The organism is Parafrankia irregularis (assembly GCF_001536285.1).
Lineage (GTDB): Bacteria > Actinomycetota > Actinomycetes > Frankiales > Frankiaceae > Parafrankia > Parafrankia irregularis.
Genome location: NZ_FAOZ01000019.1, coordinates 1 through 57,671, shown reverse-complemented (window position 1 = coordinate 57,671; position 57,671 = coordinate 1). Strand labels below are relative to the sequence as shown.

Here is a 57,671-nt window from a genome sequence, read left to right as displayed (position 1 = left end):
GCCGGAACTTCGGGCGCGCCGCGCTCGGAATCCACAGTGAGGATCACAAAACGACCGCCCGTCGAAGCCGAAGCGGCGGCGGAAGGCTCGACCACCGCTGCGGAGGGCTCGATTGCCGGAGCGTCGCTCATCCGGTTCAGCGATCGGTTTCTCGCGGAAGTCGGCCTCACCGGCGGAGCGCACCTGTGAGAGCCGGCCGGTCCCGCGCCTCGTCGGCCTCAGCCGATGCCGTCACCGCGGCGCCGTCCGCCGCACCGCTGCCCGGGCCCCTGCTTTCCGAGGCGACCCCGCCCGGGGCGGTGCCGCCGCCGGCTTCGTTCGAGACGAGCCCCTTCGAGTCAGGTCCGTCCGGCACAGGCCCGTCCGAGGTAGGCCTGGCCGAGGCGGCCAGGCTCGCTTCGAACGGGGCGCGCTCGACGCCATCCCAGGGGCATGCCCAGCGGCTGGGGCCGCTCGCGGTCCTGCTGCGCGACCCGGAGATCACCGACATCCTGGTCAACGGCCCGGACAAGGTCTGGATCGAACGAGCCGGCCGGCTTCGTCTCACCGGCGTGCGCTTCGCCGACGACGGAGCTGTCCGGGCGCTCGCCGTCCGGCTCGCCGCCAGCGGCGGCCGCCGGCTCGACACCGCCATGCCGTTCGCCGACATCCGGCTGCCTGACGGAATCCGCCTGCACGCCATGCTCTCCCCACCCGCCCTGGGTGGAACCTGCCTGTCACTGCGCAGGCCGCGCCCCGTGCCGTTCACCCTGGACGACCTCGCGGCCGCCGGCACCCTGGGGCCCGACACCGCGGCCGCCCTGCGTGCCGTCCTCGCCGCCCGACTCACCGCGCTCATCAGCGGCGGAACCGGGACGGGGAAGAGCACCCTGCTCGCCGCCCTGCTGGACGCCGCACCCGCGACAGAACGGATCGTGCTGGTCGAGGACACCGCGGAGCTCGTCCTCTCCCGAATCAACGTGGTCCGGCTGGAGGCTCGCGCGGCGAACGTCGAGGGCGCCGGCGAGATCACCCAGCGAGAGCTGGTCCGCCAGGCACTGCGCATGCGGCCGGACCGCCTCGTCGTAGGCGAGGTCCGCGGAGCGGAAGTCCTCGATCTCCTGATGGCGATGAACACGGGCCACGAGGGCGGCCTGGGAACTGTGCACGCCAACGCCGCCGAGAGCCTGCCCGCGCGGATGGAGGCCCTGGGCGCTCTCGCGGGACTGCCGCGCGCCGCGCTGCACAGCCACCTGGCGGCGGCCGTGCAGGTGGCCATCCATCTCCGGCGGAATGCGGCGGGTGCCCGTCGGGTCGCCGGCATCGGGGTGCTGCGCCGGGGCGATGACGGCCTGGTCCAGGTCGTCCCGGCGCTTGTCGGCGACGATGCCCGGGAGCTGCCCCGGCACGTGGGCGAACGACCCGCTCGAGGCGTCGTCCAGCCGGATCCGGAGGGACTCGCCCTACTGGCCACGCTCCTGCGGGAACGTGGGGTGCGCCTCTGGCCGGCCGCGGCGCGCAGAACCGCGATGCCCAGAACCGCAGTGCCCAGAACCACAGCGCCCGGGGCGGGGCCGGCAGCACCCCACGGAGAACCAGCACCACCGCAACGATCGGCACCACCAGCGCAACCAGCGCTTCGGATGCGACCGCCGCATCCCCGCCAAGCAGGGCCATCGGCGCCCCGGCCAGGCGCGCGATGACGGCCCGGCTGGCGCGGGGTGCTGCCTGGGCAGGCGGGAGCGTCGCCGCGACGGTGCTGGGTGGCCCGGCCGCCGGGATCGCTGTCGTCGTGCTCTGCTGCGGGCACGGGGCTCTGCGTCGCTGGGTCGTCCACCGCTACGAGGCCGAGCTGCGTGGGGCGGCTGAGGACGTGCTGGCCGCGGTGGCGACCGAGCTGGACGCCGGCGCGTCTCCCGACGGCGCGCTGCGAACCGCGCTGGCCTCGGTCACCAGCCTGCCGGCCCACCCACACAGCAGCGAAGCCCACAGTGGCGACGGCCGTCGGGGTGGCGGCCGTCAGAGCCGTCCGAGTGACAGCCGTCGGGGTGGCGGCCGCTCGGGACGGGCGGCGGGCTCTCTCGACCTGCCACGTCTGCGCGAGTTGCTCGCCGACGCCGACGCCGACGACGCACCGAGGCTGCTGTCCCGATGCGATGCCGGCGCGCTGCGGCAGCTCGCCACCGCGTTCCGGGTGTGCCGGTTGACCGGGGTCCGACTGGCACCGGTCGCGGTCATGCTCGCCGATGCGGCCCGATCGGATGCGGCACGTGCCGACGAGTTGGCCGCCGCCCTCGCCGGGCCGCGGTCGTCAGGTCGCCTCGTGGCCGGCCTGCCGCTGCTCGGCGTCGCAATGGGAATCCTGCTCGGCGCGTCCCCGGTGGACGTCCTGACGAATTCCCCGGTCGGCACGCTCTGTCTGGCCGCGGGGGTGTTGCTCGACCTGGCCGGGCTGCGCTGGCTGCGGCGGATCTCGGACGGGGTCCAGGCCCGGGTGCCGCCCGTCTGCGCGGGGCCGCTCCCACCCGGACGGCCAGGCGACGCTGCGGCCTCCGGGGAGTACCGCCGCCGGATGCTTGCCGATCTTCCCCTCGCTCTCGACCTCGTCTCCGCCTGCCTGAGAGCGGGGGCCACCACGCAGAACTCGCTGGAGGTCGTCGGGTCCGCGACCGGAGGCCCAGCCGGTGTCGAGCTGCGGGCCACCGGGCGCTCGATGCGCCACGGAGCACCGGCCGACGAGGCGTGCCGCCGGCTTCTGGGCGCGGTCGGTGTGCTCAGCGCGGAGCCCGCACCCCGCCGTGGGCGGCGCGCCGGCAGCCGGCGGTCCCGACGGCACGGTGGTACGGCACGGCTCTCGCGCGCGCTGGGGATCGGCACGCTGCCCGGGCGAGCCGGGTCAGCCCGGCAGCGTGAGGCACAGACGGTGCTCGCCGCAGTGGCCGCCATCGGCAGGACCGAATCCTCCGGGGCGAGACTCGCCACGACGCTCACCCGAATCAGCACCCGTGCACGGCAGGAGACCCACGCCGCGGCCATCGGCGCCGCCCGGCGAGCCGGCGTCCTGGCCGTCGCCCCACTCGGACTGTGCTTCCTGCCGGCCTTCCTGCTGCTCGGCGTGGTGCCCATCATCATCGGCACCGCCCCGGATCTCGGCTCGGGCCTCCTGCCACAGCCCTGAACAGCGGTCCGCGACCGCGCCCGAGGCGGGCAGATCGGGTGCCGGGTTGTGGATGAGATCTCGTCATCCACAGGGAGTGCGGGCCCGTCCCTCACCGGCCGACACCGCCCGATCATCGAGACAGCCGGCGCCACGAGGTACCAGACAAGATCCGGCCTGCCGAGCCTCGTCCTGACCAGCTCTGACCAGGCCATGCCCCACCTGACCCGGAGGCAATGATGTGGCTTCTCGTCCTGTTCATCCATCTGGCGTCGACGCTGGTGAGATCGCTGCCCCGGCGCCGCCGCGCGGCGGCAGCCACCGCGGTGGACGCAGGAATGTCCACCGCCGAGTACGCCGTCGGCACCCTCGCAGCCGTCGCGTTCGCCAGCGTGCTCTACGCAGTGGTGTCCAGCTCAGCCACCCGCTCGCTGATCTCCTCGGTGGTCGAGCGCGCGCTGAAGATCGACTTCTGAGCGCGCCTTGAGAACTGCGACCAGGCCGAGACGCCCGCGCGGCGGCAGGGATCGTGGCCAGGTCACCGCCGAGCTCGCGATGGGTCTGCCCAGTCTTCTGGCGGTGATGTTCATGATTCTCTGGATGCTCAGCGCGGTCTCCGCGCAGACACGATGCGCCGAAGCCGCCCGGCTCGGGGCTCGCGCCGCTGCTCGTGGTGAGTCGGCGACGGCTGCCCGGGCCTGGGCACTGCGGGCGGCGCCGCCGGGCGCCGAAATCGAGATCGGCGGTAGCGCGGGGACGGTACGTGTCCGTGTCGCCGCGGTTGTCGGCACGGGAGGTGCTGGTCGCCTCGTGCCCACGGTCACCGTCTCGGCCGTCGCGGTCGCCGCCGTCGAAAACACGGCGGCGGGTGCCGGGCCAGCGGGTACCGGGCCATGAGGACAACCCGGCCGCCTGGTTCGTCGAATACGAGCGAACGCGGCTCCGCCACGGTCTGGCTGCTCGGCGCCATGATGGTCGTCGTTGCCACCGGATCGATGGTGCTGAGCCTCGCGCAGGTCGACGCGAGTCGGCAGCGGGCTGCCACGGCGGCCGACCTCGCGGCGCTCGCCGCCGCCGCGGAGCACTCCGCCCAGCCTGCTCTCGCCTGCCAGCGCGCCGCGGAGTCGGCCAGGGCCAACTCCGCGCGGCTGGCGATCTGTCAGGTGGAAGGCGATGGCGTGAGCGTCACGGTCGAGGCCGACCTACCGACTTCGCTACGGCTGTTCGGCCCGGCTCGGGCTCGCGCACGCGCCGGGCCCTGGGAAGGCGCGCCCGGCGCGTATCAGGCTGTCGCCGCGGCGATGGCCGGTACCGATGGGCCTGTGGGAGTTCAGCTCGGGCGGGCACCCGTGGGCGCGTCGGGGTCCCCGGGGTGCTGGGATTTCCCGACAGGGGCGTCCTGGGCGTGGGGAGTGCCGTTCCCGGTCGGGCCCTGGGCTCCATCGCTGTTCCGGCGCCGTAGGTCAGCGACCCTCGCAACCACCCGATCAGTTCGGGGCACAACCGAGGGCCTGCCATGGCGTACCGAGGGCGTCGACGGCCGTTCGACGGAAGCAGCCGCGCGGCCCGCCGGCACAGGCGCGTCGGCCGGCGGGGCGGACCGCGAACCCGCGCCTGTGGTCCTCGCGTCACCGGCCCGCGCCGTCGAGCCACGCCCACCCGCGCCATGGCCACGCACGACCAGCGGTGTTGTGGGAGCGGTCGCGGTCCCAGCCGGCCGGCCGATCGGCGCCTGGCCTGACTGGCCCTGGCCTGACTGGTGCTGGCTCGACGGGCGCTGGCTCGACGGTGCCAGGGCCTGGCTCGACGGTGCCGCGGCAGGTGCTGGCGCGGCGGGTGCTGGCGCCGGCGCCGAACCACCGGCCGTCGTCACCGCGCCACCACGAACCGACCCGCCAGGAACCGACCCACGAGGCGCGAAACCGGTGGCTGCGGCCGTCGCGGCGGCACGGGGCTGCGAAGGCGACGGGTGCGCCCCAGGAACGGGGCGGGTCATGGCGGCGAGATCCCTGGCCTGCTGGCGCTGCGCCCTCAGCCGCTGCCTGTCGCGGGCGAAACCCTGCAGCCCGAGCTGGATACCGGCCACCGCCAGCACCCCGGTAGCGACCCCCAGGACGAACAGCCCCCAGACGTCAAAGGACAGCGCCTGCCCCATGATCATCAGTTCCGTCTGGCCAGAGCTCTCCAGGACGATGTCCGCGGTGAGAACGCCCGCCAGAAGTACCAGGACTACGCCGACGGTGACCACCGGAACCTCCACATTCCTGCCGTTTACGGGAAGTAGGACCGCTCTGAGAATCCGACAGAGCGCGGTCTACCCCCGATACGGTCGGCTACCCCCCCGACCCACGAAGGTGTCTATTTCTGTGGTGGGTCCAGTACCTGACCGCGGTCTCCGTCCATCGCGGCCAACACGGAGTCCAGCAGCCGCACGGCCGCCGCCTTGGCGAGAGGTTCGTTGCCGTTTCCGCACTTCGGCGACTGCACGCAGGAAGGGCAGCCAGCTGGGCATTCACAGGCGGCGACCGCATCCCGGGTGGCACTCAGCCATTCGGCCACCCGCAGGAACCCGCGCTCGGCGAACCCGGCTCCCCCGGCATGGCCGTCGTAGACGAAAACGCTGGTGCGGCCCGTGTCCGGGTGCAGGTCGGTGGACACACCACCGATATCCCACCGGTCACACGTCGCGAACAGCGGAAGCAGGCCGATCGCCGCGTGCTCGGCGGCATGCACCGCGCCCGGCACCTCCGCGGGTTCCACGTTGGCAGCGGCCAGCAGTTCGTCGGTGACGGTGTACCAGACGGCCCTGGTGCGGAGCTGGCGCGGCGGCAGGTCGAGCGGTTCCTGCCCGAGGATCTCACCGGTGGCCAGGCGTCGGCGCTGGAATCCGACCACCTGATTCGTGACCTCGACCGTGCCGAGGTGGATCTCGACGTCGGCGAACCGCGCCGACCGCGTCGACTCGACCACCCGGATGTCGGTGTGCTCACGCGCCACCGTCGTCCAGTCCGGTTGAGCTGCCTCGACGAAAGCGACCGCGTCGTCGAGGTCGAGCTCGGTGACGAGGAAGGTGGCACCCTGATGCAGGTACACAGCCCCCTGGTGCACCGTCGAATGTGACGTCCCCGCGTCGACGGTGCCGAGCAGGCGGCCTGTCCCGACCTCGACGATGCGCACGGGAGGGCCACCGGTTCCTCTGATGTCGACATCCGGCCGGTGCCGCTGCGTCCAGAACCAGCCCGTGGGCCTGCGGCGCAGCCGTCCCCGGCGAACGAGGTCGTCGACGGCCCCGCGGGCTCCGGGCCCGAACAGCTCCAGGTCCTCCTCGGCCAGCGGCAGCTCGCTCGCCGCGCACTCCAGATGAGGCATCAGGACGTACGGGTTGTCGGGGTCGAACACACTGGCCTCGACCGGCCGGCCGAAGACCGCCTCGGGATGGTGAACCAGGTAGGTGTCGAGTGGGTCATCTCGGGCGACGAGCACCGCGAGCGCGCCCTGCCCGGCCCGGCCCGCACGACCGGCCTGCTGCCACAGGGAGGCGAGCGTGCCGGGAAATCCGGCGATCACGGTCGCGTCGAGCCCGCTGATGTCGACGCCGAGCTCCAGCGCCGACGTCGCGGCCACGCCGAGAAGCTCACCTGTCCTCAGCCGGCTCTCCAGGTCCCGACGCTCCTCGGCGAGGTAGCCGGCGCGGTACGCCGCGACCCGCCCGGACAGCTCCGGAGCGGCCTCCTCCAGCCCACGCCGCGCCGCGGCCGCGACGACCTCGGCAGCCCGGCGGGAACGGACGAACACCAGTGTCCGGACGCCCTCCGTGACCAGATCCGCGAGCAGATCAGCCGACTCGGCGGTCGCGGCCCGCCGGACCGGGGCGCCGTTCTCGCCACCGACCAGCTCAGCACCACCAGCCAGCCCACCACCACCGGCGAGGCCAGCGCCACCGGCAAGGCCAACCGATCCCGCCCCGCCAGCCTGCACGGCCCCCCTGATCAGTGGCGGCTCGTAGAGGGCGAAGTCCACGGGCCCGCGCGGGGAGGAGTCCGTGTCAACCACATCGACGTCCACTCCGGTCAGCCGCGACGCGGACATTCCCGGATCGGCCACCGTCGCGGAGGCGAGGACGAAGACCGGTCTCGCGCCGTACCGGGCGCAGACCCGCCGCAGCCGGCGCAGCACCAGCGCGACATGAGCGCCGAACACGCCACGGTAGCCGTGGCACTCGTCGATGATCACGAAACGCAGCCCGCGCAGGAAGGAGGACCAGCGACGGTGCGCCGGCAGGATCCCGCGATGCAGCATGTCCGGATTGGTCAGGACGAAGTTCGCGTGTGCGCGCACCCACTCGCGTTCCGAGCCTGGAGTGTCGCCGTCGTAGGTCGAGGCGCGGACACCGGTCAGCCGCAGCGAGCGCACCGAGCGCAGCTGGTCGTGGGCGAGTGCCTTGGTCGGCGCGAGATACACCGCCCGCGCGCCCGGTTCGGCCAGCAGCCGTGAAAGCACCGGCAGCAGGTAGCCCACCGATTTTCCGGACGCGGTGCCCGTGGCGAGCACGACGTCTCGCCCCTCGTGCGCCGCCTGGGCGGTCTGGGCCTGGTGCGTCCACGGCTCGTCGATCCCGGCCGCGCGCAGTCGGCCAACCAGGACCTCGTCGGCCCAGTCCGGCCAGGGCCCCGTACGGCCCGGACGTGACGGCACATGCTCGACATGCGTGATGTTGCCGGCCCGCCGGCTGTCACGGGCGAGCCTGGCCAGGATGCTGTCCGCCCGCGCGAGGTCACGCTCGATGGCCGCCGACGAACCCACGCCCGTCACGATAGGCGGTCAGCGGGAGCCGACGCCCACCGCGGACATGCCGACCAGGCCCGAAGCTGCTGGTGGTGAACATCCGGTGCCGGGCCAACCCAGGCTCACTCGACGCTAGATCAGCGATAGCATCCCTTGGGTGCGCCACCCTGGACGAGAGGGACGCGGTTGAGAGCGATTCGTCCGTAGGCCACGCAGGCGTCGGCTCGTCAAAGTGTTGCGAGCCACCGGATTGATCCTCCTCATGGGAGGGTAGTGCCGCCGTGATGTCGGTTGCCCGAGGCGCGGGCGCCGGGAAGAACCACTAGGAGGATCCGTGGATCTGTCCCTCACGACTCGTCAGGAAGGGACCCACACGGTCGTCGTGGTGGGCGGCGAGATCGATGTCTACACCGCCCCCAAGCTCCGCGAGCAGCTCATCGATCTTGTCTCGGCCGGGTCGTACCACCTGGTGGTCGACATGGAGGGTGTGGAGTTCCTCGACTCCACGGGCCTCGGTGTCCTGGTCGGCGGGCTCAAGCGGGTTCGTGCGCACGAGGGTTCGCTGCGCCTGGTCTGCACCCAGGAGCGCATCCTGAAGATCTTCCGGATCACCGGGCTGACCAAGGTCTTCCCCATCCATTCCTCCGTCGAGGATGCCCTCGCCGCCAGCGACTGAGTCAGGTCCCATCGCGAAAGGCAGGTCCTCGGACGCATGCCCACCGTCGAGTTGCGCTTCGCCGCCCTGCCCGGACATGTCCGCACCGCAAGAATGATCGCCACCGCGGTCAGCAGGCGTGCGGGCGTGCCGGTCGGGGCCATCGACGAGATCAAGTTGGCGGTCGGGGAGGCGTGTGCCCGTGCCGTCCGAGTCAACCGCCGTAGCAATCCCCAGGCGTTCGTGCACGTCGAGCTGACCGATACCCCCGAGTCGTTCAGGGTCGTCGTCTCCGACAGCGGCGCGGCCGGAGACGAGATCGCCCCCGGCCCCGACGGCGGCCTGCTCAGTGTCGACGCCCTGCTCGACCTCGGTGAGGGGGCGGAGCCCGACCTCGCGGCCATCGGAGTGCCCGACACCGAGGTCGACCAGCCGCTGCCATCGGGTCTGGGGCTGGCCCTGATCGAAGGGCTGGTGGACGAGGTGGCCGTCCGGCGTGGTCAGGACGGCACCGGCACCGTCGTCGAGATGACCTGGCACACGGCGGAGCCCGAGGAGGACGCCGACCTCGATTCCGCCGGGTACGCGGCGCTGGCCGCTCAGATCGCCGGATCGGCCCGCCGGGAAGGCTGAGCCAGGTTCCCGACCCCCAGCTACAGGCCCACGCCTGTGGCGCCCCGGCAGGCGGCGCCACAGGCCGTCGGTGGGCGTCCACAGTCACGGCGGCCCCCGGCGAAGCGCGCCAGCCTGTCGGGCTTGGCGCCGATCAAGATTGCTGGTCGGCCGTGCGGAGCGGTTCGCACTCCACGGACGCGGCCCGGACGCCTGCGCGCCCTGAGCCCGGCAGCCCGGTGACCCGGTGGCCGGTTTGGCGAGCCGCAAGAGTGGAGGGTTTTCGTCGTTCCTACGACCAGAATCCTTCCTTCTTGCGGGTTGCCGGTACTTTCCCGGTGCTCGAATGCCCCTTTTGCCCCCACTTGAGGGAATTGCTGGTGGCGCGCGGCGGTGTGGGATCCCCGAGGGTGGCCGTGCGGGTGCGGTTCGCACCCCATCAGGGCGGATCCGCCAGATCGACGCTGGCCGTCCAGCCCGGATCTGCGGCTTCTCCGGATTCTGCTACCGGCTGCCTGGCCTCGCGAGGGCCGGCGAGGGCTGGCGGCAACGGCGAGTGACGATTCGCCCAGGTCAGCCGACCAGCCACGGCTAGACGCAGGCCACCACCGCCAGGGGATCCTCTACAACAAAAACAACATCCCCCGCCAGTCACAACCGAAAAACCTGCGCACGTCACACACCTACGGATAGACTGCGCCGCATCTCGCCGACGGTTGATCGAGACCGTCGGTGTTTCCCTTGGTGTTCCCCGTGGGTCCGGCCCCGGGCCACAGGCAAGGGCCGCGTGAAGGTGTTTGCCGTGCGCGAGGGAACCAGCGCCGGGTCTGGACCGGTGTCGCTTCCCTCGTTCTCGGTCGCCTCCGGCGACCGTTCGGCTTTCGCCGGACCGCGGCTCACGCCCTGACCTGTGTCTGTCACCCACCCAGAACGTCGTCGGATGCGACGTACCTGGCTGTGATCGACGACCGATGGCCGCGGACGGTCGGCGTCCGCTTCCACCTCAGCACGATCACGGAGGATGCACAGAACAAACCGGGACAGCAGTCCCGGGACAATGCAGACCGGGAGGAGCCATGTCCCCGATCCACACCCTACAGGCCGATAATCCCTCAATCGACCTTAGCGGTGGAGCTGTCGGGCTGGTCGCCGGTGTGGCGATCGTCGCAGCGCTCGCCCTGCTCGTCGCCGGCTACCTCGTCCGCGAGGTGCTGGCCGCGAGTGCGGGCACTCCGAAAATGATCGAGGTGGGTCGAGCGGTTCAGGAGGGAGCCGCAGCCTACCTCCGTCGGCAGTTCCGAACCCTTGCCGGGTTCGTCATCGTAATCCCCTTCGTACTCCTGCTTCTCCCGGCGGACGACACCGGTGCACGGGTGGGCCGATCCGTGTTCTTCGTGGTCGGCGCGGTGTTCTCGGCGCTGGTCGGCTTCGTCGGGATGTCGCTGGCCACCCGCGCCAACACCCGCACGGCCGCGGCGGCCATCGAAAGCGGCGAACCCGCCGCGATGCGGATCGCCTTTCGCACCGGCGGGGTGGTCGGAATGTTCACCGTCGGCCTGGGCCTCCTCGGAGCGGCGGTGGTCGTCCTGGCCTTCCAGGACACCGCGCCGCAGGTTCTCGAGGGATTCGGCTTCGGCGCGGCACTGCTGGCGATGTTCATGCGGGTCGGCGGCGGCATCTTCACCAAGGCCGCGGACGTCGGTGCGGACCTGGTCGGCAAGGTCGAGCAGGGCATACCGGAGGACGACCCGCGCAACGCGGCGACCATCGCGGACAACGTGGGTGACAACGTCGGGGACTGCGCGGGAATGGCTGCCGACCTGTTCGAGTCCTACGCGGTGACCCTGGTCGCGGCACTGATTCTGGGCGTCAAGGCCTTCGGTGAGGACGGGCTGGTCTTTCCGCTGCTCATCCCCGCGGTCGGCGTCATCACCGCTGTCATCGGGATTTTCGCGGTCTCTCCCCGGGACGGTGACCGCACCGGCATGAGCGCGATCAACCGTGGATTCTTCATCTCGGCGGTGATCTCCGCGATCGGCGTGGTGATCGTCTCCCTGCTCTACCTTCCGGGCAGCTTCGCGGAGTTCCCGGGGCTGGCCGGAAGCACCCAGGACGGGGACCCCCGGGTCATCGCCATCAGCGCGGTGATCATCGGGATCGCGCTGGCGGCGGCCATCCAGCTGCTCACGGGCTACTTCACGGAGACGAACCGGCGTCCGGTGCTCGGTGTCGCGGAGGCGTCGACGACCGGGCCGGCCACGAACATCCTGGCCGGTATCGGCGTGGGCATGGAGTCGGCCGTCTACTCGGCACTGCTCATCGGAGCCGCCGTGTTCGGTTCGTATCTCCTCGGAGCCGGCAGCGTCACGATCGCGCTCTTCGCGGTCGCTCTTGCCGGAACGGGGCTGCTCACCACGGTCGGCGTGATCGTCTCGATGGACACGTTCGGCCCGGTCAGCGACAACGCGCAGGGCATCGCGGAGATGTCCGCGGGGCCGGAGGGCATCGACGAGCGGGGCGCGGCGATTCTCACGTCGCTGGACGCCGTGGGCAACACCACCAAGGCGATCACAAAAGGTATCGCGATTGCCACCGCGGTGCTCGCCGCGACCGCCCTGTTCGGGTCGTTCACCGACACCGTCACCACCGCGCTGGCCGACGCCGGTGCCGCGCCCGAGCTCGGCCGCGGCACCGTTGGTGGTCTCAATGTTGCCTATCCCGACGCATTGGTCGGGCTGGTCATCGGTGCTGCCGTGGTCTTCCTGTTCTCCGGGCTGGCCATCAACGCCGTGGGCCGGGCGGCCGGCCGCGTCGTGTCAGAGGTCCGCAAGCAGTTCCGCGACAAGCCCGGGATCATGCAGGGCACCGAAAAGCCGGACTACGGCGCCGTCGTGGACATCTGCACGAGGGATTCGCTGCGTGAGCTCGTCACGCCGGGGACTCTCGCGGTGATGGCACCGATCGCGGTCGGCTTCGGCCTGGGCTATCCGCCGCTGGGCGCCTTCCTCGGCGGGGCGATCGCCGGCGGAGTTCTCATGGCGGTCTTCCTCGCCAACTCGGGTGGCGCCTGGGACAACGCGAAGAAGCTGGTGGAGGACGGGCAATACGGGGGCAAGGGCTCCGAGGTGCACGCCGCGACGGTGATCGGCGACACCGTCGGCGATCCGTTCAAGGACACCGCGGGCCCGTCGATCAATCCGCTGCTCAAGGTGATGAACCTGGTCAGCCTGCTGATCGCTCCCCTGGTCGTGAAGTTCTCCGTCGGCGCCGACGAGAACACCCCGGCCCGGATCGGCATCGCGGTGGCGGCGGTCGCCGTGATCATCGCGGTTGTCGCCGCCTCCAAGCGGCGTGGCTCCAGCATCGGCGACGAGCCGCCGAAGCCCGCGTCGCCGCCCGCGTTCTCTCCACAACCGGACTCCCAGGTACAGGTCTAGCGGCCGGGGCCGACACCGTCCAGGCCCGTTGACGATGCCGCCGGCGGGGCCTGAACAGCCCGCCGGCAGGGCCTGGACGGGTCGGCGCCGACCCATCACCACGCCCAGAGGTCCGACCGGCACAAGCCGGTCGGACCTCTTACATTCCGTAACCTGGCCACTGGTATGGGCCGTATCGACCGCACCCGCGGCGGCCACGACCGACACGGCACCGCTACCCGGCCCGGCTCTGGTAATGCCAGTTCAGTCGACCGGGGTGCGACGGGTCTGGTGGGCGGAGAGATCCTTTTGACGCTGGACCAGTCGGCGTATGGCGCGGCACGATGGTGCGGTCGGTGGCCCGTGCGACCACGGAGAGAGAACTCGCTCGGCCCCCGACGGCGGACGGGGGGTCCCTCCAGCGACACACCGGCGTACGGTGCTCCCTGCGGCCGATTCCGGCAGCGGGAGGTGTCCGGTCGCGCCGGACCCGCGCCCACGCCCAGGGAGCGGGGAAGGCCGGCGTGCCGACGGTGTGCGTACCGACGGCGGCCCGGGCAGACGTTGGAGCAAGTGACAGAGGTCGATCGAACGAGGATTCCCCGGGGCGGATCGCGGCCCGAGGAGTCCACCGGATGCAGCACGCCGTGACGAGGAGAGAAGTGCCACCGCGCACGAAGTCGACGAGCCGGACGACCGCGGGGTCGCCCACGCCGGTCGCCGAGCCGGCCGACAGCCACGAGGCCTTCGGCGCCACCACGGCCCGGGACGGAACCCGCCTGGTGATCGTCGAGTCGCCGGCCAAGGCGAAGACGATCGCGGGCTACCTCGGCCCCGGCTGGCAGGTCGAATCGAGCATCGGCCATATCCGGGATCTTCCGCGTAGCGCCGCCGATGTGCCCACCGCGCACAAGGGCAAGCCCTGGGCCCGGCTCGGGGTCGATGTCGACAACGGCTTCGAGCCCCTCTATGTCGTGAGCCCGGACAAGAAGGTTCAGGTCAGCAAGCTGAAGTCGCTCGTCAAGGACGCCAGCGAGCTCTATCTCGCGACAGACGAGGACCGGGAGGGCGAGGCGATCGCCTGGCATCTCCTGCAGACGCTGAAGCCGACTGTCCCGGTCAAGCGCATGGTCTTCCACGAGATCACCCCGCAGGCGATCCAGCGCGCCGTCGACAGCCCGCGGGAGATCAACGAGAACCTGGTCAACGCCCAGGAGACCCGGCGGATCCTGGACCGGCTCTACGGCTACGAGGTCTCCCCCGTGCTGTGGAAGAAGGTCATGCCGAAGCTGTCGGCGGGCCGGGTCCAGAGCGTGGCGACCCGCGTCCTGGTCGAGCGCGAGCGGGCACGGATGCGGTTCCGCAGCGCCGAGTACTGGAACATCGAGGGCGTCTTCGCCCAGACCGTCGCCCATGACGGTGCCGCGCTGGACCCGACCCCGCTGCCGGCGGTCCTGGTCGCGCTGGACGGTCGACGTCTCGCCAGCGGCCGTGACTTCGCCCCGACCGGCGAGCTGACGTCCGACGCGGTCGCCCTGCTGGACGAGGCCGGTGCCCGGGAGCTGGCGGCGCGCCTCGCCGACGCCGCGTTCGCGGTGCGCTCGGTCGAGACGAAGCCCTACCGCCGCTCGCCCTACCCGCCGTTCATGACCTCGACGCTCCAGCAGGAGGCCGGGCGCAAGCTGCGCTTCTCCAGCCAGCGGACCATGCAGGTCGCCCAGCGCCTGTACGAGAACGGCTACATCACCTACATGCGGACGGACTCGACCAACCTGTCCGAGACCGCGCTGGCCGCCGCACGCGACCAGGCCCGCACCCTGTACGGCGCCGAGTACGTGCCGGACCGGCCCCGGATCTATGCCAAGAAGGTCAAGAACGCGCAGGAGGCCCACGAGGCGATCCGCCCGGCCGGCGACCAGTTCCGGACTCCGGGCGAGGTTCGCGCCGAGCTCGACGGCGACTCGTTCCGCCTTTACGAGCTGATCTGGCAGCGCACCGTGGCGAGCCAGATGGCCGACGCCCGCGGCACCAGCGCCACGATTCGGCTCGGCGCGCGCTCGTCCGCCGGCGAGGACGCCGAGTTCTCCGCCTCCGGCAAGGTCATCACCTTCCCGGGCTTCCTGCGCGCCTACGTCGAGGGTGCGGACGACCCGGACGCCGAGCTCGAGGACCGCGAGCGGCGGCTGCCGGACGTCCGCCAGGGCGACGCGCTGGCCACCCGCACCCTCACCCCACGGGGCCACACCACCAGCCCGCCGCCGCGTTTCACCGAGGCGAGCCTGGTCAAGACCCTCGAGGAGCTGGGGATCGGCCGCCCGTCGACCTACGCCTCGATCATCGGGACGATCCAGGACCGCGGCTACGTCTGGAAGAAGGGATCGGCGTTGGTCCCGAGCTTTGTGGCCTTCGCCGTGGTCGGACTGCTCGAAGACCACTTCGGGCGGCTCGTCGACTACCAGTTCACCGCCTCGATGGAGGATGACCTCGACGCGATCGCCGCTGGCACGGCCGCCTCCACCGACTGGCTGACGGGCTTCTACTTCGGCTCACCCGACCCGGACGGCACGGGCGCACCCGAGGGCCTCAAGCACCTCGTCGGCGAGCGGCTCGGCGAGATCGACGCCCGCGAGGTCAACTCGATTCCGCTCGGCAAGGCCGAGGACGGCGCGCCCGTCGTCGTGCGGGTGGGTCGTTACGGCCCGTATGTCCAGCACGGGGAGGCCCGCGCCAGCGTCCCGGACGAGGTGGCGCCGGACGAGCTGACCGTCGAGCGTGCGCTGGAGCTGCTGGCCGCGCCGAGCGGGGACCGGCTGCTCGGCACCGACCCGGAGACCGGTGCGTCGATCACGGCCAAGGCCGGCCGCTACGGCCCGTACGTGACCACCGACAGCGAGCCGCCGCGAACCGCCAGCCTGCTGCGCACGATGTCCCTGGAGACCGTGAGCCTCGAGGACGCACTCCGGCTGCTGACGCTGCCGCGTGTTCTCGGGGTGGGCGAGGACGGCGCCGAGGTCACCGCCCAGAACGGGCGATATGGGCCCTACGTGAAGAAGGGGACCGACAGCCGGTCGCTGGAGACCGAGGAACAGCTGTTCACGGTCACCCTGGAGGAGGCGCTCGCGCTGCTGGCCCAACCCAAGGCACGGGGGCGGCGCCAGGCCGCGCAGACCCCGCCGCTGCGCGAGCTGGGGCAAGATCCGGCCAGCGAAAAGCCGATCGTCGTCCGGGAGGGGCGTTTCGGCCCCTATGTGACCGACGGCGAGACGAATGCCAGCCTGCGCAAGGGTGACGCGGTCGAATCCATCACCACCGAACGCGCCGCCGAGCTGCTCGCCGACCGTCGCGCCCGGACTGCCACGGCCCCCCGCCGAACCACCAAGGCGCCCGCGAAGACGGCCGCCAGGTCAACGGCGAAGGCGACCGCCAGGACCCGCTCGACGGCGAAGAGCTCCGATCCGGGCGAAAAGTCCGAAACGGCGGGCACGAAGGCGACCGCGAAGACCACAGCAGCCAAGAGCCCCGCAAAGACCCGGGCGACGACAGCCAGGAAGAGTGCCGGCGGGACGTCGACGGCAGCCGCCGGATCCGGTTCGCGCAGGTCGCGGGCCACCGAAGCCGCACCGGCCGACGGCCCTGGGGCCACGCCGGTCCAGGACCTCGACGGCGGCGGTAACGGCGCCGCGGGGGCCACCGGAGCCGCTTCCAACGGCTCACGCCGGTCAGGCTGATGGACCTGCCCCTCGACGAGAGCCACGGCGAACTGGGCGGCACTCCTGTACAGGCTCCGGGCGGCGAGCCCGCTGTACGTGTGTCCCCGCTGGCCGACGCGACCGTCCCCCTGCCCGGCTTTCAGAGCACTCCGCTCGATCGCCCGCCCGCCCGTGGAGGTACCCCTCCGAACGAGGTCCCACGGCCGGAGGCGCCGAACGGGGCCGGTGCGCCCAACCAACTGGATGAGACGGACCAGACGAGCGAAGCCGCGGCATCCGGCGAGCCGCCCGCGGCCGCAGCACCAGCCGGCGGCGCGGCATCGATCGACGGCGCGGCATCGACCGACGCCGCAGCCGCGTCGAGCGCACCGAACACGCTGACGAGCGGTCCATCCGATCGGCGTCAACCACGGATGCGGGTGCGGCGCACACTCAGCCGGCATCCGGTCACGACCGTGCCATCGCCGCCAGCCCGGTCGCAGAGCCCCGACGGCTCGGACGGCGATCTACGCGCGGTCCTGCGGATCCCCGAGTTCCGCCGGATGTGGATCCAGCTCAGTCTGTCGAGCCTGGGCGACTGGCTGGGCCTGCTGGCGACCACGGCGCTCATCACCGAGCTCGCCAGCAGCTTCTCCGGCAAGGCCTACGCGATCGGCTCGCTGCTGATCGTCCGCCTGCTGCCGGCTCTCATCCTCGGGCCGCTGGCCGGCGCGATCGCCGACCGCCTCGACCGGCGGATGACCATGGTCGTCACCGACGTCATGCGATTCGGGCTCTTCGTGTCCATCCCGATCGTGCACACCCTTGAGTGGCTGCTGATCGCGTCCTTCCTCGTCGAGTGCGTGAGCCTGGTGTGGGCGCCGGCCAAGGAGGCCTCGATTCCGCGGCTGGTTCCTCGCAACCGGCTGGCGGCGGCGAACACGCTGAGCCTGATCACGACCTACGGCACCGCCCCGCTGGCGGCCGCGATCTTCACCCTGCTGGCCACGGTGTCACGTGGGCTGGGCCCGAGCATCCACTACTTCGAGGACCGCTCGCTCGATCTCGCGCTGTACTTCAACGCGGCGACCTTCCTCGGCTCCGCGATCGTCATCTGGGGCCTGCGCTCGATCGGCAAGGCGGAACGGCCTGAGCAGGGCCCGGAGCCGGGCTTCTTCGCGTCGATCACCGAGGGCTGGAAGTTCGTCGGCCAGGACCGCCTCGTCCGTGGCCTCGTTGTGGGCATCCTGGGCGGCTTCGCGGGCGCCGGGAGCGTGATCGCGCTCGGCAAGCTCTACGTCGAGATCCTCGGCGGTGGCGACTCGGCCTACGGTGTGCTTTTCGGTGCCGTCTTCATCGGGCTGGCCGGCGGTATGGCCGCCGGTCCACGGCTGCTCGGGGACTACAGCCGGACTCGCCTGTTCGGTGTCTGTGTCACCGGCGCCGGCATCACCCTGGTCATCGTCGCGATCATTCCGAACCTGGTCATCGCCTGCATCCTGGTGGTGCTCGTCGGCGCGTTCGCCGGTGTCGCCTGGGTGACCGGGTACACGCTGCTGCAGGCCGAGGTCGCCGACGAGCTGCGTGGCCGCACGTTCGCGCTGGTGCAGTCCCTGGTGCGGGTCGACCTGCTGCTCGTACTCGCCGCCGCCCCCGCGCTCGTCGGGCTGATCGGCTTCCACGAGGTCCACCTGTGGGGGGACATCAACGTCCGCGCCGACGGTGTCACCGCGGTGCTGCTGGGCGGCGGCCTGCTCGCCGTGGCTGTCGGGCTCTTCTCCTACCGGCAGATGGACGACCACGCCGGCGAGGCGGTGCTTCCGGAGCTGTGGAACGCGGTACGGGGCCGCCGGCCGCGCAGCCGCCGCCGGCTGCGACACGCCGGGCTGTTCATCACCATCGAGGGGGACACCGCGGCCGGCGCCGAAGGCCAGCTGGACCTGCTCCAGGAGTGGCTCGCCGCGAGCGGCCGCGAGGTCGTGGTCGTTCGTGAGAAGACCGGCACGCCGATCAGCGCCAGCGTGCGCGAGCTCCTCGACGCCCCGTCCACACGACCACATTTCCGGACGGTGGCCCTGCTGGACGCGGCTGATCGGGCCGAGCAGGTCGCGCGGATCATCGAGCCCGCGCTGGCGCGGGGGGCCATCGTGCTGGCCGACCGGTACGCGGCGTCATCGAAGGCCTTCCAGGGCGCCGACCCGCGCCTGGACCAGGACGAGCTGGCCGCGCTGGCCCAGTGGGCGACCCACTCGCTGCTCCCCGATGTGACGATCCTGCTGGATCTGCCGACGGAGCGGAAAGCGCCCCGCCCGTCCACCCGGCCCCGGCGTGTCAGCCGGAGCGACACCGCCGCCACCGACGACACCTCCGACACCAGCGGCACCACCGACACCAGCGGCACCACCGACACCACCGTGCCCGCGGACAGCGGCACCGCCGACGACGCCACCGCCACCGCCACCGCTGCGGACAGCGGCACCGCCGGCGACAGCGCGGCCTACCATCAGCGTGTCCGCGAGCAGTTCCGTCGGATCGCCGCCGAGGACCCTGCCAGACACGTGACCGTCGACGCGACGCTTCCCGCGCCCGAACTGCACAGAAGGATCCGTTCCGTGATCACCGAACGGATCCGCCGGACCGCCGACGCGGGTTAGGCCGAGCGTGGCCGACAATGGCAGCGTGACGGTCTGGGATGCGCTCGTCGGGCAGGATGCCGTGGTCTCGACGCTGACCGCGGCGGCGGAGGCGGCGGCGCTGGTGGCCACCGCCGGCCCACTGGCGGCCGCCCGCGCGGGCATGACCCATTCCTGGCTGTTCACCGGGCCCGCAGGCTCCGGTCTCGCGGAGGCCGCGCGGGCCTTCGCCGCCGGGCTGCTCTGCGAGAGCACCCCGCCCGGCTGTGGGCAGTGCCCCGCCTGCCACACCGTCCTGTCCGACACCGCCGCCGACCTGCGTACGGTCCGGCCGGAGGGGCTGTCGATCGGCGTACGTGACGTCCGGGCCCTGATCAGGGACGCCGCGAGCGCCCCCAGTGCGGGCAGCTGGCGCATCCTGCTGATCGACGACGCCGACCGGTTCACCGATTCGGCGGCCAACGCGCTGCTCAAGGCACTGGAGGAGCCGGCCGAGCGGGCCGTGTTCCTGCTGTGCGCGCCGTCGGTCGACGATGTGCTGCCCACCATCCGCTCCCGCTGTCGGTCGGTCGCCCTGCGCCTGCCCACGGTGGAGGACGTCGTAGCCGTCCTCGTCCGGGAGGGTGCCGACGAGGAGCTGGCCCGGGTCGCGGCACAGGCTTCGCAGGGGCACGTCGGGCAGGCCCGGCGGCTGGCCGCGGACCCCCAGGCCAGGGCCCGCCGGGAGGCCGTGCTGCGCCTGCCGTCCCGGCTGCGGCGCACCGGCGACTGCCTGGCCGCCGCCGCCGATCTGGTGGAAGCGGCGACCGCCGACGCCCAGGCGGCGGGTGCTGATCGGGACGAGGCCGAGACCGAGGCGCTCAAGACAGCCCTCGGGGTCGGCGCCACCTCGGCCGGCACCCGGTCCGCCTCCGCCCGGGGCGGCGGTCGGGCCGGTGGCGGCGCGGGCGCCAAGCCGCGGTCGATCCAGGTCAGGGGCGCCGCAGGCGCGCTCAAGGAGCTGGAGCGGGCGCAGAAGAGCCGTGGGCGGCGAACGGTGCTCGACTCCCTCGACCGGGCCCTCGTCGATCTCGCCGGCCTGTACCGGGACGTCCTGGTCAGCCAGCTACGCGCCGAGGTCGCCCTGGTACATCCAGACCACGCGGAAGCAACGGCGCAGCTGGCTTCCGCCGCCACGCCCGAGCAGACGCTGCGGCGGTGGGAGGCTGTCCTGGCGACCCGGCAGGCGCTCGCGGACAATCCGGGGCTCGTACCACAGCTCGCCACCGAGTCTCTCGCGCTCGCGTTGCGCGACGCATGAGAGCCTTCAGTGGCAAGGGTCGCCGCCGGCCTCCGGCGCCGACCCACTGATCGGGCAAGAGACCAGGTGGGAAGTCACGGTTCGCCCGTGACGAGGGGATGATCATGCGGGTTGCGGCTGTCGGGGATCTCCACGTCGTTCCCGGGTCCGCGCATCGGCTCCGTCCCCTCTACCAGCGGGCCGCCATGGTCGCGGATCTTCTCCTGCTGGCCGGCGATCTCACCAACGCCGGCGATCTGGAATCCGCGGCGGAGCTGTGCTCCGTCGTGACCGGTCTCGATCTTCCGGTCGTGGCGGTGCTCGGCAACCACGATCACGACGCCGGCGCGGGCGGCCAGGTCGCCGCGATGCTCGGTGACGCCGGCGCGATCGTGCTCGAAGGCACCGCCGCGACCATCGAGACGTCCAGTGGCGCGGTCGGCGTCGCGGGCGTGACGGGGTTCTCCGACGGCCAGGATGCCGGGAGGGCCGCCAGCGACGGAACGGCCGCCCACCGCCTGCGCGACGCGCTGGCGTCCCTGGACACCGACGTCCGCATCGCCCTGACCCATTACGCGCCGGTCATGGAGACGCTCACCGGCGAGGCCCCGGAGATCCATCGGTTTCTCGGCAGTCCCCTGCTCGGTGCCGCGATCGACGGCTCCCGGGCGGGCACGGCGCCGCCGGCTCCGGTCGCGGCGCCCGCCGTCGACACCGCCGCTGATCCCGGCCCGCTCGACGCGGGTGACCTGATCGGCATGGCCGCGTTGGAGCCCACGACCACGCTGGCCGTCCACGGCCATGCGCACCACGGCCAGGAGATGGGCTGGACGCCGGGCGGGACACCGGTCCGCAACGTCGCCCGGCCGGTGATCGTCGCACCGTTCGCCGTCTACCGGCTGCCTGACGGCGCCCGGATCGGCTAGCCGGGACAACGCGGTCGCCGACGTCCGGGCGTGTCCTGACCGGGCGGGACGGAGATGGGCGAACAGGGAGCCAAGCGGCCGGCCGCGTCGTAGTCTTCGGGTGTCCCGGACCCGCGAGTGTGGAAGGCGGCGGCCGTCGCATGCCGATGATGTGCGCGGTGTCCTTTTCCAGGCGGGGTCGTCTGTACTACGCCGACCCCGGTCCGCACAACCCCCGGGTGGGCGACCGGGTGCTGGTGCCCACCGACGACGGGCCCGAGGTCGCGACCTGCGTCTGGGCACCGCAGTGGGTCAGTGAGGACGTCGGCGGCCTCCCCGTGCTGGTCGGTCTCGCCGGCGACGAGGATCTCCGCCGCAACGACGCGTCCCGGCGGCGCCGGGCACAGGCCAGGGTCGCCGCCCGCCGGCTGGTCCGGGAGCACGGGCTGCCGATGAAGGTGATCGGCGTGGACGTCGTTCTCGAGACGAACGCGATCACCATCTTCTTCACCGCGGAGAACAGGGTCGATTTCCGTTCGCTGGTCCGTGACCTCAACCGGACCCTGGCCGCCCGGGTGCAGCTACGCCAGCTCTCGGCCCGCGACAGCGCCAAGCTGCAGGGCGGGATCGGTTCCTGCGGCCGGGATCTGTGCTGCTCGACCTTTCTCACCGACTTCGAGCCGGTGAGCGTGCGCATGGCCAAGGATCAGAATCTCTCGCTGAACCCGATGCGGATCAGCGGCGCCTGTGGCCGGCTCATGTGCTGCCTGCGCTACGAGCATCCGCTCTACGAGGAGTTCACCGCGGCGGTTCCCGCCGTCGGGGCGGCGGTGTCGATCCCCGCCGGTGACGGCCGTGTGGTCGGCCATGACGTGCCTCGCCAGCAGCTCACGGTCGCGCTCGACGACGGGAGCCGGCACAGCTGCTCCCGCGCGGATGTCTGCGGCTCGAGAAAGGCCTACGAGGCGGCCCACGGCTCACCGAACGCAGGCAGCCAGGTGGCCTCAGGCAACCCGGCAGAGCCGGACGACCAGGCACGGCCAGACAACCAGGCACGGCCAGACGACGAGATGGACCTGGGCGGCCAGGATCCGTCCGCTCGACGCCGGCGGTCGCGACGACGTCCGGAACAGTAGGCGCCGCGCACGGGCGGGCGTGCGGACCGGCGAGCAACCCACCAAGGTTCGGGGGCGATTGTGGGACGGCTGGTGTGGCTGGTACGCCACGGGGAGAGCACAGCGAACGCGGGGCAGCCCGGCACGGACCCGGACGGCATCGGTCTCACCGATCTCGGGCTACGGCAGGCTGACTTCGTCGCGGACGCGGTTCCGCGAGATCCGTCCCTGATTGTGGTCTCAGGATTTCTGCGGGCCCAGCTGACCGCCGAGCCGACCACCCGCAGGTTCCCCACCACCCCCCAGGAGATCTGGGAGGTCCACGAGTTCACCTATCTGGGCAGCCTGTACGGCAAGCCGATGAGCGACCGTGACCGGGCACCGTACGCGAGCTCCTACTGGCTCGCGGCGAACCCGTACCACGTCGACCGGCCGGAGGTGGGCAGCGAGTCGTTCGCCGGCCTGCTGGACCGGGCTGACCGGCTCCTCGCTCGGCTACGACTGGCGCCACCCGGCCTCGTCGTGGTCTTCAGCCACGGGATGTTCATCCGGGCGGTGGACTGGTGCCTGCGAAGCCGCGCCGGCCGGGTACAGCGGTTGGACATGGGCGGCTACCGGGAGCACCAGCAGGGCAACCCCGTCCCGAACGGCTCGGTCATCGAGCTTCATGAGGACGACAGGGAGCTACGCCAGCCGATCGATCTCACACCTCACGGGTCGAAGCGGTAGCCCATCCCACGCAGGGTCGTGACGAGGCGGCGTTGCGGGGGCCTGCCCTCCACCTTGGTACGCACCCGGCGGACATGCTCGGTCACCGTGGCCGGGTCCTGGAAGCGGGTGCCCCACACCTGCTCCAGCAGCTCCTCACGGCTGAAGACCCGCCGAGGATGGCGGGCGAGGAACGCGAGCAGTTCGTACTCACGAGCGGTCAGATCCACCCGCTCGCCGGCCACGGCCACCTCCCGCGCACGCAGGTCGATGGAGACGTCACCGTAGATCAGGGGCTCGTTGCCGTCGCCGGTGCGCTGCGGCGGCGCCTCCACCGGCCGGCGCCGCAGCCGGGCCCGGACCCGGGCCACCAGCTCACGCAGCGAGTAGGGCTTGACCACGTAGTCGTCGGCACCCAGCTCGAGGCCCACGACGCGGTCAACCTCCTCCGCACGCCCCGTCAGCATGATCACCGGAACCTCACTGGTCTGGCGCAGCCGGCTCAGAACGGCGAACCCGTCCATCCGCGGCATGGCCACGTCAAGCACAACGAGGTCTACCTCTGTGGTCTGGAACAACCGCAGCGCGGCCTCGCCGTCCGCGGCCTCCAGCACCCGGTACCCGAATCGCTCAAGGCTGCGTGCCAGTGCGATTCGCGATGCCTCGTCGTCTTCGGCAACAAGCAGCGACGCTCCGCGCGTCGTGCCTGGCGCACCTTCCCCGGCCCCGGTCATGGTGCGAAACCCTACGCAACCTCTCCGGAGCCACTGCGACCGGGGGTGCCTTTTCGGCACCACGAGCCCCACACGCCGGAGTACCCGCATTCAGTTTCGTAACGGAAAGACGCACCCAGCATGCGATCGGTACACATTGCGCTGATTCAACCCTCGAAAAGCGACCCAACGTCCACGCGATGTGGCATGACGCACAGAACATCCGATCGGTGACGTTCGGGGACCACTGTGGGCCTCGCGCCTCCGTCACGCGCCCGGCACTCCCGTCCGGCGATCCCCCTGGCGCCCGCCCGGGAGGATCGCGCACGTTCGGCCCATCCGCACACCCACCCCGCGGGCCCCGGACCGGAGCAGCCATCCCACCGATCATGCCGCGCATCGTGCTGTACCAGGTGCCACCCGATCGCCGACCACGGGCGCCGATCGCTCACCTGCCTCCGTCTGGCATACTCGTCCCGGGCAGGGCGGTGTCGGAGTTTGCAGCCTCACATGCACCTGCCAGACGCCGGAGTAGCTCAGTGGCAGAGCAATCGCCTCGTAAGCGATAGGTCGCGGGTTCAATCCCCGCCTCCGGCTCAAACACAGTCCCAGCAGGGAAAACCCCTGCCAACAGCGAAAAGGGCGGCCGGGGGATCCTTCCCCACCAGCCGCCCGCGGCAACGCGCCAGCTCGGTCAGCGCATCGCCGTCTCCATCGCGTCAGCCGCCCCGGCGTCAGGCCGTGTGGGCGTGCGCCGTCGTGTCGTCGGCGCCGTGCCCGGCCTCCTCGGAGTCCTTGAGCCGGGTGATCGAGTCGAGGATCTCCTTCTCGGCGTCCCGCCGGTCGACCCAGGATGCGCCTTCGACGGACTTGCCGGGCTCCAGGTCCTTGTAGACCTCGAAGAAGTGCTGGATCTCCAGCCGGTCGAACTCCGGAAGGTGACGGATGTCACGCAGGTGCTCCTGGCGGACGTCCGCCACCGGAACACACAGCACCTTGTCGTCCGGGCCCTTCTCGTCCGTCATGCGGAACATTCCGATCGTCCGGCACCGCACCAGGCAGCCCGGGAAGGTCGGCTCCTCCAGCAGGACGAGCGCGTCGAGCGGATCGCCGTCCCGGCCGAGGGTGCCCTCGATGAAGCCGTAGTCGGACGGGTAGTGAGTGGACGTGAACAACATCCGGTCGAGCCGGATGCGCCCGGTGTGGTGATCCATCTCGTACTTGTTGCGCTGCCCCTTGGGGATCTCGATGGTCACATCGAACTCAAGGTCCACGCCGTTCCCTGTCTCCTTCGGTACGTCCGGCACCGAAGGCCGGAACTGGTTTGGTGACGCCTTCACGTCGGTGGTGCCCCCGCCGAACCACGCCCACGCGACCCGGCCGACGGCCGGGCCCGGGCGCGGTGTGCCCGCATGCCTGCGCCCAGGGGCGCCTGAAGGCGGTGCGGACCCACTGTGCCCTGCGTGCGGTGACGGAACTCGACGGGGTCCCGGTCCGACATCCGACTCGCCGTGCACGTGCGTCGCGACCGGAAACCCACGCGGGTCGTGTACATCGTGCCCGTTCCACCTCGGTGCGGGCGCCAAGGTGTGGTCTTCTCCGTATCCGAACCGCACCGCTCCCGGATGACGCCTCCTCGGTACGGGCGCCGCGCCGGCTCACGTGTCAGAGATGTTCCCGCCCGACTGAAGGCCACGCAGCCGTGGCCGGTGACCTGGGCACCCCCGCTGTTCGAGCGCCCGGATGTTCGAGAGCCCCGATGTTCGGGGCCCCAAACGAGGGCGTCCACCACAAGCGACATCAAGATCTCAAAAATACCAGGCCGACACGTGGACGGCACGACACTGTCCAGCCACAGCCAGCCTGCGTAGTCTTCCGCTGGTGACAACAGTGCCGCTGGCCGCTCGCACCGGTGGCCTCACGGCCCTGGCCGGCGCGCTGCTGGCCGGATCTCTGTCGCCCACGCCCGGGCCCACGGCAACCCCGGGCAGCCCGGCGTCGCCCAGCCCAGGCACCCGGGTCGAGGCGTCTGCCCTCCCCGGGCTCGACCCCGACGCGCCGCAGGCCGATTCGGCAGCGGTCACCGCACGGCTGACCGGGCCACTCGCCGACCCGGTGCTCGGCAACCCGGCGGCCCTGGTCGTCGACGCGCTGACCGGTCAGGTGCTGTTCGCCCAGCGCTCCACCGAGCCCACCGCCCCCGCCTCGACGATCAAGATCGCCACCGCGACCGCGGCGCTCACCACCCTCGCCCCCGACAAACGCCTGGTCACCCGAGCGGTCTACCTGCCGCCGGCTGGTGGCTCCGCCGCCTCGCAGGGGGGAACGCTGTGGCTGGTCGGCGGTGGTGATCCCACCCTGACCGCGAGCACGGAGCCCGTCGGCTACCCACCTGCGGCCCGTCTGAGCGATCTGGCCAAGCAGGTCCACGACGCCGGGATCACCTCCGTCGCCGCGGTGATCGGCGACGGGACCGCCTACGAGGGCCCCGCCCAGGCCGCCGGCTGGCGCGACGGATACGTCACCGACGGCAACGTCACACCGGTGTCGGCGCTGGAGGTGGATGCCGGGCGGCGGGCACCCGGTGCGGCCGGGGCACGCACGGCCACCCCGGACGCGGCCGCGGCCGGGGCCTTCGCCTCGGCACTGCGCACGGCGGGTGTCTCGGTCGGCACCGTGGCGACCGGCCGCGCGGATGCCGGCGCGCAGGAGATCGCCTCCGTCCAGAGCCCGACGATCCCGGTGCTGGTCGAGCGCATGCTCACCGACTCCGACAACGACCTGGCGGAGAGCCTGGGCCGTCAGGTCGCGATCGCCCGCGGGCTGCCGGCGACGTTCGCCGGCGCCTCCGCCGGTGTGCTCGCGGCGCTGCGCGACGCGGGGATCCCCACCGACGGAGCGTCGCTGCAGGACACCAGCGGGCTTTCCATCGAGGACCGAATCGCACCGGCGACCCTGGTCGCGGCCCTGCGGACGGCGGTCATGCCCGGGCATCCGGCGTTGCGGACCGTGCTGTCCGGGCTGCCGGTGGCGGGCTTCACCGGCACTCTCGGCGACCGCTACAGCGCCGGGGACACCTCCGCGGCAGCGGGTGTCGTCCGCGCGAAGACGGGAAGCCTGCGCATCGTGACAAGTCTTGCCGGCATGGTCACCGACGCCGACGGTCGGCTGCTGCTGTTCGGGCTGTTCGCACCGGTCGAGGAGCAGGGCCTCACCAAGATGGCGCTGGATCGGGTGGCCACCGCTCTCGCCTCGTGCGGGTGCTCGGCGACGACATCCACCAACGTGCCGAGTACCGGCGGCGAGGGTGCCGCGGGAGCCTCGGGCGCTCAGACACCGGCCCAGCCGTCTGCCTCGGCCGGTCGCTGATCCGGCCCCGGCCGGTCGCTGATCCGGCCCCGGCCGGGCGGCTACCTTCCGCAAGCGGGTCGTCCGATCGGGCAGGCCAACCCGCGGGAGGCCCGGTACGCTCGTATTCGTGGACGCTGAGCTGGTCGACTGGGGCCTCGCTGTAGCAACTGCCAAGAAACTCGTCCGCCCTGGCCCGCAGCGCACCCGAGCGCAGGCGGATGAAATCGTCTCCGAGCTTCGCAGGCTCGCCGTGGTTGCCGAGGGCCACGTACAGGACTACACGCAGCTGGTTCCCGCCGGTCCCGCGACGCCGATCGCGGTCGTCGACCGACCCGAATGGGTGCGTTCCAACGTCGCGGGCCTGCGGGTCGCCACCGCGCCGCTGATGGAGAAGCTGTCCGACCAGAACCGCAGCCGCCTCTCCGCGAACGTGGGGCGCCGCGTCACCGGGATCCAGATCGGCTCCGCCCTGGCCTACCTCGCCGGCAAGGTTCTCGGCCAGTTCGAGATCTTCCTGCCGCCGGAGGAGTACGAGGAGGGCGGGCCCGGCGCGGGTCTGCCGTCGCTCGCCAAGCCCGCGGCCGCGGCGGTGGCGGCGCTCCCGGTGGGTCGGCTGAGCCTGGTGGCGCCCAACATCGCCCACGCCGAGGAGGCGCTCAACGTCGTCCCGCGTGACTTCCGGCTCTGGGTGTGCCTGCACGAGCAGACCCACCGCAGCCAGTTCACCGCGGTTCCCTGGCTTCGCGAGCACCTCGAGTCCGAGATCACGTCGTTCATCGCCGCCACCGATCTCGACCCGGAGGTCCTTGCCGACCGGGTGCGCGCGGCCGTGACGGCGCTGCGCAGCGCCGTCCGCGATCACGGCCCGGACGCGCCGAGTGTGGTGGAGGCGTTGCAGACACCGGCACAGCGCGCCGTCCTGGACCGGCTCCAGGCGCTGATGACCCTGCTGGAGGGCCACGCCGACCAGGTCATGGACGCGGTCGGCCCGCTGGTCGTGCCGACGGTGGCCGACATCCGGGCCAAGTTCGACAACCGTCGCTCCGGCGGCTCGCCCATCGACCGGTTCCTGCGGCGTCTGCTCGGGCTCGACCTGAAGATGCAGCAGTACCGCCAGGGTGGCGCCTTCGTCCGGGCCGTGGTGGCCGACGCCGGTGTCGAGGGCTTCAACCACGTCTGGCAGTCGCCGCAGACACTGCCAACCAGGTCGGAGCTTGCCGACCCCGGGGCGTGGATGCTGCGCGTGCTCGGCACCCGGCCGTCGATGTCGGCCTGACGGCCTGAGGGCCCGGGTCAACGTGTCGGCCAGGTCTTCGTGACGGCAGCTCGGCCGGCGGCGCCCCAGACCCCGCGGGGCATGCCCGCACCGGCCGTCGCGGCGGTGCGCCTCGGTGTCCGCGACGCGGTGGCCGACCTTCCACCGGGCGCCCTGGTGCTGGTCGCCTGCTCGGGCGGCGCCGACTCGCTGGCGCTCGCGGCCGCGGTGGCCTTCGTCGCTCCCCGGCGTGCGCTGCGGGCCGGTCTGCTGACGGTGGATCACGCCTGGGATGACAACTCACGCACGCGGGCCGAGGAGGTCGCGGCTCAGGGCCGGGCGCTGGGGCTGTCCCCGGTGGAGATCCTCGCGGCCCCGTCCCCCCGCTCCGAGGGCGCCGCCCGGGACGAGCGTAGGAAAGCCCTGCTCGCGGCAGCTCGACGTCTCGACGCACACGCCGTACTGCTAGGCCACACCCTCGACGATCAGGCCGAGACCGTGCTGCTACGCCTGGCCCGGGGCTCCGGCGCCCGCTCGTTGAGCGGCATGCCGGCTCTTGACGGGCTGATCCGCCGGCCGTTACTCGGACTGCGTAGGGACCAGACCCGCCAGGCCTGCCAGTTCCTGAGCCTGCCGTACTGGGAGGACCCGACGAATGCCGATCCCGCGTTCGCCCGGGCCCGGACGAGGTCGCGGGTGCTGCCGGTGCTGGAGGCCGAGCTCGGGCCGGGAATCGCGCAGGCCCTCGCCCGCACCGCCGACCTGCTGCGCGCGGACGCCGAGGCGCTGGACGAACTGGCCGACGCGACCTACTCCGACCTCACCGCCGCTCCCGGTCCTGAGCTGGGACAGGGCCAGGAGCCGGAGCGGGACGCGGCCGGGTCCGCGCCGGGGCCGGCCGCGCGGGTGGAGCTCGAGGTCGAAGCGCTCGCAGGCCTGTCCCAGGCCGTGCGCAGCCGCGTGCTGCGGCGCGCGGCGCTGACGGCGGGTTCCTCGGCCTCGGCGCTGCGGGCCGGGCATGTCTGGGCGATCGAGGAGCTGGTGACCCGCTGGCGCGGGCAGAGGCCCGTGCCGCTCCCGTCGGGCGTGCTGGCACGCCGGACGGGTGGCAGGATCGCCATTGTCGGTCCAGATACCCCGATCGTCGCCGAAGCTGCAGAGTCCGGCGAGCGAGGGCCGGCCCACCCAGCGCACAACCAGGAGGACAGGCCGGTGAGCCAGGCCGCTACGGCGAAGCCCGACAACGACCGCACTTCGAATCCGACCGATGAGTCCGCTCGAGCCCGGATTCATCCGGATATCGACGACATCCTCGTCAGCCAGGAGGAGATCGCGGCCAAGATCGCAGAGTTGGCCGCGCGCGTCGACGCGGACTACGCCGGCCGCGAAATCCTGCTGGTCGGGGTGCTCAAGGGCGCGGTCATGGTGATGGCGGACCTGTCCCGGGCGCTGTCCGTCCCGATCACCATGGACTTCATGGCCGTCTCGTCCTACGGGTCGACGACGTCGTCGTCCGGGGTCGTCCGCATCCTCAAGGACCTCGACCGGTCGATCGAGGGCCGTGACGTCCTCGTCGTCGAGGACATCATCGACTCCGGCCTGACGCTGTCCTGGCTGCTGAAGAACCTGCGGTCACGCGGGCCGGCGTCGCTTGAGGTGCTGGCACTGTTCCGCAAGCCCGAGGCCATCACGGTGGACGTCGACCTGCGGTATGTGGGCTTCGACATCCCGAGCGCGTTCGTCGTCGGTTACGGCCTCGACTACGCCGAGCACTACCGGACTCTGCCGTTCGTGGGAACGCTGACACCCGAGGCGATCGCCCGCCGCGCCTGAGGCTCACCACGCAGGCTCACGGCTCCTCCGGGACGAGGGCGCGCCCAGTTCCGACCCCGCTGCGTGGAACAGGGCGGGCCCGCGGTCCGTTGCTCGGATGTACGCGCGGTGAGATGCGCGTGCCGGCGGTACCCTCGGCACAAGGGAATCCCGATCGAGGGCAGCACACAGGGCAGGAGGGTGGAACGCTTGTGTCCGGCGTTCCAAACAGATGACTCCAAGAAGAATCTTCCGCGGCTGGGTACCCCTGCTACTCCTGGCCCTCTTCGTGATCATTCTCACGACAGGCGTGCTGTCCGGGCCGAGTGAGTACCAGAAGACGGAGCTCAGCGCCGTCCAGCAGAAGATCGACCAGAGTGCCAGCGCCGCGCCCGAGAACCGTGTGGTCGACGCGACGATCCAGGACTCGAAGCAGATCATCCGGATCAAGCTCGAGAACGGCAAGAAGTACGAGGCGTCCTTCGCGACCGAGCAGGCCATCGCCCTGGCCAACGAGCTCAAGGCGCAGAACGTCAAGTACAACGTCACCGTCGACCGCGGGAACGTGCTCGTCTCGTTGCTGCTGAACCTGCTGCCCGTCGTGCTGATCGTCGCGCTGCTGCTGTTCTTCATGAACCAGATGCAGGGCGGCGGCAACCGCGTCATGAACTTCGGGAAGTCCAAGGCAAAACTGGTCAGTAAGGACACGCCAAAGACCACGTTTGCCGACGTCGCGGGCTCCGACGAGGCGATCGAGGAACTCCAGGAGATCAAGGAGTTCCTCGAGAATCCGGGCAAGTTCCAGGCCATCGGCGCCAAGATCCCCAAGGGTGTCCTGCTCTACGGGCCTCCGGGAACCGGTAAGACCCTGCTCGCCCGGGCGGTCGCCGGTGAGGCCGGCGTCCCCTTCTACTCGATCTCCGGCTCGGACTTCGTCGAGATGTTCGTCGGTGTCGGCGCGAGCCGGGTGCGTGACCTGTTCGAGCAGGCCAAGACGAACGCCCCCGCGATCATCTTCGTCGACGAGATCGACGCTGTCGGCCGGCACCGCGGCGCCGGCCTGGGCGGCGGCCACGACGAGCGCGAGCAGACGCTGAACCAGCTCCTCGTCGAGATGGACGGTTTCGACGTGAAGGGCGGCGTCATCCTGATCGCCGCCACCAACCGGCCCGACATCCTCGACCCCGCGCTGCTGCGCCCCGGCCGCTTCGACCGCCAGATCGTCGTCGACCGGCCCGACCTGCTCGGGCGCGAGGCGATCCTCAAGGTCCACGCCAAGGGCAAGCCGATCGGTCCCGACGTCGACCTGCTGACCATCGCCCGTCGCACGCCCGGCTTCACCGGTGCCGACCTGGCGAACGTGCTGAACGAGGCCGCCCTGCTGGCGGCCAGGTCGGACGTCCGATTCATCTCGTCGGCTCTGCTGGAGGAGTCGATCGACCGGGTGATGGCCGGGCCGGAGCGCAAGACCCGGGCGATGAACGAGAAGGAGAAGAAGCGCATCGCCTACCACGAGGGCGGTCACGCGCTCGTGGCGCACGCGCTTCCCAACGCCGACCCGGTCCACAAGATCACAATCCTGCCTCGTGGGCGCGCCCTCGGCTACACCATGCAGCTGCCGCTGGAGGACAAGTACCTGTCGACCAGGTCGGAGATGCTCGACCGGCTGGCCGTACTGCTCGGTGGCCGCACCGCGGAGGAGCTCGTCTTCCACGAGCCCACCACCGGTGCCAGCGATGACATCGAGAAGGCGACCCAGATCTCCCGCGCGATGATCACCCAGTACGGCATGAGCGACAAGCTCGGCGCGATCAAGTTCGGCAGCGAGTCCGGTGAGGTCTTCCTCGGCCGTGACATGGGCCACCAGCGGGACTACTCCGAAGAGGTCGCCAGCGAGATCGACGACGAGGTCCGCCGGCTGATCGAGGCCGCGCACGACGAGGCGTGGGAGATCCTGGTGACCTACCGGGACGTCCTCGACAACCTGGTGCTGCGCCTGATGGATTCGGAGACCCTGAGCAAGGACGACGTCCTGGAGGTCTTCGCCACGGTGCAGAAGCGCCCGAGCCGCGGCTCGTACACCGGCGTCGGGCGGCGCATCCCGTCGGACCGGCCGCCGGTCCAGACCCCGGCCGAGCTGGGCCTGGTCCCGACCAACGTCTCCGACATGGTGAAGGGCGGTCCGGCCGGCCACGCCGCGAACGGCGGCACGCGCCACCCCGGCGCCACCAACGGCGGTGCGCCGAACGGCAACGGGTCCGGCGGGCATGCGCGTCCCGCGGGGCCGGCCGACCCGACGTCCGCCCAGAACACGCCAGCCCCGGGCGGCGACCCCACGCAGACCGGGCACAGCGCGCCCGGCCCCGGCGGCCCTGCTCGGGCACCCGGGGCGGCCGGAGACCCGGCGCCGGAGACACCCCGGATCTCGAACCCGTGGGCGCCACCCACCTGGGACAACGATGACGACAGGAGACGCCGTTGACCGCCGATTCCGAGCAGGCGAGGACCGTTTCGCAGCAGGCGAGTGACCCGGCTTCGGGCCTCGTCGGCGTCGATCAGCGTACGGCCCTCTCCGAAGGAACCGACGCCAACAACGGCGGTGGCAACGGGTCATCGGCGAGTTCTGCGAGCACGGAACGCAAGCGGCCCAAGCGGCCCGACATGGTCCGGCCGTTCGACCACGACCGGGTCGCGCGGGCCGTCCGCGAGCTGTTGATCGGCATCGGTGAGGACCCGGACCGCGAAGGCCTGCGCAAGACACCCGACCGGGTCGCCCGCGCGTACCAGGAGGCGGTCGAAGGGCTCGGCCGGGACCCCGCGGAGGTCCTCACCACGGTGTTCGACGAAGGTCACGACGAGATGGTCCTCGTCCGCGACATCGACTTCTCGTCGCTGTGCGAGCACCATCTGGTGGTTTTCGCGGGCAAGGCGCACGTCGCCTACATTCCGAACGAGAAGGGCCAGATCACCGGCCTGTCGAAGCTCGCCCGCCTGGTGGACCTCTATGCCCGGCGGCCGCAGGTGCAGGAGCGCCTCACCTCACAGGTCGCCGACGCCCTCGTCGACGTCCTGGACCCACGTGGTGTCATGGTCGTCGTCGAGGCCGAGCACCTGTGCATGTCCATGCGGGGCGTTCGCAAGCCGGGAGCGACCACCGTGACGTCGGCGGTGCGCGGCCAGTTCCTGAGCCCGGCCACCCGCAGCGAGGGCATGTCGCTGATCATGCGGGGCCGCTGACCACCCGCGGGGCCGCGTGACCAGCGGTTACTCGGCCTCGCGGCCTCGCGGTTACTCCTCCAGCGACTGGATCTCCAACGTGGCCTGGCGAAGCTGGGACGACAGGCTCCGCGCGATCGAACGGACCAGCGCGTTGTACACGTCCGGCTGGTCTCGCAGCAGCGTCGCGAAGGCCTCGACGGACAGCACCTCGCAGGTCGCGGGCTGGGCCACCACCGTGCGGGTGGACCGCCGGCCGCCTTCGACGAGCGCGATCTCACCGAAGGCACTCCCGGCCGGAATCGCGCTGAGACGGAACCACCTGGTCCTGTCGGAGTTCGGGGCCAGCGCGTTCACCACCCCACGCGTCACGAAGAAGAGCGCGTCCGCCGGCTCACCGACATCGAAGATCGTGTCGCCGACATCGTAGGAACGACGCTCACACGCGTCGGCGACGGCGCGGGCGGCCTGCTCACCGAGGTCGGCGAGATCAGCGAGCAGTTCCTGTGCTCCGAGGTCGACATGCGCGGTCGGCGGAGGGGTGGGCAGGTCCTCGGCCGCGAGCAGGGCCTCCTCCGCGTGTTCAAGAGCGGTTTCCAGGTCGGGCAGCCGCGTCGTGTTGGCCGTACCGCGCATCAGCCGGGCGACGCCCGGTATCGCCCGTGGATCTGCGAAAAGCACCGTCGTTCCCTGTGCTGCGAGGTCATCGACCATGACCCGGATCAGCTCGACCGCGGGCTCCCGGACCGCGGCGACCCGCCGCAGGTCAAGCACCACCCAGCGGACACCGTCCAGGTTCGCCCGGACAGTTCGGACGACCCGCTCCGCGCTGGCGAACACCAGGTCGCCCTGCAGTTCGTGAATGACGATGGCGGAACCGGATCGGGCGAGCGCGGCACGTTCCCGCGCACCGCGCAGCCGCTTCGAGCTCAGCGCGTCGCCACGGTGTGTCCCGCGCACCGGATGCGGCGGCTCGCCCTGCGGCGCCAGCAGATGCAGGGCGAAGCGGGACGCCAGCATCTCGCACGCCCGGACCCCCCGGACGCTGTTTCCCACCTCGTCGAGCGGCGGGCTGAAGACACCGATGCCGAGCTGCCCGGGCAGCACCGCGCAGACCCCACCCGCCACGCCGCTCTTTGCCGGCAGGCCCACCCGGAACAACCAGGTTCCGGCCCGGTCGTACATGCCGCAGGTCACCATGACGGTCAGCACGTGGTTGACGTGCTCCTCGTCGAGCACCCGCTCGCCGGTGCGTGGGTTGACCCCGCCGTGGGCCAGCGTGCCCGCCATCACCGCCAGGTCAGCCGCCGTCACCTCGACCGAGCACTGCCGGAAGTAGACGTCGCAGATCTCGTCCACGGAGCCGCGCAGCGCGCCGGCGCCACGCATCAGGAAGCCGATCGCGCGGTTGCGATCACCGGTGCCGCGCTCCGAGGTGAAAACCCGTTCGTTCACCGTCAGCCGCCGCCCCGCAAAGGATGACAGACCATCCAGAATGCGGGTGAAACGCTCCTCGGTGTCACTGCCGAGAACCAGGCTCGACGTGAGGATCGCTCCGGCGTTGACCATCGGATTCAGCGGCCGGCCACTCCCCGGCTCAAGCGTGATCGCGTTGAAGGCATCGCCGGTGGGCTCCACACCGACCCGCGCCAGAACGTCGTCGGTGCCCCGGTCACGCAGTGCAAGCGCGTACACGAACGGCTTGGAGACCGACTGGATCGTGAACGGAACCTGACTGTCCCCGACCTGGTAGTGAAGCCCATCCATCGTGGTGACCGCGAGGCCGAAGAGGTCCGGGTCCGCCGTGGCGAGCTCCGGGATGTAGCTGGCCACCGAACCCGACGTGTGGCTCTGAAAGGCACCGTGGATGTCCGCGAGCACCTTCTCCATGGGCCCCGTGCCCATGTCCCCCGTGCCCCGGACTCCCGCCGCGCTGGGGCTCGCAGCCGGCGAGCCTACGTCGGAGGCAAATCCAGAAGCACCCGTTGCCAGCCCGACGTTCCCGATCCCGCGCATGCTCCGATCAAAGCATGAACGCTGGTTCCGCCGGTCGGCGAAAGCAGACCGCCGGCCGGCGAAAGCAGACCGGCGGACGCAGCCAGCAGACCGCCGGGCGCGTGCCCAGCGGGACGCCACCAGGCCTTTCGCCGCGCTAAAGGCGACAGGCCTGGATCCCGGAGACCAGAATCCCCCGAGCGCCAAGATCCCACAGGTCATCCATGGTGCGGTTGACCTCGGCCTTCAGCACCATCGCGCGGACGGCGACCCAGCCCTCGCGCTGCAGGGGCGAGATCGTCGGCGACTCGTACCCCGGCGTGATCTCGCAGGCCTTCTCCAGCACGGAGGCAGGCACGTCGTAGTCCATCATCACGTAACGCCGAGCGACGAGGACTCCCTGGACCCGGCGCAGCAGCCGCTCATGGGCGGCCGACAGCTCCGCCCCCCGCTTGGCAATCATGATTGCCTCGGAGTGGAGCACCGACTCGCCCACAAGCTCCAGGCCCGCGGCCCGCAACGTCCGCCCGGTCTCGACGACATCCGCCACCGCGTCCGCCACGCCGAGCCGCACCGCGGTCTCCACCGCGCCGTCGAGCTTGACGATCTGCGCGGAGAGACCGCGCCCGGCGAGATCGGTCCGCACCAGGCCCGGGAAGGAGGTGGCGATGCGCAGCCCGTTGAGCTCCCGGACGTCGCTCAGCGCCCCGGCGGGCGCGGCGTAGTGAAATGTCGACTGGCCGAACCCCAGCGGGACGAGCTCCTGCGCGGCGGTGTTGCTGTCGACGAGAAGGTCTCGACCGGTGATGCCCAGATCGAGCCGACCTGTACCCACATACACGGCTATGTCACGCGGGCGAAGGAAGAAGAACTCGATGTCGTTCTCAAGATCTGCAATCACGAGCTCGGCGGACTCGCGCCGCGCACGGTAACCCGCGTCGCACAGCAACTGACTGGACGGAGCCGCGAGCCCGCCCTTGTTCGGAACCGCGATACGCAGCATCATCACCACTCGCCGACGGCGCACACGGCACACACGGCCGCGGAGAAAACGGACGTACTCACAGGCGCGAGTATACGTCGTCCAGGGAAAGGCCCAGGGAAATCATCATCAGCTGACTCCAGTAGAGCAGCTGCGAGAGTTCCTCGGCCGCTCGCTCGCGGCTCTCGTGCTCAGCCGCCATCCAGGCCTCGGCGGCCTCCTCCACAAGCTTCTTACCCAAGTGGTGCAGGCCTTGGTCCAGCGCGGCGACGGTGCCCGAGCCCGGCGACCGGTCGCGCCATTTTCCCGCGAGCTCCGCAAAGAGTTCGTCAAATGTTTTTCTTTCCCGGCTGCCACTTCCTGCGCCAAGCGAGGATTCGGTGGCGGACGGCGGCGATGTGACCGATGCAGCCGGCCCGCCGAACTCGACGCCCTCAGCCGCGGCCACGCCTCGGGAACCAGCCCCGTCGCCGCTGCCGGAATGCCCCACTCCGCCAGCACCGCCGGTCGCGGACGGACGGGCCGCGTCGGGCGCGTCGGAAAGGACCATGCCCGCATGCTACCCGCAGCCGCCGGGCCGGACGCCGACCATGATCACCGATTCGGTCCACGCGACCAGGCCGGGAACGCCGATCAGCACCCGGGGCACCCGGCCTCGACTCAGGCCGCGGGCACATCTGAGGCCACAGCGGATCAGCTCGATGAGCCACCCGAGTCGACATCACCGGTGGGTCGACGCACTCCGGGCGATGCTCTGGTAGTGACTGGTAGCGACTGGTAACGACCCGAAGCCGACACCACCGAGCCCGCTCAGACGATGGTGCGGCATCGCTGCGAATGGTTGACTCATTACTTGTGTCCCGTCCCGCTCTTGTCGCCACCGACCTGGACGGAACCCTGATCCGTACCGACGGCACCGTCTCCGACCGGACCAGGGACGCGCTGCGCCAGGTCGAGGGTGCTGGCGCGACCGTCGTGTTCGTCACCGGTCGCCCCACCCGGGTGATGGCCGACATCGTCCGCCAGACCGCGGTCTCCGGCCTCGCCATCTGCGCCAACGGCGCGCTCGTCTACGATCTTGACGCTCGCGTCGCGGTACGCGAGACAGTCCTGGAGCGGTCGGCGGCGGTGCGGCTCGCGCAGGCGATCCGGGAGGTGGTGCCCGGTGTGGCCTTCGCGGTGGAGAGCGGGTTGCGGTTCGGGCGCGAACCCGAGTTCCTCACCATGTGGCCGGACCCGGACGAGGTCGTCGGCAGTTTCCAGGAGCTCCTCGACCTCCTGCCAACCGCGAAGCTCCTCGTCCGCCGGGGCGGAACAGTGATGACCGACGTGTACCAGACGGTCGTCAGCATCGCCGGATCCGACGCGGCCGTGACCATGTCGAGCGCCGATCTGATCGAGATCTCCGGGCCGGGTGTCTCGAAGGCGGTCGCTCTGGCCGAGCTTGCGGCAGGCTGCGGGATCGGGCCCACCGATGTCGTGGCCTTCGGGGACATGCCGAATGACCTGCCGATGTTCGCCTGGGCCGGGCATTCGGTGGCGGTGGCGAACGCGCATCCGGAGGTCCTCGCGGCCGCCGACGAGATCACGGCCTCCAACGACGACGACGGTGTCGCCCAGGTGCTGGAGCGCCTCTACCGCTGACGTTGCGTGATGCTCCCGTCGGCGCAGGTCAGCTGGGACGCGCCAGATCCGCGTACAGGGTCTTGTAGGAATCGGTCATCCGCGCCAGATCGGTTTCGGAGTTCTTGACGAAGTAGTCGTGTACCCGCCGGTAGAAGTCCACGGTCCGCCGGTCCCGCACAATTGTCGCCTCAATCGACTCGAGCATGACGGCCCGATCGTCGAGAAGTGTGAAGCCCTGGGCCGGTGGAAACCGAAGCTCCACCCCGCGGGGCACGATGCGGACCGTGACATTGGGCAGATCCGCGACCTTTTCGATGCGGTCGATCTGCGCGAGCATGTAGGCCGGCGGGGCGAACCGGTTACTGAGCACTGATTCCATCATGACGAAGTCAAAGATCCGCTGCGGCTCATAAAGGCGCTCCTGCCGCTGGGCCCGCAGGGACACCGTGGCCGCGGTGTCGGCGTACCACTCCTGTTCGGACGCGTCCTCCGCGTACTGAAGCGAGAAGTATCCGTTCACAACGCGCCGGGTGTACTCACTGATCTGCAGCAGGCCCGGGACGGCCACGGGTTCATAGCTGCGCAGCTCCCGCGCCCGCCCTTCCTCGGTGAAGTAGTCGTGCTGCCCGACGGCGCCGATCCGGCGCCGTCCGCCGCGCCGCGCGGCCGCGTTCTGGAGCTTCTCCGCATCGTCCATCAGGTCCCGATACGCGTTCTCCGGCGCGTCGAGAGCCCTGGCGATGCGCTCGACGTCCGCCGGAGTGGGACGTAACAGGCCCCGCTCAAGCTTGGAGATCTTCGCCTGGCTCATGTCGACCTTGGCACCGAGGGCCTCGCCGGTCAGGCCGCGGGCCCGACGCAGGGAGCCGAGGGTCCGGCCGATGTTGACCGCCGAGGAACGAGCGCCGTGGTCGTCGACGTCGTATGCAGACGACGTGCCCGATCCGATATCCGTCATTGTTACCTCGGTACGGTCGGTGAGCCTTTTCCATCTCACGGTGCACGGTCAGGGGTGCCGCAGGGCCGAGTAGACGACGGAAAAGGCTCATTGCATCGGGCCGGCGAACGGAGAGGTTCTCGGCGGTCGGTGGCTACCCGTCTACGGCGGGCAGCTTCCGAATCGCATCGACGAGCAGCTGGCGAGGAATCCGTACCAGGGTCTCGCCTTCCGGCACCTCACCGGCCCCGTGCCGATCCGGGACAATATAACCCTGCACCACCAGATCGGTACCCTCGGTGGTGTAAATGGTCGGACATCCCGACGTGTTGCAGGCCATGCCGACCAACGGGGTGAGCTCCATCGCTCCGCGGCTCCTGACTGTCAGCTCGACGACACCGCCGGCCGCCACGAATACTAGCTCGGATCGGAGGCATATGCGGGCGGCCGGCCGAATACTCCGGACTCGGGCCCGTAGCCGCTTGAATATAGCGGCGGAGCTGGCGACTCTCCGGCAGGGCACGCATGAGCGAGGCACCAGGTCACTCGGTTACCCGACAGAACCCAACCACGTTCCGTGATCGCACTGGAATACTTTGTCACCAAAGCCGGCTCTCTTCCGCGACACACCGGCACCGCGCATTCGGGCGCGGCGGGCGCCGACCGCCCGAGTCAGTCAGACCCGCATCCGTGCTCGCATCCAGGCCCGCAGCGGCGGCCCGCCCCACACCCGACCCGGCACGCCGGCTGAGGAACGCCGGCGCGTTGCCTCAGAGACGCCGGCGCACGCCCTCAGCGACCACGGCGCGCCTCACTCACAGCGGGCCGAGCCGCCGGGCCGCTTCCAGCAACAGGGCCGGCGGGATGACAACCACTGCCTCGCCAGGCGACAGGACCACGGCGGCCGGCGGCGGATCCACCTGATCACCCCGGATGACGATGGCGCCCGATTCGTCCAGGAACACCGCCGGGCACGCGGCGGTGTTACAGGCAGCCGCCAACGGGGTCAGAGTCATCGATTCAGCCTCTCTGCACTCGCCCCAGCCACCGGTCGACCCGATTGGGCATCCCGCGCGTGACGCAAACGAACGATGCCGCCGTTCGTCTCACGGGGAGGCAAGCCCGATTAGAGCATAAAGATGCGCTTCACGCCCACTGCCACGCATGCACAATCAGTTTGGAGATCGACAAGATATAGACGATGAGGGAAAGTGAGGATAATTACGCCCTGTAACCGCTCTATATCTTCGCGTAATCAAATATCGACTTTCGGCGCGATCTCAGAAAGATCAAGGATTATTCGTCAAAAGGACCTTGTGGCACAGCGCTACAGGAGTCACGATTCGAGACACCCCGACAGACCCTATCGGGGGCGTTCCACAGGTCCTCCCGCACCCGAGGAGGTGCATCGGATGTCTGGCACGGGGGCGCGGTCATCCGCGGAACCACGGCCGGGTGGAGCGCCGTGTTCCTCCCAGACCACACACATCTTCTCCTGCGCCGGAGTTACGCCGGCACCGGGCCGTCCGGGCGCCTTCAGCCCGTCTCCAACGGCACCGATCGAGCCGATCGAGCCAGCAGCAGCATCCCCCGGGAACCGATACGGGGGAGAACAGGAATGAGCGTGCTCACCAGCAGCGACCTCCACCCGGGCCTGTCAGTCGGGGCGGCGGTCATCGGTGTGGCATTGACTGTCTTCAGCGCCAGGCGCAGAAGGCTTCGCGCCGCCTTCCTGCTCGCGCTTCTCACCCTGTTGCTGGCCGGCGCGGCCGGCGTCGGCGCCCTGGTCGCAGGTGAGTCCACCGCCACGTCGCACGACGGCAACCACGACGGCAACCTTGTGCTGCCGGGTGTCCCGCAGGAAACGGCCCGTCCGGGTCCCACGGACGCCGGCGACCACGGGATCTCCCTGATTCCGACGGTCGCGGGAGCGGTCCTTGTGCTGCTCGGCATAGCCGTCCACGCGCCCTGGCCCCGACGGTCCGACCGGCGACGCGGGCCCCGGAGCGACGACGGCGAACCGGACGACCGGCGCCTGTTCCGGAGGCGATTCCGAAACAGATATCGGGGCGATTCCGAACTGCGGTCGAGACCGGATCCGACCGCGGTGCGGTGGACTCACACCCCGCTTCCCACTCCCCGCCAGCACCTCGACGGCGCGGACCAGGGGGGCGGTATACGTCTTTCCGACCTGTTCGACCCGGATCTGCCCGGGACAGAAAATCCGGATCCATGGCCGGCCGGCGGTGTCATCGCGGCTCAGTCAGAGCCGGTTGAACCGAGCGAGGTGAGCGACGGCTATCCGGTGGAGGACTGGTATCCGGTGGATGAGGTGCTGGAGAACGATTTCTGGTGCCTCCCGCGAAGGGACGCGGAGCGCCCCCATCCGGCCGCGGGCCGCTGGGAGCACGCCGAGCGCGCCGGTTCCGGAGAACCCGCCGGGCCCGGAGAGCCCGTTGACAACCAGAACGATGCCGCCGCGTGGGATGACATGGCTGACGACTGGGAGGAGGAGACCCCGGTTTTCCCCGCGCCACCGCGCAGTGCCTGGCGCACCAGGGAGGATCCGTTCCTCGAGAACCTCTCGGCCCGAATCGAGCGCGTCGTCCGGCTGTACATGAGCGCGGTGACGCCGCGGGCCGGTCAGCCGGCCCGGGTCGACCCGTACGCGCCGGACGCCCGTCACTTCGTCTGCGCGCTGACCATGACGTTCGATCTCTTCGGCGGGCAGGCGCCGGCCGCGCACCTGGACAGTCTGGTCGCGGCCGTTCGCGAGGTCGAGCGCCGGTGGGACGTCGTCGGCACCCGTGCCGGGCTGAGCACCTCCGGGTCCCTCCTGTCCCGCCGGGCCGCAGGCCCTGGGATGCCGGAGCAGGACGACGAGCGGGCACGTCCCGCGGTCGCCAAGCACCGCATCCGGATACCGCCACGACCACCGGTACCGCCGTCTTCTGGTGGGGAGCCCGACGACTCACGGCGCGGACCTGTCCGTCGGCGCCCCGGCGAGCATCCACCGGGAGGCCAGCAGCCTCCGCGCTGATCCGGCGGGCCGCGCCCGGCGGCACGACCCGCGGCACGGCTCGCGGCACCGTTCGCGGCAGGCCCACCCCACCGGTCGGCGACGCGATCGCGATGACGGAGCACGCGATCGCGTGGCAGGCGCGCCGGCAGGCCAGGATGGGGGTATGGCGCCTTCCGTTCCCGGGGATCCGGCCACTCCGGCTCTGCCACCGCATCAGATCGACGAGGAGTTCCGTGCGCTGCCCACCGCGGCTCTCACGGACGCAGCCCTCCAGACCGCCCGCGACCTCGGCGTCAGCCATGCGGACATCCGGGTCGAACGGCTCAAGGAGTCGTCGCTCTCCTTCCGTGACGCGGGCCTGGAGAGCCGCTCCGATGGCGTCACCGCGGGCTTCGCGGTGCGCGTGGTGCACGACGGGACCTGGGGCTTCGCCGCCGGCGTCGACCTGACGGTGGACGAGGCCGTCCGCGTCGCCCGAGAGGCGGTGGCGATGGCGAAGGTGGCCAGGCCGCTCAACTCGGAACCGGTGGAGCTGGCCGACGAGCCGGTCCACGCCGGCGCCACCTGGGTGTCCGCCTACGGTTCGGACCCGTTCGCCATCGACCCACGGGATCAGATCGAGCGGGTCGGCGGCCTGTGCCGAACACTGTTCGCCGCCCAGGACGTCGATCATGTGGACGGGCACTTCGAGGCCGTCATGGAGAACAAGTTCTACGCCGACACCGCTGGCACGGACACCAGCCAGCAGCGGGTCCGGGTGATCTGCCAGCTCGAGGCGACCCGGGTGGATCCGGCCGGCGGCTTCGAGACGATGCGCACGATCGCGCCGCCGGTCGGCCGCGGCTGGGAGTGGATGGTCGCCGGCCCGGCGGCGGGCTGCTGGGACTGGGAGTCCGAGCTCGACCTGATCCCGTCGTTGCTGGCGGAGAAGGCGAAGGCGTCGTCGGTCGAGCCGGGCCGCTACGACCTCGTCGTCGATCCGTCCAATCTCTGGCTGACGATCCACGAGTCCGTCGGGCACGCCACCGAACTCGACCGCGCGCTCGGCTACGAGGCCGCCTATGCGGGGACGTCCTTCGCCACCCTCGACAAGCTCGGGTCGCTGCGGTACGGCTCGCCGGCCATGACGGTGACCGGTGATCGCACGGCGCCTCACGGTCTGGCCACGATCGGGTACGACGACGAGGGCGTGCGGACCGGTCGGTGGGACATCGTCCGCGACGGTGTGCTGGTCGGCTACCAGCTCGACCGGCGGATGGCCGCCCAGAACGCGGCCGCGCTCGGCGTGGACCGCTCGAACGGCTGCGCGTTCGCCGACTCGCCAGGCCACGTCCCGATCCAGCGGATGGCGAACGTGTCGCTGCTCCCCGCGCCCGGTGGCCCGTCGACCGAGGAGCTGATCAGCCGGGTGGACCGCGGCATCTACGTGGTCGGCGACCGGAGCTGGTCCATCGACATGCAGCGCTACAACTTCCAGTTCACCGGGCAGCGCTTCTACGAGATCCGCAAGGGGCAGCTGGTGGGCCAGCTGCGCGACGTCGCCTACCAGGCCACCACCACCGACTTCTGGGGCTCGCTGGACGCTGTCGGCGGCCCGCAGACCTACGTGCTGGGCGGGGCGTTCAACTGTGGCAAGGGCCAGCCCGGCCAGGTCGCCGCGGTCAGCCATGGCTGCCCGACGGCACTGTTCCGCAACGTCAACATCCTTAACACCCGCCGTGAGGGCGGGCGATGAGCGGGGGGTTCCCGGTGGCCGGGGCAGCACACGCGATCCGGGCCTCGCACGAGATCGTCGAGCGAGCGCTGGAACTGTCCCGCGCGGACGGCGCGATCGTCATCGCCAGTGAGTCCAGCACGGTCAACCTGCGCTGGGCGAACAACACCCTGACCACGAACGGTGCCGCCCGGGACCGGTCGGTGACGGTCATCAGTGTCGTCGGGCGGTCCTTCGGCGTGCGCACCACCTCCGCGGTGGACGGGCCGGGCGGCGACGGTGACCTCGCTGTCCTGGAGGCGCTGGTCCGCGCCTCGGAATCGGCCGCCCGGGAGTCGGAGGACGCCGAGGACTACAGCGAGCTGATCACCCCGGCAGGCGGCCCGCCGGCCGCGTCCGCAGGATCGCCGACGTCACCGGGGTCACCGGGGTCACCTGTCGGCGTCTTCACCGACCCGGCTGAGCGGACCAGCAGCGCGGTGTTCGCGGCCTTCGCCCGTGATCTCGCCGAGGCGTTCGGCGCCGCCCGTGCCGAGGACCGGCGGCTGTTCGGCTTCGCCTCACATGACCTCACCACCACCTGGCTCGGGACGTCGACCGGCCTGCGGCTGCGCCACAGCCAGCCGACCGGTTCGGTGGAGTGGAACGCCAAGAGCAACGTCCCCGGTGGCTCCGTGTGGCACGGCCAGTCCACTCCTGACTTCACCGACGTGGACGTCGCCGCGACCGACGAGCACCTGCGGGCCCGGCTGGCATGGTGTGGCCGCTCCGTCGACCTTCCGGCCGGCCGGTACGAGACGCTGCTGCCACCGTCCGCCGTCGCCGACCTCATGGTCGATCTCTACTGGTCGGCCGCCGGCCGGGACGCCGCCGAAGGGCGCACAGTGTTCAGCCGCCCCGGCGGGGGAACGCGCATCGGGGAGATGATCGGCCCGGCGGGTCTGCGGCTGTGGAGCGACCCCGGTGCGGCCGGCCTGGCAACCACACCGTTCGTCACGGCGACCTCGTCCTCGGCCACCTCCAGCGTCTTCGACAACGGTCTGCCGCTCGGGCCGACCGACTGGATCCTGGACGGACGCCTCAACGCGCTCGTGCAGACCCGTGCGTCGGCGCGGTCAGCCGGCCACGCCGACGCAGCGCCCGGCACGCCCGGCACTCCCGTCACCTCGCTCGTCGACAACCTGCTCCTCGACGGAGGAGGCACCGCCAGCCTGGACGACATGATCGCTTCGACGCGACGCGGCCTGCTCCTGACCTGCCTGTGGTACATCCGCGAGGTGGACCCGGAGGTGCTGCTACTCACGGGCCTCACCCGGGACGGTGTCTTCCTGGTCGAGGACGGTGAGGTTGTCGGTGCCGTCAACAACTTCCGGTTCAACGAGTCGCCGGTCGACCTGCTGGGCCGCGCCACCGAGATCGGCGCGACCGCACGGACACTGCCCCGCGAATGGGCCGACTGGTTCACCCTCGCGCGGATGCCCACGCTACGGATCCCCGACTTCAACATGAGCTCGGTAAGCCCGGCCAGCTGATCACTGAACCTTCTCCATCGTCGCCCCGGACCCGCGGTGCACCCGCCCGTGGACCGTGGACCGGGAGACGGAGAAGGCCTACAGGTAGGTCCCGCCGAAGGGCTCGTTGCCGCCCTGCTGCTGCTGACCGCTGGGAAGCGCGCGCCGACGCATCTCCTCGAGCTGGGCGCGCGCCGCCATCTGCTGGGCGAACAGCGCTGTCTGCAGCCCGTGGAAAAGCCCTTCGAGCCAGCCGACGAGCTGCGCCTGGGCGATGCGGAGCTCTCCGTCGGACGGCGTCACGTTCTCGTCGAACGGGAGGGAGAGTCGGGCGAGCTCCTCCCTCAGCTCTGGCGCGAGCCCGTCCGACAGTTCGGCGATCGAGCTCTGGTGGATCCGGCGGAGCCGGACCCGGCTGGCGTCGTCCAGCGGCGCCGCCCGCACCTCGTCAAGCAGTTGCTTGATCATCGTGCCGATTCGCATGACCTTGTCGGGCTGGGACACCATGTCGGCGAACGGGTTCTTGACCTCGCCGTCCGACCCCTCGGCCGCCGGGTGGGAGCCGGGTTCCGCGGACGGTGTGAGCGGCACGCCGACCGCCCCACGGACCTCCTGCAGGGCGCCGTCCGGGCCAACAACGACGACGCGGGGTTTCGGTTGGTCTGTCATGCCTCCATCCTGCCCTCCCGAGCGGGCGAGTCCATCCAACGGAATCGCCGACTCCTGTTCACGCCGACAACGGTTCACGCTCCGACCACAGCGCACCGGATGGTGGGCCCGCTGCGGGCCGGACGAAACACCAGGAAAAGTGACCAGCGGCCGAATTCGATCCCTGACCCGACCGCGACGACGACTTCCCTGGTCAGCCCGATGAACAGCTGTTGAGCACCGGCCGATCAGCCACCGACGTTCAGGATGACCTTGCCCACGTGCCCGAGCTCCTCCACGATCCGGTGGGCCGCCTGGACGTCCGAGATCGGGAGAACACGGTCGATCACCGGCTGGATGCGCCCCTCGGCGACCAGCGGCCACACGTGCTGCCGGACCCCCGCGACGATCCGCGCCTTCTGCCCGGCCGGGCGGTTGCGCAGCGACAGCGCATGCACGCTGCCCCGCTTGGGCAGCAGGGCCGACAGGTTCAGCGTCCCCTTGATGCCCCCCTGCAGGCCGATCACGACGAGTCGACCATCCGGCGCGAGCAGCGAGACGTTGCGCTCCAGATAGGACGCGCCCATGTTGTCGAGGATCACGTCCGCGCCGTGGCCACCGGTCTCCTCCCGCACCCGGGCGACGAAATCCTCGTCCCGGTAGGAGATCGTGATGTTCGCGCCGAGCTCACGGCAGCGCGCGAGCTTCTCCGCGCTGCCCGCGGTGGCCGCGATCACCGCGGCCGGGCGCAGCGCCCGCACCGCCTGGATCGCGAAGGTCCCGATCCCGGACGCACCACCGTGGACGAGGAAGACCTCACCGTCCGCCAGCTCCGCACGTTCGAAGACCGTCGAGTACACAGTGCAGGCCACTTCCGGCAGGCCCGCGGCGTCGACGAGGCTCACGCCGGCGGGAACCGGCAGAAGCTGGCCCGCCGGGACGTTCACCCGGGTCGCATACCCCCCGCCGGCGAGCAGGGCACACACCTCGTCGCCCGGCGCGAACCCTTCGACACCGGGGCCCACCACGGCTACTCGGCCCGAGCACTCCAGGCCGATGATGTCGCTCTCGCCGGGCGGAGGAGGGTAGAAACCCTGCCGCTGCAGCAGGTCCGCACGGTTGACCGCGGTGGCCACGACGTCGAGCGTGACCTCGCCCGGCCCCGGCGAAGGAAGATCGGGCACCTCCGCCCAGGTCATGACGTCAGGGCCACCGGGCGCGCTCACTGTCACCGCATGCACGAAGGTCACTGTACGGCGCGGGGCATGCCCGGCCCGGCACACTCGCGCTCAGACGGGCTCCGGCTCCGGCTCCGGCCGCTCGGGGACCGGGGGCGTGTAGGGGGACGGCTCGTGGGGCGCCGGCGGAAGATCCGGGCTGTCGGGAAGCAGCGGGCCCGGATCGTCCGGAATGGGCGCGTCCGGGTCGAGCGGGGGTGGGTCGAGCGGGGGTGGGCTGTCGGGACGCCGCGGGACCGCCGCGGCCACTGCCATCGGCCGGCACGCGACCATCGGCCGGCACGCGACGCGCGGCCCCACGGCACGTGAGGCGAGGCCTCCGGCCGCGGCGGGGTCAGGGGGCACTGTGTCCGGCGGCACTGCGCCCGGCGGGGCTGTGTCCGGCGGCACTGCGTCAGTCAGCGGGGCCATACCGCTCGCCTACCCCGCATCCCGTCGCGGGGAACATCGCGGGCGTACCGCCCCGGCCCGTGCCGTGCACCGCCGTACCGCGACCCCGCTGACGGCTGCCCGCGGCCCGTTCCACGCGTACCCGCCCAGCGAGCCTGCACCGTTCCGGTCAGGTACCGGGCCACGCACATCCGTCACGACATCAGGACACGAAACACGAAAGTTCAGCCCATCACGGGCGCCACGAGGACAGTGCCGGAGTGATTGAACGGACCGACGCGGCCGACAACATCCCAGTGACACGATTTAGTCGCCTTCAACCCCTTTCGCGATACTTCCAGCGCGGAGTACCGTCCAATAGTGCGGTGTTATCGCGCCGGTTAACACAACCGCGCCGCCAGCACCGTGCTACCGCTACAAGGGCACACGGGATCGCCCAGACAAGCCTCGGGAGTGTGCCTGGTGAGTGTGGACAGCGTCGCGGAACTCGGCGCCCATTCCCCTCGGCTGCGCACCGATCGCCGACCCCGGTGGGATCCGACGTTGCTGGATCCCGCGCTGCTGGAGGCGGTGCCACTCGAAGCGGCCCCGCCGGACTGGGAAGCGGAGCTCCTGGCAACGAGCAGCGACGTGGTCACCCGGTGGGGCGGCGACACCGAGGAGCCGGAACCTCTCCCAGAGCACCCGGCGGACGGCTCGGACCACCTGGCCGGCCAGCCGAACGCACGGCACGAGTTCCAGATCTTCTTCGAGAACCACCACCGTGAGCTGTCACGCTTCGCCTACCTGCTCACCGGCGACCGCGATGTCGCCGACGACCTGACCGCCGACGCGCTCACCGCGGCCTGGTCCCGCTGGGATCGGGTCAGCGCGGCGGACAGCCCGATCGCCTATGTCCGGCGCATCCTCGCGAACCTCGCGACGAGCCGGCTACGCCGGATGATCAGAGAACGCCGCGGCCTCGCGGTACTCGGCATGATGGGCGATCACGCCGGACAGGCGCGTGAGCACGCCGATCTACCGGCCGCGGTCGATCTACGTGCCGCGTTGATGGCCCTGCCCGCACGCAAACGGGCCTGCGTGGTGTTGCGCTACGCGTTCGATCTTTCCGAAGCGGAAACCGCGCGGATCCTCGGAGTTTCGGTCGGCACGGTCAAGAGCCAGACCTCCAAGGCCGTGACCGAGCTGGAACGGCTGCTCGGCGCGCGGCCAGACCTGAGCCCACCCCACGAAGCGGGCAGATCCGTGCCCCAGCAGGAGCCACCCACCACTCGTTCAGCAGCCGCCCGCCGTGGCGGTGCCCCACGCTCCCGGCGTCGCGTCGGTGGCGCGGTGGATCCGGCGGCCGCCGCGCGGTCAGCGTTGAACCGGCTACGGGAAGGCGAGGCGCACGGCCGGCTCCGGGGCAGTGAGAGCTGAGCTGACACGGGGGTCACGCCACCCGCGATGTCACCGCTCCCACCCGGATTTCCTGATCGTGGAGGCCGTATGAACGGGCGCGTGCGACAGTGCGCGTTCACGGGTAACCCCCGGTACTCGCATAATGGGCATGTCATGTTCCGTGATCGTTTCACGAGACGCTCGGCTCGCTCCCAGACGGACGAGCACACCCCTGGGAGCGACATCCCCGACACGCGCCCAGCTTCCACCAACGAGCCGTCGGGCGTTCTCGGCGGCGTGCACAGGCCCACCGAGAACACCGGGCCTGCCAGGAACGCCGGAGCCGCCAGGAAGGCCGGAGCTGCCGGGAACGCCGCGCGCCCCGAATCCGCGCCCGCTGACGATTTCCCCAGCACACTGCGGGCTCTGTTCGCCCGCGAACTCGCAAGCCACGATCCGAACACGGAGCGAATCCGCGCCCGCCTCCAGGCAGGAGGCCTGCTCACCACGGAACCCGCGCTGCCCGCGGCCGGCGCGTCCGCCACGGCCGGGACCAGCTCGACCGACGACACGCCCGGCACGGACCGCACGGTCGACAGTCGGTCCGCCACGTGGACCCCTCGGTCGACGTCCGGGCGCCGCGACCTGCTGACGAAACGGCCGGGCGGGGTCCGACCACGGCCACGCCCAGCCCAGGACCGAGACCGAGGCCGAGGCCGAGGCCGCCTGCCGCTCCTCGCCGGTGCCGGCGCCGCGTCGATCGTCGGGGTGTTCCTGCTGAGCAGTGTGCTCACGCACAGCAACACCGACCTGGGCACCGTGACCGTCTCATCGCACCCGGCAACCCGGACTCCCACCGCACCCACCACCGAACCCCGGCCGACCAAGGGCATCGTGCGGCCGTCGGAACAGCTCGCCGAGTCCGCCGGTCCGACCCGGACTCCGCCGGTGCCGACGCCGACCACCAACGCTGCCAGCCCGCCCCCGGGGGAACAATCCAACGGGAGCATCGGTGCGACGAAGCCTGGCACGGTGCGCGGAACGGCGCGTGGGATGACGGGCTCGGCATCCGGCTCCGGCTGGGGAGGCGGCTCCGGCTGGGGAGGCGGTGCTTCGGACCGTCAGCATGGCCAGCAACAAGACCGTGACTCCTCAACCGGAACGCAGGGCCGCGACGGCGACGACTCCTCCTACCACCGGTTCGGGGACTCGTCCGGCACGGGGCACGATCGCGATGCGTCCACGCGCGAGTCCGCCGGCAGCTCCGCCTCCGCTCGGGTGTTCGGTGCCAGCGAGCGGACGACCCTGCCAGCACATGGCTGCCTCGACTGGGTGCTGTTCAACGCAGGCGTGCAGACCCGCGCCGCCCGTCCGGCCGCGAGCATCGACACCAGCCGCCTGGCCGCGGCCACCGCGGCCGGCAGCTTTCGGAACAGCTTCTCGTGGACGGGTGGCCGGCCGCTCGCGTCCGGCACGGGCGACAACGACCGCCTCGCCACCTCCCGGTTTCGGCTGAGCATCGACGCACGATCGGGTCCCCGACGCCTCGACCTGTATCTCGGGGGGCCGAACGCCGCGTTCACCGTGGTCGTCGGGGACGGCCGGGATGCCGAGTCCCATCGGGTGGCCCTGGGCTCCACGCATGGCGCCAAAGCCAACGGCGACGCCGACGCCGTGCTCTCCGTGTGGCTTCCTCGTGCTGCGGGATCGACACCCATCAGCGTCACGGCGAGCGACGGCAGCCGGATGCTCACCCTCGCGGCGGCCGTCCTCTACTGACCGCCGAGCGGACCCGTCGACCGAGCGGACCCGTCGACCGAGCAGAACCGTCGACGCCGGCACCGGCTACTGGCGCCGGCAGGTCCACGCCCTCCGACGGCGCCATCCCGGCGGGCACGGCGTCACCCCGAAAAACAACGGAAAAAAAATCCGCGATCCGCGGCAACCTCCGACGGCCCCCGGACGACTGGACATATGAGCGCACCACCGCATACCGCGCCAGGTTGTGGTGGTCGTTCCGGCCCGCCCGATCCCCGCTAACCCCCCCCAGCCGGGCGGGCGGGCCGAACCGACACTGGCACCGGAGCACTACCGCCCTGGTGCCAGCACGCGGAGCTCACACGTCACATCTCCGTCGGCGGTTTCCGTCATCCGCCCGCGGTCACCGAGCCCCGCGGATGGTGGGAGGGCTGCCCTCCACGCGTCCACGGACCTCCCACCACCACTTCCACGGTCCTGTGATCCATTGGGCCTCGTGATCCATTTGGCCGCTCAGCGCGGCCGTTTTCCGATCCGTCCTCAGATCGCCGGTGCCTACGCCCGCCACGTCCGGATCGCCGGAGCTACCCGCCCGCGCGGACGGACAGGTACCGTCGGCTGCGTGCGCAGGATTCTGCTCCGCCCGTCGTGGATCGCCCGCCATGCGCTCGCGCTCGCGCTGATCGGGCTCTTCCTGCGGATGGGCATCTGGCAGTGGACCAAGGGTGAGTCCGATCACGGCAGCATGCAGAACCTCTTCTACGGCGTCGAGTGGCCGATCTTCGCGGCCTTCGTCGCCTACTGGTGGTGGCGGATGGTCTCCGAGGACCTCCATCCACGGGACGCCGAAGAGGACTCCGGCCCCCAGTGGGGCCTTGGCGGGCGCATAGCTCCGGAGGCTCCCGCGCCATCCGTCGACGGGAGCGTCGCGGGTGCCACCGGTGCCGCTGGTGCCGCCGTTCCGGCGACCGTGCCGCATCAGGGCACCGCGGGTGCCGTCACGGTAACCCCGCTGCCCCAGGTACGTCCCGGCCAGGTCTCGGCCGTCGCCCCGGAGGCGGAGACCGAAGAGGACCTCGAGCTCGCCGCCTACAACCGCTATCTCGCGTCGCTGTACGAACGCGACGCCACCGGCCCGGACAACGACCGTAAGGGAGGCCGCCGGTGACGGCATCCTCAGAGCCCGCGACGTCCCGGTCGAGCACGGCCGAGCCCAGCAGGACCGGCGCACAGGGCGGGCCGCGGTCCACGCCCGCCGCCGTCCGCTCCTCGCTGCTGCGCTACCGGATCATCGCCTACGTGGTCGGCGTGGTGCTGATTCTTCTGGTCGTCGTCGGCATGCCGCTGAAGTATCTGGCGGATGAGCCGGCCGTCGTGAAGACCATCGGGCCCATCCATGGGCTGCTTTACATGATCTACCTGGCCGCGGCGTTCGATCTGGCGAGCCGCCTGCGGTTCCCCGCGAAGAGGACGATTCTCGTCATGCTGGCGGGCACGATCCCCTTCCTGTCCTTTGTCGCGGAGCGGAAGGTCGTCACCCTCGTACGGGCCGGCCGGGGCGCCGCCTCCGCGTAGGTCACGAATGCGCCACCTGGCGCGCGCCGGTCAGGTGACGGGAGAGTCCAACACGGCGGATTCGGCTCCCTGGGGGAGAAAGTCGGTCGCGGGAGGCCTGCGGAGCCTGGTCGCCACAGTCACCGGCAGGGTCTCACCGGCGGCGAGCCGGCGCGGGCGGACGGAGCCCAGCGACCCCACCGCGAGCACCTGCCCCGGCTCGGCGCCGAAGGCGAAATAGCGGCCGTCGGACCAGACCACCAGGTCATCCGCACGCCGGCCACCCCGGCTGACAATCAGTCGTCGGCGGGTGGGTTCCCAGACGATCGCCAACAGATGCTCGTCCAGCGTGCCCAGCGCACGCTGCCCGGCGGCGCGGTACGAGGCCATCAGCGCGTCCGCTGCCCGAACACCGTGAGTGCGTTCGTCCCAGGCACCGTCGCCGGTCGGCTCCCGCCAAGGCGCCCCGGCGTCCACACCGCCCGCGGCATCCGCGGCATCCACCGCCGGGAGCGACTCCCCCGCGTCCGCGGGACGCAGGCCTACCGGGCGCAGGCCGGCGGGACGCAGCACAGTCACCGATCCGGTGCCGGCCGAGGAGCCATCGGATCCGTCCGAAGCGGCACGCCGCCCCGGCGGCCCGACGCCACCGATCGAACCGGCGGTGCGGAAAGGCCCGGTGGCGGCGCCTGCCTGGCTCGTCGGCGCGGCCGCTCGGGCGCCCCCGGCTCGACCGACCCGCACCACCCTCGCTCCCGCCCCGTGGTGGACGATCACGATGACCAGCCCGGCCGGCCCCACCAGCACAGGTGGCATGGATCCGACCGCATCATCCGCGGCTGTGACCACACCGAACGAACCGTCCAGATGCACCCGGCGCGCGGCGGGAAGACCGATGGAGGACGCCGCGAGCATTCCGGTCAGCTCCGACCGGCGGACGTCGGCACCGTCCAGCCGCAGCAGCCCGCACACGGTCATGCCGTCCTCCCGTTCCGAGCCCACCATCGCGGAACGCGCGCGCACGCTCCCGCGCCGGAACGTAGCAGCTTGCTGACCCGATCACCGGGCTGTCGCGCCCAATGACCGCATCATCCACCGAGAACGACCGCCAAACATGGACACCGATACGAAGTCCGGCGCGACGTCCAGTGCGAAGGAAGGGACGAACGCCGGAGCGGACAGCGGCCTGCGGTCAGGCGACGTTCCACTCGTCCCGCGCGGCCCCCGCCGACGGCTGGGCACGCTCGGCCGTCTCCTGGGCTGCCTCCGGGGAGTTCCGGCGCTGGTCGGGAATCCGCTTCGCCTTCCTGGGCGCGATCTCCGGCGAGGCTGGGCACTCGACGAGATGGTCATCGAAGCCGTCCACTGTCGGCCAGAGCTGATGGCAGGCGCGGCAGTGCGCGGCCTCCAGCTCGGACCAGCGCTGGTCGCAGCCTCCGCAGCTCACCACGGTGGGGAGGTCACGCAGGCGCACAGGCTGACGAGCGGAGTCGACAGGCAGGGGAAGCGCCTGCTGAGACGACGGGCCCGGACGCGTCGGCAGCGTCACCGAAACGGCACGTGGGGCGGTGTTCGGCGCGAGCGGGGTCGGGATCGCGCGCCGACCAGCAGAGCGGCGGGGAGGCACCCGGCCATCCTGTCGTACACCGGCACAAGCGTCACGCAACCGGGCGTCGACTCTTCAGAGTTCTTCGGCATTGCGCCCTTCGCTGGCCCTTCCAGGTGATCCGCCGACACGGCTACCTGGGCTCACACGGGCAAGCCCGCCGGCGGGAAGCCGCAGGTCCGGCCCTGGACGGCCCTCGGCGCTCCCCCGCCTGAAATGAGCCGGCCCGCAGCCACCTGCCCGGCCAGCTCAGGCCACCGGCCGGCGCGGCGGGCGGCCTGATCGGGTGGGCGGCCTGATCGGGTGGGCGGACGCCGTGCCTGCCTGGATCGCAAAAGGAATCCGGAAGGAGTCTCCGCCGGTCGCGGCCCCGTTGGCCACGGCCGCGGCGTAGGCACTGGTCAGTCCATCCCACGGCGGCCCGGGGTCCAGAAGGCCCTGACCAGAACCCGCTGCCGGGGCCAGCCCCGCTCATCGATGAGATGGCGCCGGACGGCCTGGCAGGTGCGAGCCTCACCGACCACGTAGGCAGCGCCGGGCTCGCCACCGGAGAGATCGAGATCGGCGAGCGCCGCGGTCAGCAGCGAGGAGGAGGCGGCAGGCGCACCGCGCCGATGGACCCAGGTCAGCTCCGTGGCACGGGGCAGCGGAAGCCGGTCATCCTCCTCATCGCACTCGATCACACCACGGACCAGGGTCGGCGCGGGCAGCGTGCGGAGCATCGCGCCGAACGAGACGGCCGCCGTGTCCTCTCCGACGAAGAGGTGCACGCCCGCCTCGGGACGGGCCACCAGGCGCCCCTCCGGCCGGGTGACGATGACCTCGTCGCCCGGAACCACCCGACGGGCCCAGGACGTCCCAGGGGTCTCGCCGCCGTGGTCGTACACGGCCAGCTCCATGCGGCCGGACGGGTCGTAGTCCCACACCGAGTAGCTGCGTTTGAGGTCACGTGGGCCATTGCGCCACCCCGCCAGCCTGGTCGGATCGGCGAGGAACACGGTCACGTTCTGCCCGGGTGACCAGGCGAGATCCGCCAGCGCCGGACCGGTGAGCACGATGCGCCGCGTTCGACGGGCGAGCATTCCGACGGACTCCACCCGGGCGTGGAGCAGCACCCTGTCCAGCAGGCGCCAGGCAGCCCCTCGGGTCCGGGTGACGCCGGGGGCCTCTTCACCGTTGTCAGTCACGACCGAATCCTCCTCAACTCAGGGAAAAGGAGCCAGCCGCCTGGGCCGCCGCCCACTGGAGCGTGCACCAGGCGGGGCTACCACGCCACGTCCCGTTGCCGACCCTCCTGCCACTCCCTGAGATCGAACCACCATAATTCGGTAACATCTCGCTGCTCCCTGACCCGGCAGGCAGATACCGCTCAGCCGCCGGCAAGACGCATGCGGGGACGGCGCATGCCGATGTCCGGACGACGCTGAGAGAGGCCGGGACGTGAGCGACAACAAGAACAGGTATGGCTGGCCAGAGGAGCACATCGAGCCGGTAGACCTGCGAACAGACGTCCCGCATTCCGCTCGCATGTACGACTTCTTTCTGGGTGGCAAGGACAACTTCCCGGCCGACCGGGAAGCCGCTGAACATGCGCTGACGGCGTTCCCGGCACTGCGCATCGCCGCCCAGCAGAACCGCGCCTTCGTCCACCGTGCGACCCGATATCTTGCCGGCGAGGTGGGCCTGCGCCAGTTCCTGGACATCGGCACCGGCATCCCGACCTCGCCCAATCTGCATGAGGTCGCCCAGAGCATCACCCCCGAGTCGCGGGTGGTCTACGCCGACAACGACCCGATCGTCCTCGCGCACGCCCGTGCACTGCTCACCAGCACGCCCGAAGGCCGCACCGCCTACCTGGACGCCGACCTGCGCGAACCGGAGAAGATCCTGGCCTCGCCCGAGGTACGGGAAACCCTCGACATGAGCAGCCCGGTGGCGTTGTCCCTGATCGCGATCCTCCACTTCTTCCCCGACGTCGACGAGGTGACCGAGCTTCTCCGCCGGTACCTCGACGCGATGCCCAAGGGCAGCTATCTCGCGCTCACCCACTGCACGGCCGACGTCGCGCCGGAGGAGGCCGGGCGACTCGTCGAGATCTACCGGCAGCGCGGGATCCCCCTCACCACCCGGACCCGAAAAGAGATCGAGGGCTTCTTCGAAGGTCTCGATCTCGTCGAGCCCGGGGTGCAGATCGTCCATCGTTGGCGGGCCGAGCCGGCGCCGGACGGGCCGACCGACGCGCAGGTCAGCTGGTACGGCGGAATCGCCCGCATCTCCTGATCCACCGCTGTCCGCCGGTGCGGGTCGACGCACGTCCGCCGACCCGCACCGAATCACAGCGCTGCACCCGCACCGACCAGCACCAGCGGGCCGTGGATCGCGACCGCCGTCCCAACAACCATCGCCATGGCTTCGGAACAGGATGAGTCCACCCAGCTGGGATCTACTCGTCCGCATGCGCGAAATCACCTGGCGCTGGGACGCACCTGGTTCCCACCTTTTCCGTGGACCATCCTCGGAACTGTTCTAGAAGCCAAGCCAGTGAACAATCGCGGAGAACTCCAGGAGATCCTGAAGGAGTTGACTGATCGACGTGTCGGCAGCGCTCCCGGTCGGCGCGAAGCCGTCGGCGGCCGCGTGGTTCGGCCCGGTCGACCCACCCTTGCCGAACGACCCGGTGGACCCACCCTGGGACCCGCCCTTACCGAACGACCCAGTCGACCCACCCTGAGCGCCACCCTTACCAAAGGACCCGGTCGACCCACCCTGGGACCCGCCCTTACCAAAGGACCCGGTCGACCCACCCTGAGCGCCACCCTTACCGAACGACCCAGTCGACCCACCCTGGGACCCGCCCTTACCGAACGACCCAGTCGACCCACCCTGAGACCCGCCCTTACCAAAGGACCCGGTCGACCCACCCTGAGCGCCACCCTTACCGAACGACCCAGTCGACCCACCCTGGGACCCGCCCTTACCGAACGACCCAGTCGACCCACCCTGAGACCCGCCCTTACCAAAGGACCCGGTCGACCCACCCTGAGCGCCACCCTTACCGAACGACCCAGTCGTCTCCTTGCCGCCCGGGTTCCGCGGTGTGGAGATATCGATGGTCACGCCTTCCTCAACCTGTCTGGTTGTTTGGGATGACCCACCCTGGGTTCCATCTCCATCGAACGAGCCAGTCGACCCACCCTGAGCGCTGGACGCCGCACCGAAGGTACTCGTCGGGCCACCGACAACGGTCTCCGCAGTAACCGGCGCGCCAATACCGATCGTGATGCTTCCGGTCGACAGAATGGAGAGGTTCAATCCGCTCGGAATAGCCAGGCCCTGCCCGGCGTCCAAAACTGTGGGCTCCACTTCTCCGAAACCCTCCTGACCATCTCCTACAGTGACCACGGGCGCCACCAGGTTGGCCTGAGCCGGATCAACGGCTATCGATATGTCGGCCCTGGCAGGAGACGCCGACAAGATAGCAGCAGCAGACATTCCACCGGCCAGAGCCAGAACGGACCAGGTCTTCTTAACAATCATGATTTCCCCGCTCGACATCAGGATCCACCTCGTCGCAGCGGGATGGTAGCTATCAAGCCGTCGGATCAGCCGCTTCCACCAGACCGGCGTGTTGCGGAAAAATTTCGAGTGACATATTTCGCGACAGCAAAGCGTCGAACTCGTCCGGACCGGATCACATGGCAAAAGTAGATCAGATCACCAACCCGGCCCACCTGGTGTGATTGGTGCGAGTACACACCCCTATCAGGGAGATCCTCGCAACATCATTTAGCCCAGCTCTTCATGTAAGCGAAAGCCCTCCGCCTCTCCCACCTGGCAGATTTCTCCAGATGGGAGAAGGGAGGGCTGCCCGTCATACCCAAACAAAAACTAGGCGGACACTAGGAAGTTCTCAGCGGAAGGAGCCGGTCGACCCACCCTGAGCGCCACCCCCGCCCCCGAACGAGCCCGTGGAACCACCCTGAGCGCCGCCACCCCCGAAGGAACCCGTGGAACCACCCTGAGCACCACC

The 57,671-nt window shown here is 70.8% G+C and carries 44 protein-coding genes, 1 tRNA gene and 1 pseudogene (1 of these 46 running past the window's edge); 30 read left to right on the top strand and 16 right to left on the bottom strand.

Annotated elements, in window-relative coordinates:
• The 6 genes and pseudogenes from ssd to AWX74_RS42615 form a co-directional block, all read left to right on the top strand.
• On the top strand, positions 1-189 hold the 3' end of the coding sequence (gene ssd, locus AWX74_RS24530; RefSeq protein ID WP_091281488.1) for a septum site-determining protein Ssd. Its footprint begins 1,395 nt before the window's first position; the window shows 189 of its 1,584 coding nt (coding positions 1,396-1,584); its start codon lies off the left edge, out of view; it ends in the stop codon at positions 187-189.
• On the top strand, positions 186-1,682 hold the full coding sequence (locus tag AWX74_RS24525) for a TadA family conjugal transfer-associated ATPase (protein ID WP_242666392.1): 1,497 nt from the start codon (positions 186-188) through the stop codon (positions 1,680-1,682). Before ssd ends, AWX74_RS24525 begins: the two co-directional genes overlap by 4 nt.
• Positions 1,679-3,157: a type II secretion system F family protein gene (locus tag AWX74_RS24520; RefSeq protein ID WP_091281486.1), complete on the top strand. Its 1,479-nt coding sequence runs from the start codon at positions 1,679-1,681 to the stop codon at positions 3,155-3,157. The genes AWX74_RS24525 and AWX74_RS24520 overlap by 4 nt, the downstream gene beginning before the upstream one ends.
• A 218-nt stretch (positions 3,158-3,375) precedes the next feature.
• Positions 3,376-3,612, top strand: a complete 237-nt coding sequence (locus AWX74_RS24515) for a DUF4244 domain-containing protein (protein ID WP_091281485.1) — start codon at positions 3,376-3,378, stop codon at positions 3,610-3,612.
• A gap of 7 nt (positions 3,613-3,619) precedes the next feature.
• On the top strand, positions 3,620-4,033 hold the full coding sequence (locus AWX74_RS24510; RefSeq protein ID WP_091281484.1) for a TadE family type IV pilus minor pilin: 414 nt from the start codon (positions 3,620-3,622) through the stop codon (positions 4,031-4,033).
• A pseudogene (locus tag AWX74_RS42615) lies at positions 4,030-4,383 on the top strand (Rv3654c family TadE-like protein); the annotation flags it as partial. The gene AWX74_RS24510 and the pseudogene AWX74_RS42615, both read left to right, overlap by 4 nt.
• Positions 4,384-4,466: 83 nt before the next feature.
• On the opposite strand, the gene AWX74_RS24500 reads toward AWX74_RS42615, so the two are convergent.
• Both AWX74_RS24500 and AWX74_RS24495 read right to left on the bottom strand, forming a co-directional pair.
• A complete protein-coding gene (locus tag AWX74_RS24500) occupies positions 4,467-5,384 on the bottom strand; it encodes a hypothetical protein (RefSeq protein ID WP_131799529.1) in 918 nt (305 codons plus the stop codon).
• Between the two features lie 110 nt (positions 5,385-5,494).
• Positions 5,495-7,939 (bottom strand): DEAD/DEAH box helicase, encoded by a 2,445-nt coding sequence (locus AWX74_RS24495; RefSeq protein WP_091281482.1) that lies wholly within the window; start codon positions 7,937-7,939, stop codon positions 5,495-5,497.
• Positions 7,940-8,255: 316 nt separating this feature from the next.
• Here AWX74_RS24495 and AWX74_RS24490 point away from each other — a divergent pair, with 316 nt between their 5' ends.
• From AWX74_RS24490 to AWX74_RS24450, 9 genes are all read left to right on the top strand, one after another.
• Complete coding sequence (locus tag AWX74_RS24490; protein ID WP_006542987.1) at positions 8,256-8,597, top strand: STAS domain-containing protein; 342 nt, start codon at positions 8,256-8,258, stop codon at positions 8,595-8,597.
• A 36-nt stretch (positions 8,598-8,633) separates the two neighbouring features.
• Positions 8,634-9,209, top strand: a complete 576-nt coding sequence (locus AWX74_RS24485) for an ATP-binding protein (protein WP_091281481.1) — start codon at positions 8,634-8,636, stop codon at positions 9,207-9,209.
• A 1,055-nt stretch (positions 9,210-10,264) separates the two neighbouring features.
• A complete protein-coding gene (locus AWX74_RS24480) occupies positions 10,265-12,625 on the top strand; it encodes a sodium-translocating pyrophosphatase (RefSeq protein WP_091281480.1) in 2,361 nt (786 codons plus the stop codon).
• Positions 12,626-13,239: 614 nt separating this feature from the next.
• On the top strand, positions 13,240-16,332 hold the full coding sequence (gene topA / locus AWX74_RS24475) for a type I DNA topoisomerase (protein ID WP_226931176.1): 3,093 nt from the start codon (positions 13,240-13,242) through the stop codon (positions 16,330-16,332).
• Positions 16,332-18,947 (top strand): dTMP kinase, encoded by a 2,616-nt coding sequence (gene tmk / locus AWX74_RS24470; RefSeq protein WP_091281478.1) that lies wholly within the window; start codon positions 16,332-16,334, stop codon positions 18,945-18,947. The genes topA and tmk overlap by 1 nt, the downstream gene beginning before the upstream one ends.
• Before the next feature lie 7 nt (positions 18,948-18,954).
• Positions 18,955-20,226, top strand: coding sequence for a DNA polymerase III subunit delta' (locus tag AWX74_RS24465; RefSeq protein ID WP_091281477.1), 1,272 nt, complete (start codon positions 18,955-18,957; stop codon positions 20,224-20,226).
• Positions 20,227-20,330: 104 nt separating this feature from the next.
• Entirely contained in the window at positions 20,331-21,131 is an 801-nt protein-coding gene (locus tag AWX74_RS24460; protein ID WP_091281658.1) for a metallophosphoesterase family protein, read from the top strand.
• Positions 21,132-21,271: 140 nt separating this feature from the next.
• Positions 21,272-22,246 carry a PSP1 domain-containing protein gene (locus tag AWX74_RS24455; RefSeq protein ID WP_091281476.1) on the top strand — a complete coding sequence of 325 codons (975 nt, stop codon included), beginning with the start codon at positions 21,272-21,274 and terminating at the stop codon, positions 22,244-22,246.
• A gap of 60 nt (positions 22,247-22,306) precedes the next feature.
• Positions 22,307-22,954 (top strand): histidine phosphatase family protein, encoded by a 648-nt coding sequence (locus tag AWX74_RS24450; RefSeq protein WP_242666390.1) that lies wholly within the window; start codon positions 22,307-22,309, stop codon positions 22,952-22,954.
• Here AWX74_RS24450 and AWX74_RS24445 read toward each other — a convergent pair.
• Positions 22,936-23,667 (bottom strand): response regulator transcription factor, encoded by a 732-nt coding sequence (locus AWX74_RS24445; protein ID WP_006542997.1) that lies wholly within the window; start codon positions 23,665-23,667, stop codon positions 22,936-22,938. The genes AWX74_RS24450 and AWX74_RS24445 overlap by 19 nt on opposite strands.
• 504 nt (positions 23,668-24,171) lie before the next feature.
• Here AWX74_RS24445 and AWX74_RS24440 point away from each other — a divergent pair.
• Positions 24,172-24,243 (top strand) — tRNA-Thr (locus AWX74_RS24440).
• Positions 24,244-24,380: 137 nt separating this feature from the next.
• On the opposite strand, the gene AWX74_RS24435 is transcribed toward AWX74_RS24440, so the two are convergent.
• Entirely contained in the window at positions 24,381-24,920 is a 540-nt protein-coding gene (locus AWX74_RS24435) for an inorganic diphosphatase (RefSeq protein WP_006542998.1), read from the bottom strand.
• Positions 24,921-25,536: 616 nt separating this feature from the next.
• Here AWX74_RS24435 and dacB point away from each other — a divergent pair.
• The 5 genes from dacB (at position 25,537) to folE (ending at position 33,301) form a co-directional block, all read left to right on the top strand.
• Positions 25,537-27,015, top strand: a complete 1,479-nt coding sequence (gene dacB, locus AWX74_RS24430) for a D-alanyl-D-alanine carboxypeptidase/D-alanyl-D-alanine endopeptidase (RefSeq protein ID WP_091281461.1) — start codon at positions 25,537-25,539, stop codon at positions 27,013-27,015.
• A gap of 109 nt (positions 27,016-27,124) precedes the next feature.
• Positions 27,125-28,273, top strand: coding sequence for a zinc-dependent metalloprotease (locus AWX74_RS24425; RefSeq protein WP_091281458.1), 1,149 nt, complete (start codon positions 27,125-27,127; stop codon positions 28,271-28,273).
• Between the two features lie 81 nt (positions 28,274-28,354).
• Complete coding sequence (hpt, locus tag AWX74_RS24420) at positions 28,355-30,085, top strand: hypoxanthine phosphoribosyltransferase (protein WP_091281655.1); 1,731 nt, start codon at positions 28,355-28,357, stop codon at positions 30,083-30,085.
• 211 nt (positions 30,086-30,296) lie between these two features.
• A complete protein-coding gene (gene ftsH / locus AWX74_RS24415; RefSeq protein ID WP_091281456.1) occupies positions 30,297-32,546 on the top strand; it encodes an ATP-dependent zinc metalloprotease FtsH in 2,250 nt (749 codons plus the stop codon).
• Positions 32,543-33,301 carry a GTP cyclohydrolase I FolE gene (folE, locus tag AWX74_RS24410; RefSeq protein ID WP_054569009.1) on the top strand — a complete coding sequence of 253 codons (759 nt, stop codon included), beginning with the start codon at positions 32,543-32,545 and terminating at the stop codon, positions 33,299-33,301. Before ftsH ends, folE begins: the two co-directional genes overlap by 4 nt.
• Positions 33,302-33,352: 51 nt before the next feature.
• On the opposite strand, the gene glsA is transcribed toward folE, so the two are convergent.
• From glsA to AWX74_RS24395, 3 genes are all read right to left on the bottom strand, one after another.
• Complete coding sequence (glsA, locus tag AWX74_RS24405) at positions 33,353-35,185, bottom strand: glutaminase A (protein ID WP_165615769.1); 1,833 nt, start codon at positions 35,183-35,185, stop codon at positions 33,353-33,355.
• A 247-nt stretch (positions 35,186-35,432) separates the two neighbouring features.
• Positions 35,433-36,278 carry an ATP phosphoribosyltransferase gene (hisG, locus tag AWX74_RS24400; protein WP_207550410.1) on the bottom strand — a complete coding sequence of 282 codons (846 nt, stop codon included), beginning with the start codon at positions 36,276-36,278 and terminating at the stop codon, positions 35,433-35,435.
• Between the two features lie 58 nt (positions 36,279-36,336).
• The gene (locus AWX74_RS24395; RefSeq protein WP_242666389.1) at positions 36,337-36,705 is read right to left on the bottom strand and encodes a phosphoribosyl-ATP diphosphatase; all 369 of its coding nucleotides are present in this window, start codon (positions 36,703-36,705) and stop codon (positions 36,337-36,339) included.
• A 389-nt stretch (positions 36,706-37,094) separates the two neighbouring features.
• Between AWX74_RS24395 and AWX74_RS24390 the strand changes: the two genes are divergently transcribed.
• Complete coding sequence (locus tag AWX74_RS24390; protein ID WP_054569006.1) at positions 37,095-37,901, top strand: HAD family hydrolase; 807 nt, start codon at positions 37,095-37,097, stop codon at positions 37,899-37,901.
• 28 nt (positions 37,902-37,929) lie between these two features.
• On the opposite strand, the gene AWX74_RS24385 is transcribed toward AWX74_RS24390, so the two are convergent.
• The 3 genes from AWX74_RS24385 to AWX74_RS24375 all read right to left on the bottom strand — a co-directional run bounded on the left by AWX74_RS24385 (position 37,930) and on the right by AWX74_RS24375 (position 39,836).
• Positions 37,930-38,841, bottom strand: coding sequence for a helix-turn-helix domain-containing protein (locus tag AWX74_RS24385; RefSeq protein ID WP_091281448.1), 912 nt, complete (start codon positions 38,839-38,841; stop codon positions 37,930-37,932).
• Positions 38,842-38,974: 133 nt separating this feature from the next.
• Positions 38,975-39,184: a hypothetical protein gene (locus tag AWX74_RS24380; protein ID WP_091281445.1), complete on the bottom strand. Its 210-nt coding sequence runs from the start codon at positions 39,182-39,184 to the stop codon at positions 38,975-38,977.
• A gap of 451 nt (positions 39,185-39,635) precedes the next feature.
• A complete protein-coding gene (locus AWX74_RS24375; RefSeq protein WP_091281442.1) occupies positions 39,636-39,836 on the bottom strand; it encodes a hypothetical protein in 201 nt (66 codons plus the stop codon).
• 602 nt (positions 39,837-40,438) lie between these two features.
• Between AWX74_RS24375 and AWX74_RS24370 the strand changes: the two genes are divergently transcribed.
• The 3 genes from AWX74_RS24370 (at position 40,439) to AWX74_RS24360 (ending at position 45,088) form a co-directional block, all read left to right on the top strand.
• Entirely contained in the window at positions 40,439-41,860 is a 1,422-nt protein-coding gene (locus AWX74_RS24370; protein ID WP_091281439.1) for a hypothetical protein, read from the top strand.
• A 145-nt stretch (positions 41,861-42,005) separates the two neighbouring features.
• On the top strand, positions 42,006-43,577 hold the full coding sequence (locus AWX74_RS24365) for a TldD/PmbA family protein (RefSeq protein ID WP_091281648.1): 1,572 nt from the start codon (positions 42,006-42,008) through the stop codon (positions 43,575-43,577).
• Positions 43,574-45,088 carry a metallopeptidase TldD-related protein gene (locus AWX74_RS24360; protein WP_091281436.1) on the top strand — a complete coding sequence of 505 codons (1,515 nt, stop codon included), beginning with the start codon at positions 43,574-43,576 and terminating at the stop codon, positions 45,086-45,088. The genes AWX74_RS24365 and AWX74_RS24360 overlap by 4 nt, the downstream gene beginning before the upstream one ends.
• Before the next feature lie 78 nt (positions 45,089-45,166).
• On the opposite strand, the gene AWX74_RS24355 is transcribed toward AWX74_RS24360, so the two are convergent.
• From AWX74_RS24355 to AWX74_RS24345, 3 genes are all read right to left on the bottom strand, one after another.
• The gene (locus tag AWX74_RS24355; RefSeq protein ID WP_054568999.1) at positions 45,167-45,736 is read right to left on the bottom strand and encodes a bacterial proteasome activator family protein; all 570 of its coding nucleotides are present in this window, start codon (positions 45,734-45,736) and stop codon (positions 45,167-45,169) included.
• 227 nt (positions 45,737-45,963) lie between these two features.
• Positions 45,964-46,947, bottom strand: coding sequence for an NAD(P)H-quinone oxidoreductase (locus tag AWX74_RS24350; RefSeq protein ID WP_242666388.1), 984 nt, complete (start codon positions 46,945-46,947; stop codon positions 45,964-45,966).
• A gap of 57 nt (positions 46,948-47,004) precedes the next feature.
• On the bottom strand, positions 47,005-47,208 hold the full coding sequence (locus AWX74_RS24345; protein ID WP_054568997.1) for a hypothetical protein: 204 nt from the start codon (positions 47,206-47,208) through the stop codon (positions 47,005-47,007).
• 597 nt (positions 47,209-47,805) lie between these two features.
• On the opposite strand from AWX74_RS24345, the gene AWX74_RS24340 reads away from it, so the two are divergent.
• From AWX74_RS24340 to AWX74_RS24325, 4 genes are all read left to right on the top strand, one after another.
• Positions 47,806-48,762: a SigE family RNA polymerase sigma factor gene (locus AWX74_RS24340; RefSeq protein ID WP_091281645.1), complete on the top strand. Its 957-nt coding sequence runs from the start codon at positions 47,806-47,808 to the stop codon at positions 48,760-48,762.
• A gap of 135 nt (positions 48,763-48,897) precedes the next feature.
• Positions 48,898-50,502 carry a hypothetical protein gene (locus AWX74_RS40175; protein WP_165615768.1) on the top strand — a complete coding sequence of 535 codons (1,605 nt, stop codon included), beginning with the start codon at positions 48,898-48,900 and terminating at the stop codon, positions 50,500-50,502.
• Positions 50,503-51,103: 601 nt separating this feature from the next.
• Entirely contained in the window at positions 51,104-51,649 is a 546-nt protein-coding gene (locus tag AWX74_RS24330) for a hypothetical protein (protein ID WP_091281641.1), read from the top strand.
• The gene (locus tag AWX74_RS24325; protein WP_091281427.1) at positions 51,646-52,056 is read left to right on the top strand and encodes a DUF3817 domain-containing protein; all 411 of its coding nucleotides are present in this window, start codon (positions 51,646-51,648) and stop codon (positions 52,054-52,056) included. Before AWX74_RS24330 ends, AWX74_RS24325 begins: the two co-directional genes overlap by 4 nt.
• A gap of 30 nt (positions 52,057-52,086) precedes the next feature.
• On the opposite strand, the gene AWX74_RS24320 is transcribed toward AWX74_RS24325, so the two are convergent.
• The 3 genes from AWX74_RS24320 to AWX74_RS24310 all read right to left on the bottom strand — a co-directional run bounded on the left by AWX74_RS24320 (position 52,087) and on the right by AWX74_RS24310 (position 54,828).
• Positions 52,087-53,013 (bottom strand): hypothetical protein, encoded by a 927-nt coding sequence (locus AWX74_RS24320; RefSeq protein WP_091281637.1) that lies wholly within the window; start codon positions 53,011-53,013, stop codon positions 52,087-52,089.
• A gap of 214 nt (positions 53,014-53,227) precedes the next feature.
• Positions 53,228-53,584: an FDXHR family putative zinc-binding protein gene (locus tag AWX74_RS24315; protein ID WP_242666386.1), complete on the bottom strand. Its 357-nt coding sequence runs from the start codon at positions 53,582-53,584 to the stop codon at positions 53,228-53,230.
• A gap of 458 nt (positions 53,585-54,042) precedes the next feature.
• On the bottom strand, positions 54,043-54,828 hold the full coding sequence (locus tag AWX74_RS24310) for a siderophore-interacting protein (protein WP_091281422.1): 786 nt from the start codon (positions 54,826-54,828) through the stop codon (positions 54,043-54,045).
• 253 nt (positions 54,829-55,081) lie between these two features.
• On the opposite strand from AWX74_RS24310, the gene AWX74_RS24305 reads away from it, so the two are divergent.
• Positions 55,082-55,921 carry an SAM-dependent methyltransferase gene (locus tag AWX74_RS24305; RefSeq protein WP_091281419.1) on the top strand — a complete coding sequence of 280 codons (840 nt, stop codon included), beginning with the start codon at positions 55,082-55,084 and terminating at the stop codon, positions 55,919-55,921.
• Positions 55,922-57,671: the final 1,750 nt, after the last annotated feature.

Bases quoted from the DNA above. Each gene is read 5' to 3' on its own strand.
- AWX74_RS24520 (WP_091281486.1), top strand. From the start codon at position 1,679: ATGACGGCCCGGCTGGCGCGGGGTGCTGCCTGGGCAGGCGGGAGCGTC.
- AWX74_RS24515 (WP_091281485.1), top strand. From the start codon at position 3,376: ATGTGGCTTCTCGTCCTGTTCATCCATCTGGCGTCGACGCTGGTGAGA.
- AWX74_RS24485 (WP_091281481.1), top strand. From the start codon at position 8,634: ATGCCCACCGTCGAGTTGCGCTTCGCCGCCCTGCCCGGACATGTCCGC.
- AWX74_RS24480 (WP_091281480.1), top strand. From the start codon at position 10,265: ATGTCCCCGATCCACACCCTACAGGCCGATAATCCCTCAATCGACCTT.
- topA (WP_226931176.1), top strand. From the start codon at position 13,240: ATGCAGCACGCCGTGACGAGGAGAGAAGTGCCACCGCGCACGAAGTCG.
- tmk (WP_091281478.1), top strand. From the start codon at position 16,332: ATGGACCTGCCCCTCGACGAGAGCCACGGCGAACTGGGCGGCACTCCT.
- AWX74_RS24460 (WP_091281658.1), top strand. From the start codon at position 20,331: ATGCGGGTTGCGGCTGTCGGGGATCTCCACGTCGTTCCCGGGTCCGCG.
- AWX74_RS24455 (WP_091281476.1), top strand. From the start codon at position 21,272: ATGCCGATGATGTGCGCGGTGTCCTTTTCCAGGCGGGGTCGTCTGTAC.
- AWX74_RS24445 (WP_006542997.1), bottom strand. From the start codon at position 23,667: ATGACCGGGGCCGGGGAAGGTGCGCCAGGCACGACGCGCGGAGCGTCG.
- hpt (WP_091281655.1), top strand. From the start codon at position 28,355: ATGCCCGCACCGGCCGTCGCGGCGGTGCGCCTCGGTGTCCGCGACGCG.
- ftsH (WP_091281456.1), top strand. From the start codon at position 30,297: ATGACTCCAAGAAGAATCTTCCGCGGCTGGGTACCCCTGCTACTCCTG.
- glsA (WP_165615769.1), bottom strand. From the start codon at position 35,185: ATGGGCACGGGGCCCATGGAGAAGGTGCTCGCGGACATCCACGGTGCC.
- hisG (WP_207550410.1), bottom strand. From the start codon at position 36,278: ATGCTGCGTATCGCGGTTCCGAACAAGGGCGGGCTCGCGGCTCCGTCC.
- AWX74_RS24390 (WP_054569006.1), top strand. From the start codon at position 37,095: ATGGTTGACTCATTACTTGTGTCCCGTCCCGCTCTTGTCGCCACCGAC.
- AWX74_RS24385 (WP_091281448.1), bottom strand. From the start codon at position 38,841: ATGACGGATATCGGATCGGGCACGTCGTCTGCATACGACGTCGACGAC.
- AWX74_RS24380 (WP_091281445.1), bottom strand. From the start codon at position 39,184: ATGGAGCTCACCCCGTTGGTCGGCATGGCCTGCAACACGTCGGGATGT.
- AWX74_RS24375 (WP_091281442.1), bottom strand. From the start codon at position 39,836: ATGACTCTGACCCCGTTGGCGGCTGCCTGTAACACCGCCGCGTGCCCG.
- AWX74_RS24370 (WP_091281439.1), top strand. From the start codon at position 40,439: ATGAGCGTGCTCACCAGCAGCGACCTCCACCCGGGCCTGTCAGTCGGG.
- AWX74_RS24365 (WP_091281648.1), top strand. From the start codon at position 42,006: ATGGCGCCTTCCGTTCCCGGGGATCCGGCCACTCCGGCTCTGCCACCG.
- AWX74_RS24360 (WP_091281436.1), top strand. From the start codon at position 43,574: ATGAGCGGGGGGTTCCCGGTGGCCGGGGCAGCACACGCGATCCGGGCC.
- AWX74_RS24355 (WP_054568999.1), bottom strand. From the start codon at position 45,736: ATGACAGACCAACCGAAACCCCGCGTCGTCGTTGTTGGCCCGGACGGC.
- AWX74_RS24345 (WP_054568997.1), bottom strand. From the start codon at position 47,208: ATGGCAGTGGCCGCGGCGGTCCCGCGGCGTCCCGACAGCCCACCCCCG.
- AWX74_RS40175 (WP_165615768.1), top strand. From the start codon at position 48,898: ATGTTCCGTGATCGTTTCACGAGACGCTCGGCTCGCTCCCAGACGGAC.
- AWX74_RS24320 (WP_091281637.1), bottom strand. From the start codon at position 53,013: ATGACCGTGTGCGGGCTGCTGCGGCTGGACGGTGCCGACGTCCGCCGG.